We start from the raw sequence: 44449 nt of genomic DNA on the forward strand, positions 1-44449 counted from the left end.
TTCTTGAAGATAAAAGCGGCTTTCCCCGGAAAGCCGCGATGAACCTTTTTTATTGGGTTCTCTCCTGTGGTTTAAGTGGTTACAATCGTTTGAATATAGACAGCAGTAATGCAATGAGAGAGTAAGTATGAAGATTGCACCATACTCAAGCGGACGCTTTAAAAACTACTTAGAACAAAAAAGCTCTGAATTTAGAGATCTCATCTACCAACACCAAGTTAACTCTCGTTACTTCAATCAAAATGATGAAATCCTACGTCAAGGTGAGCAGCTTCAGTATCTTTATGTAGTGCCCGCTGGAAGAGTCTCTATGAGTATTTCGGCGGCTAATGGGCGACGCTTTCAATTGGGCGAAGTGAATTGTGATTATCATATCTTCGGTGAGATGGAGTTTTTCACGCAGACCCCTTGTCAGTGGAACGTAGTGGCTGATGAACACATGCAAGTTGATGTTATTTGTATCCAGAAACTATCAGAAGCGCTACATGAAAATCCGGAGATGATGTTCTTTTTCGCCTCTGCATTAGCGGAAGATTATCAAGACTCTATGGGCATTTACACTAATCGTCTTTTACACTCAATTACCTACAACATTGCCTACGACTTATTGGTTCAAAGTCAGACAAATACTGTGTTAGGCGGTTTCGATAAAGTGAATCAAGAAGCGGAACGTTTTGGCACATCGAGCAGAGTGTATCGAAGAGCGGTTAAAGACCTATTAGACAAGGGTTTCATCAGAAAAGGAGATCAAGGGTTAGAAATTGTCGATCAGCGAGCACTGCAAGCTTTTATTGACTCCTACGAATAATAAAAGAGCTTGGCACTTACTTAAATGCCAAGCTCGGTTTTTCAATGTTTACTATTAACTACTCGCATCTATTTATGAGCGACTTTCTCTCAGCAACTAGCCCGTAAGTGTCCGCGCACCATTACCGGCGACTAAGTATTAATCCTTAAGCTTTTGCATACATGAGTGTTCTATAACCACCGATTAAGTTGCGTGCTTTAAAGCCGTTGTTGACGAGTTGGCGATAAGCCACGTTACCACGTAACCCGACTTGGCAGTAGATTACAATCTCTTTGTCTGCTGGGAGCTCACTCATTCGATCACGCAGTTGGTCGACAGGAATGTTGATTGCGCCTTCAATAAAGCCACCATTTTCTAGTTCGCTAGGGTTACGAACATCGAGTAGGAGTTGGTTGTCGCTTAATGTTGCAATCTCATCGAAATGAATAGGTGTCGCGTCACCTTTAATAATATTGTTGGCAACAAATGCGGCTTGGTTAATCACGTCCTTGGCACTCCCGTAAGGTGGTGCATAGGTTAATTCAAGGTGTTGAAGCTGATCAACGGTCATACCTGCACGTTGAGCTACTGCCATAACATCAATGCGTTTATCTACGCCATCTTTACCGACGGCTTGCGCACCTAGTATTTTCCCTGTCTTAGGGGCGAATAACATCTTGAACGAGACAATCTCAGCGCCAGGATAGTAGCTAGCGTGGCTTGCGGTATGCACATAGACTTTTTCATAGTCGACGCCTTCACGCTTCAACTGTTTTTCGTTTTTCCCTGTTGAGGCAACGGCTAGGTCAAAAATCTTACAGATAGCTGTGCCCTGTGTACCTTGATAGATTTCATTGCGTCCGAGCATGTTGTCGGCAGCCATACGACCTTGACGGTTAGCAGGGCCAGCAAGCGGAACTAGAGTTTGTGCACCTGTGACAAAGTCTTTTTCTTCGACCACATCACCCACAGCGTAGATGCTAGGATCGCTAGTCTGCATCATTTCATTGGTGTAGATACCACCTAGTTCGCCAATTTGAAGTCCTGCTTCTTTTGCTAACTTAGTCTCAGGACGCACACCGATAGCCATGATTAAGATATCAGTAGTTAATGACTCGCCATTATTAAGTGTTAATTCTAATTCACCCTCTATGTGTTGGTGCTTCTCGCTCTCGCCTGAATCAAAACTTGCGATGTGTTCGTTAGGTATATATTTCACAGACTCAAGCGCGACGCCGAGTTTTAGGTCGATGCCTTTGTCACGAATCTCCGCATGGGCAAAGCCGGCCATTTCCCGGTCTACTGGCGTCATTACTTGGTCAGCCATCTCAATCAACGAAGTCTTGATCCCAAGCTGATGAAACGCTTCCATCATTTCCAAGCCGATAAAGCCACCGCCAACAACTGTCGCGTGCTCAGGTTTATTCATTTGGATTGTTTCGATGATGCGATCCATATCTGGAATATTGCGTAGTGAATGGGTGAGGGGGTTATCGATTCCTGAGATGGGAGGAACGACGGCACCGGCTCCAGGGCTGAGTAATAAGAAGTCGTAACTCTCGCTGTAGTGATTACCATCAACAAGATTTTTGACTGTAACGGTTTTATTGGTGCGATCAATAGAGGTAACTTCGTTCATCACTCGTGCGTCAACGTTGAAGCGAGCTAAGAAGCTTTCAGGTGTTTGTAACAGAAGCTTGCTTCTATCCTCGATATCGCCACCTATGTGGTATGGCAATCCACAGTTGGCAAAAGAGACGAATGGTCCTCGTTCAAACATTATGATTTCGGCTTCTTCACTAAGACGACGAGCGCGTGCAGCAGCTGAAGCACCTCCAGCTACGCCACCGATGATTACAATTTTAGTCATACGTTTACCTATTACTGTCTCTAAGTTTAACTATACAAATTGCCGAGCATAGAGCTTGTATCTTCTTAATGATCAGTACTGGCTGGTCGCCGGCGATTGAGTAGTTTTCGAAATACCTAGATACTATAAAGATGTAAATTAGCATTGTCTAATATTTATTTTGAAGCTATCACCTCGGGATTGAGCGTTTGGTCCAAGGGCTGTGATTAGACTAAAGCACGCTAGTAAAGGTAATACGCGTTAGCGAGTCGAGTACAGGTTAGCCAAATTAACTGTCATGAGCATAATGAACAGGATCACGGATGTGCTGACTGATTACGTTCTTCAGATCTTGTTCATACAGATCTAGCCAGGCATAACGCTCGCGATACAACTTACGCTTTTGACGTTTTAGAGCTTCAAGATCTTTCCTGTTCGGGTTTGTCGGGAGACGATAGAAATAGTTATCATGCACCTGTCCATCGTGCTCTTCCCACAGACTGTCGTATTTAAGGCTGATGTCTTTGTTTTTCTTACCGTAGCGTAATGAGTTCGAGACATGACCAGACTCTTTTACCGCATAGATATTGTCGATACCCAAGTTAATAGCGAGCAGTCGTAGTGTTTCTACCATGAAGGATTTAGGTCTTAAACCGTAAAAAGCTTTGGTGAATGTGCGGCTAAATCCATTGTCATTGGCGCCACCCTGTATACCGCCGATGTAGATGTTGTTGTCGAAAACAGTAAACGAAATGGTATACATTTTTTCGAGTTGAGAGTTGGTCAATGAAATTGTCAGTTCACCTTCTTTTCTCGCGTTTCTTTCGAAGCTGAGATTAACCAGATAAACGTTGTCATCTATCTCAAGTTTTAAAAGATTGAGCCTTTCGTTATAGATTTGGTGTCTAGCTTCTGTTGCGAAGGTGTTTTCAAACCAGTCGTAGTGTTTGGATAAGATATCGATCTTTTCTTTATTGCTAAAGCCAGTACATAAGTAGGGAGTCACAAATTTAGAAAGGAAGTTGGGTTGCTTGATAAATAATAACTTTCTCTCTTCAGAGTTGAAACTATTACTCATTTTTCGAGTAGCTGAATAATAAAACAGGGCTCGAATAGTAAACTTAACTATCGCTTTGTACTTACCCTTATTTTTATGGGTATTTGCTTCAATCCCCATGCGAACGACATTCATAATCACCTCAAAGAAGAAGGATTGCTCGAACATAGTCGTGTCATGAACCCTTCCAATAATCTCACCAATAACAAGAAAATGATGATAGTGAAAAAGGTGATTTGGGTAAGTATGGATATGTATAGCTATGTAACTCAATCAGTTACTTAGCGTTCAGATTTTGGACAGATGTGTTTGTCGCTTTAGTGGGGAGGGGTATCAATGTTATTTATTAGAGGCGCTTGCTCCTAAATCAAAAATGCCACTACAAATCTGCAGTGGCATTAGAACGATAACAAACTATCACCTTGCTTAAACCTAAACTTTAGTTCTTATATAAACTAAAGTTCTAACAGTTTAGCCAGTTCACGCTCTTCGAGAAGCTCTTCAATGCGTTGACGAGTCTTAGGCGTTTCGGCTTGCGCTTTAGTCGACTTGCCTGCTTTTTTGCTTCGGCTCGTTTTCGCTTTTTCCTTAGTCGTCATCGTAATCTTCCTTGTGTTTTTTGTGTTACAGGTTGCACGTCTCTTTTAGTGCCTTGCCCGCTTTAAATGCTGGCGTCTTTGATGCGGCAATCTGAATCTCTTCTCCGGTTCGCGGGTTACGACCAGTGCGAGCAGCTCGAGAGTTAACTTTAAAGCTACCAAATCCAAGGATCGATACGTCATCACCGTTCGCAAGCGAAGTAGAGATACCTTCAACTAGCGCATTTAGTGCTGTGCCTGCTTGGTCTTTTGAGATGTCTGCAGAAGTCGCGATGTGTTCAACTAATTGAGATTTGTTCATAATCTATATTCCTTATTGAGTACGGCTGGCGTCTACCTTTAGCACCTAGCTTATGCGATCTTATCAACAGCAATTGAAATAATGTCAGTGAGCGGGTAGAGCTTTGTAAAGTAACCAACAGAATTGACTATAAAAGCATCTGTCGGTTCAATCAATGCAATTCATTGATTATTATTGGTTTATAGACATGTTGCCCAAATTTACTTGAGAAAAGAGCATTAGGGTTGCCCGTTCGATTCATAATCCAAATCGAAGCTGTCATCTATCACGTTGATAACGAAAGAGTAAAAACAAAGAAGCCCAGCTTAATTGCTGGGCTTCATGTTGTGCTGTCAGAGCGATTTGTTAATTCAGAACTATTTAGTAATAAAAATTTGTTCTGTTTCTAGTGATGTCATCGTGCGAACTTGACGCCAAATGTAGTAGAAAATACCTAACATCATCAGCATGCTTGGGATGGCGATTGCTGGGTAGCTGTAAAGTGTCAGCTTGCCAAGTTCTTCATTAAAGGCAGCGGTGCCAGCAGGGCTAGTCACAATCCAAGTCGCTAGGAAGTAGTTCATAGCTGAAGAAAATGCGAAAGTACTCGCGAATAGGTAGTTGGATGTCATTAGACAACGATCAAACTTTGCTTGGTTACCGAACTGCTTTAGGCGCTCTTCAATAAGAGAGATATTTAACAGGGCCGGTGTGAAGATAACTTTCTGGATAAACGGGTAGCGGGTGAAGGTTGAGCCAAGAACCGCCAAACCAATTAGACCAGGGATTAATGCTTCTTTTAGTGCTAACCAACGAGTGTCTAGCTCAAAGAAACCAATACCGCCCGTCAATAGCACGCTTACAAAGCCGAGCGCAGCGATGAAGTTGAACTTCTTATTGCGGATTAACTCCATGCCACCATAAGCAATAGGGAAGGCAAGGGCAACAAGCAAAGCTAAGCCTGTTCCGAGATGCTCATCTCCACTGAACTTCATTAAAATGAATGAAGGAAGAAAGACGTTAAACACGACTTCGAAAAGAGGACTCGATTTTTTGTTTTCTGTGTTACTCATAATTTCTAAATACATTATGTTATGGATTTGTTCTCAGGGATTGTTGTTTACCTCGTCCAAGATGTAAAGCCTTAAGGCGTCATGCTGTGTAACGACATGTGACATCAACGACATCTCTGAGCCTATATAACGCTCAATTTAATACTTTGTGAGGGATGTTTATCTGGCCGACTTGGGGAAATCGAGTGGAAATTTTGGTTTAGTTTATTCAAACCTAATTCAGTTTATTGCGTTGTCGCGTACTCTTACTCACATTCACCGCTCTCAAACGATTGATGAATGTGAAATGAGGGAGAATAGAAAGGAATAGTTATAAGTCCATTATTGGTCGAAAAGTAGGTTAAAGCTTAAAGGGATTTGGTCGGAAATCGCTAATTCACCCACGGTCGCTGAAAGTTTGTTTAGATTCTCTGTCGATATCCCAAAATCAGCGCCGTTGACGATGATTGTCGAAGCTGAGCTAACCATGACAAACCCTGAGGATGGAACCACCACAACTGGGAAGTCGATCGTTTTGGTTACGCCGTGTAAAGTAACTTCCGCTGCTACTGTTGTTCTTTTTGGATCACCAGATAGCATCGACGGTTCAACCTTCCCAGAGATCTTCACTTCAGGAAAAGTCATCGATTCAAAGTAGAGTTCATTCAGTCTCTGGTCACGAATAGCGACTCCGGTGCTCACGCTTTTCAAGTCCAATACTATTGAAAACTGACCCTCTTCGGTAAGCCCTCCAGACATAGGTTTGATGGATGCGGGCTCGACAACAAACTGCTTTTTAATGGTCGCGAATGTGATGTTCGATAACTTCGGATCTAATGTGTAGCCCGACTCCGCGAAAGATTGAGCGGAGATAACGGTGCATAGGAGGCCGAATGTAGAGATTAGTTTTTTCATAAGTTGTCACCAGATTGATGAATTCACAGGTTTACGTTCTTGAGTCGTACGTTTTTAAAATGACTTTTTGGAAAGAGTGATTGAGAGAAGCTTAGTTCAGCATTCGAAAAATTACCGCAGGAAAAGAAGAGCGTCGCTGTATTACTGGAATCATGATCGACGAAGTGACTTGTTTATTTTTGGTTATGTTATAACATAACCAAAATCACTCTTGCCAAGAATAATTATTCTGTTGGTAAAAGGGAAGCGATGAGCATGTATCAAGGAGACGACGTAATGAATGCCGTGTTAACCAAGCCTTTGGCTACCAATAGCAGCCAGCCACTCAACATTAGTTCAGCTGTGAGTATTCAGGATAAGGCAAATCACAAGCCAAGCTTGAGTGCTTCTGAGCAGCCAACGGTATTAGCGGATATCTACCAAAGTGATATTAATATAGCGGTATGGCAGCGACAGTTTGATGAAGGCTTAACGACGGCAATTAGTGAATTTATCGCCTTGAATCCAAACTTTAGTAAGTCTGTTAGCGTGTCACCTGATAATGCTTTCGATAAGTTGGAATTTGCTACCGATGGCACCGCCTCTAAAGCGCTATTAGAAAACATGGCAGAGCTGGTGGATATGTTCTGTTGTTTGTTTGAGCTTGAAGAAGTCGGGTTGCGTTTAGCCGTTCTGAATAAAGCGATGTGCCCACGTTTCCATTTTGATCAAGTGCCTTGCCGCTTGGTGACAACTTATCATGGTGTTGCGACTCAATGGTTGCCAAACGACTTAGTCGACCGTTCTAAGCTAGGGCTAGGGGCTAACGGAAAGCCTGATTCTGTTTCAGGCCTGTACAACGACGAATCTGACATCCAGAAAATGGCCAGTGGTGATGTTGCGTTATTAAAAGGGGAGCGTTGGAGTGGCAATGAGAATAGAGGCCTTGTTCACCGTTCACCAGTCACTTCATCTGACGAAACACGATTGCTGTTAACGTTGGACTTTGGTTGATCAACTTTTGACTATTTAGTTCGCAACCTGTTTCTATTCAGACGTTCAACTCATTTAAATACCTTCCTAATGAGCTAACGGCATGGCGCGATCTGTGCCGTTATTATTCTCAAACAGAGACACTCATCAGCTGACCATGTTTAGCACATTAATTCAAAATTTAGAGTTTACCATTCTCTAAATCAATGGGTTACGATGCGTGCACTTACTCACATATATCAATATTTCAGTTCCTCATCGGTTTCTTAATTTATTTTAAAGCGTAAAATATATCCCGCTTGCAAACCTCTTTGGCAACCAATTTGTTCGCCACGGTTTTTTACTTCCACATTATAGGTTTCCTATGTTCAAGAAACTCTCGCTTAAAAATAAACTGGCGATTTCAGCCAGTATGGCCATTATCCTGGGGGGGATCTTGGTCGAGGCATTGTCTTTTCGTGCTTCATTGCAAAGGTTGGATACAGAAGTTGAACAGCGTTTAGAAGGCGCATCGGCTTCTTACAATCAATATGTATCGGATTGGATCTTATCCAAAGAGCGTGCGCTTACTTCTCTTTCGAAAGAATCCAAACAAGAAAGCTTGGTGACTCACCTAAAACAGGTTCGTGATTCAGCCTCTTTTGATAATGTCTTCTTGGCGTTTCCAGACGGTTCGCAAAAGAACGCAAACGGAGTGGTATTGCCGCCCGGCAATGATGACCCACGTCTATGGGGTTGGTACACCAACGCGGTAGCAAACCCTAGTAAGGTGTTCATGGATAATCCAACGGTTGCAGCTGCAACTGGGGCGAATGTTGTGTCGCTGGGTACTGCCATGCAATTACATGGTCAACAGGTTGTGTTAGGCGCGGATGTTGAAATTACCGACATTCTTAATAGCCTAGAGCAAGTGATTCTTCCGGGTGAAGGTTACATGTTCATCGCGACCAATAAAGGCACGGTTTATACGCACCCTGACACCAAGTTACTGAACAAAAATATCAGCTCACTTGGGTTAGATTTTGCGGACGTACAAAAGGCGCTGACTAGCGGTAAAGACACTTCTATCGAGTTGAATGGCAGCGACTATGTTCTGTACGCACGTGCGATTGATGGAACGAGCCTGATTACTGTGAGCGTTGTTAACCATGACTCTCTGGTTGCGCCACTATTTGATGCAGTGATTGGTCAAGTGTTGGTGACGCTACTTGTGGTGATCGTATGTACCATACTGTTTAACCTGTTGTGTACGATTCTATTCCGCCCGTTGAACCACGTTTCTCAAGCACTGGCGCAAATCGCGAATGGTAGTGGTGATTTAACTCAACGCATTCATGTTGAAAACCAAGATGAAGTGGGCGAGTTGGCTCATAACTTCAATACCTTTGTTGGAAGCTTACAGCAGTTGATTGGCCATATCCGTGGGCAGTCAGAACAGCTAAACAGCCAGTCAGAGCAAAGTGCTCAGCGTGCGAACCGTTCGGTGGATGAGCTTAATCATCAGCAGCAAGAAATCACTATGGTCGCGACGGCCGTAACTGAAATGGCGAGCGCCACGCAAGAGATAGCATCGCATGCCGAGCAAACAGCAAAAGCGGCGCAAGATTCAGCGACAAGCACTAACAGTGGTCACGCTCTGGTTGTGGATACCAAAGGTTCAATCAATAACCTAGCCAATGAAGTTAATGAAGCGGGTAGTGTGATTAGCGAACTTAACAAGCATGCTCAAGAGATCTCGACTGTACTCGCAACGATTCAAGGCATTGCAGAGCAAACCAACTTACTTGCTTTGAATGCTGCGATTGAAGCGGCTCGTGCTGGCGAACAAGGTCGTGGCTTTGCTGTGGTTGCTGATGAAGTACGTGTGCTTTCGCAGCGCACTCACTCTTCAACGGAAGAGATCAAATCAACAATTGATATCCTGCAGCGTACAACGGCGCAAGCGGTTGAGCTGATGGAGAGCAGTTCTAAGTTGGCAATACATTCAGTAGAAGATGCCGATCGAGCTTCGCATGCGCTTGAAGAGATCAATACTGCAGTTGCTTTGATCAGCGATATGGCGACTCAAATCGCGACGGCTGCTGAAGAGCAAACACATGTGACGGGTGAAATTACCCAGAACGTGACGACCATTAAAGATGTTACCGACCACTTAGTTGTGGGCGCACAGGACAGCTTAACTGAGTCGAACGAACTTAAGAGCCAAGCCGCTGGCTTAAGTGACAAAGTGGCGACTTTTAAGCTTGCTTAACTGGTTCGCTCACTGATGCCTGATCAGTGAGTGTACGTTAAGCAATAAGCCAAAGCGACGTAGATTACGTCGCTTTTTTTGTATTTGTGAGTAATCGAATTCTTTACTAATCTACTTCTGAAAACTCTTTCAGCGCACTCATTGCAGCTTCTGCTTTGTCTTTTTGAACGAAGATGTGGTCGTGATAGTAGCCCGCAACCACGTTAGCGCTAATGCCGTAAGAGCCAAGCTTTGTCGCAAACGCCGCCGTTAATCCAACCGCTTCAAGGCTCGAATGTACCGATAAAGTGATAAGGCTAAATACACCGTCGAAGTTTAGCTGAGCTTTGGTCGCAACTTCTTCTTTCAGAACCAGTGTTAAACCTTCTTTCTCACGAAAAGTCGAGATTGGATTGAGCTGAACATAGTCTGTTAACGCTCCGTCGACAGTACAGAAAACATAGTTGCCTTCAATGAGTTCTGGTGACATGGACTTTAACAAAATGTCTAAATCGGTAATGGCAGTCATAGTCAGTTTCCCTGCGTTAATAAGCTAATTGATGATGTATGCAGTCACGATAGAAGCAACTGACAGTTAAGTAAAATTAATGATTTTAATTCTGCATCAGTTTTACTAATGGCAAGTTTTCCTCCTTAGTGATGGCATCGTACTTCTACCAACTTGTCGATTGTTCCATCTCGTCAGATAAATGGTCGATAAAGGCTCTTAACAGCGGTGTGACTTGTTTACGCGTTCCATAAATAGCATGAACACCGAGCGTTTTAGGTTGCCATTCAGAAAGCAGTGGCACTAATAGACCATCACGCATCAAGGTTTCCACTGAAGGGAAGGGCAGTAAACAGATACCGTTGCCTTTGAGTGTGGCAGAAAGCAGAACCTCTGAGGTGTTTGCACTGATATTCCCTTTAATCGGAACCGATTCGAGCCCATTGGGGCCATTGAACGTCCAAGCGGTTTTGCCAAAGTAACTGAACGATAAACAGTTGTGGTGCGCTAGATCTTGGGCTTCTGTGGGTGTGCCTTTCTCTTTTAGATATTGAGGCGATGCGCAAATCACGGAGCGGCATTCACCGATCTGCTTCGCGACAATATTGGGCGTCAGTTCGTTGGTTATGCGAATGGCCAAATCGATGCGTGACTCAACCAGGTTGACGGTCTGATCAGTCGAGATAATGTCGATAGAAACCTCTGGCCATTTGGCGATGAAGCGACTAATTGATTCCATCAAGAAGCTATCGACAATCGAGTAGCTCGCAGTAATACGCAGCTGACCTTTTAAATGCTCTCGGTTTTGGTTTCTGATCCCAGCTAGGGATGTTTCCAGTGCCAAAAGTTCTCTGGCGACCTCAAGTGTTTCTTTACCTGCGCTGGTTAAACTCAAGCTTCGTGTTGTTCTGTGAAGCAAGCGTGTGTCCATCCATGCTTCTAACTCACCCAAATAACGAGTGACCTTGGTTCGTGAGAGATCAAGGTGCTCTGCCGCAGCGCTTAAACTGCCACGTTCCACTATGGTGACAAAGACATTCATTGCCTCGAGTTTATCCATTGTTTTATTGCCTAGAGAATTAAACCGACCTCAGTATATGTCCGAAAACTACAACAGTTAAAGTTAATTTGATGTCTATTTCATCTAAAAACAATCAAATAAGATATTTGGACATTCAGCGAGTTGGCAGGTGTTCAACTCCAAATATCGGAATAAAGCCATGAATACGTTATCGAAAACCCTGTTATCAAAAAGCATGCTTTTAGGAACCATAAGCCTAGGAACCGTGCTGGCATCAAGTGTTGCGCTAGCGACAGAACTGAACATTACTCACTATAACCCCGGCGAGAACGCGATATTCCCGGCAAGCTCGGTATTGGTCTCGGGTGAGAAAGAAGTGATTCTGTTTGATGCGCAATTTAGTGTGGCTGATGGACAAAATTTGGTGGAGCAAATCAAAGCGACTGGCAAAAAATTATCGATGATTTACATCAGTAGCGGCGACCCAGATTACTACTTTGGTTTGGAACCGATAGTTTCGGCATTTCCTAACGTTAAAGTCGTTGCCAGTGAAGCCGTTGTCGCGCATATCAAACGCACCAAAGATGCAAAGCTTGAATACTGGGGGCCTATATTAGAAGGCAACGCGCCCTCTAAGGTGATTGTTCCAATGGTGATGAACGACACAACATTAAGCATCGAAGGTGAAACCATCGAAGTGAAAGAGATAAATACACACCAAGCTTACCTATGGGTTCCGTCTGAAAAAACGGTGTTTGGTGGCGTGTCGGTGTATAGCGGTGTGCATGTATGGATGGCAGATACTGCATCGAAAGAGATTCGTAGCCAGTGGTCACAATCGTTGGAGCGTATGAAAGCACTAGAGCCAGAGGTTGTAATTCCGGGTCACTATTTAGGTGAAATGCCAACAGGAATAAATGCAGTTCACTTCACGAAGGATTATGTGGTTGATATTGAAAAAGCGTTGGCGAGCAAAAGTAATCCAACATCGGTCGAGATCAGTGATTACATGAAGAAAGCCTACCCGAAATTTGAGGCTACGGAAGGCGATTTAGAACTTGGCGCGAAAGTGCTAAGCGGCGAGATGGCTTGGCACTAGAGTTGATTATCTCGGTTGTGTCCCAGAACAGTCTGAAGATTGTATGCTAGATTTATTGGTGATACACAACTGGAGATATCGATGATCTGGCTTTCAGTGAAAGTACTACAGATTGGACTTGTCTATGGATACAGGAAGTATCAAAAAACGAAAAGAGCTCCAGCTTAGGAGCTCTTTTTTTGTTTCGGAGAGACGACTTTCTATTTCAAGTGAGAAAGAAAATCAGCATTTACCCGGTTTACAGTTAGTAGTCAGATTAGCCTAGTAGCCAGATCCGCCCTGCAACTCAATATCACCAATAAGCGAAAGTATGTTGAAAATAGAACCCATTACTCCTCACATCGGCGCTCGTATTCACGAACTAGAGCTTTCTACATGCAGTGCTGATGAACTCGATAAGGTGTATCAGGCACTTATTGCCCATCAAGTGATCTTTCTCGACGGGCAGACTTTGTCTCCAGAACAACACTTGATGATTGCACAGCGCTTTGGAACGTTAGAACCTGCACATCCTTTCTTCCCTCGCGTGGAAAGTGCGCCACAGGTGAGTGTGATTGAAACAACCCGTGGCAATGCGCCAAAGGAAAGTTATTGGCATACCGACTTAACGTGGCGCAGCTTGCCGTCGAAAGCTTCCCTGTTGCATGCTCAACACATTCCAAGCATTGGTGGTGACACTATCTGGTGTTCTATGACTGCGGTTTTTGAATCTCTACATGAAGATATGAAAGCTAAGTTGAGAGGGTTGTCGGCGACTCATTCGCTTGTGGCCTTTGAAGGTATAGAATCAGAAGACATTGATCTCGATTGGCACAAATCCTTGATTAAAACAGCACAGGAGAATCCGCCAGTGGTTCACTCTGTTGTTCAAGTTCATCCTGAAACGGATAAAGAAACGCTCTGTATCAATGAACAGTTTACTCGTTATATCAACGAACTCGACCGCAAAGAGAGTGATGTTTTACTCAGCCAACTGTTTGAAATTGCGAGACGCCCTGAGTTTCAAGTTCGTTTCAAATGGGACAACGGCTCAATGGCGATCTGGGATAACAGGGTAACGCAACATTACGCAGTGATAGATTACGGGGATACTCCAAGAAAAATGCATCGAGTAACAGTGACATAGCGGTAAGCTGAACACAGTTATCAAAAGAACACCGCGCATGCCCATCCCTGAACCAAGCACTCGTACTTAAATTTAAGCGTCAGCAGGGTGCATCATTCATCTACGCTTAATAATAAAAACAAATGCGTTGGTACATATTTGATTGAAACCTCACTGCTCGGACGTGATGTGTAATATAATCGGCGCCAAAATATAAGTATAAAAACCAAATCATAGAATTAATAAACGTCAGGGCTTAGAGAGCAAAGTATTTCGTATGAACGCGATTCGTAAAGTTTACCAGTACGCAGAACCGAATTTAACCCTCGTGGGTTGGATGGGCTTTGTCGGCTTCCCAATTTACTACATTGTGTGGGAGTTTTTGTTCCCGCAACCCTACGAAAACTTAGCGCTTCGCCTGTTTTGCTCGGTATTGTTCTTTGGCATTATATTTCGCAATCGCGTCCCATTTGAATGGCGAAAATACCTTCCGGCTTATTATCAAGTTGCCGTAACTATCTGTTTGCCAGGTTTCTTCTTCTACATGCTGCTAATGAATAATTGGTCCAACGTTTGGGTTATGTCATTCATGTCGGCTATTTTCCTCCATATTTTATTGGTGCACGTGACGAGAGTGATGTTTGCACAAACCTTTGCCGGTATTGGGATTGCTACCTTGTGCGCTTGGATTGCACAAGGCTTCTACCTCGAACTCACAATGGATTGGACGCATGTGCCAATCTTTTTGTTTATCTACTTATTCGGCAACTTGTTCTACTTCCGCAATCAGGTGGAACATGAAAACAAGGTGTCATTGGCGAAGTCTTTTGGTGCGGGTATTGCCCATGAGATGCGAAACCCTCTAAGCGGATTACTTACCTCTATTGATGTCATGCAGTCCATATTGCCGAACCCTAAAAGTGGCGATCAAAAAGGGCAATATGCGTTAAGCAATGAAGAAGTGATTCAGTTGCGTGAAGTGGGCGATGAAGCGATGGAGATCATTCATTCCGGTAACGAAACGATAGATCTGTTACTGACTTCAATTGATGAAAACCGAGTCTCTCGATCTACGTTTAAGAAGCATTCAGCGCAAGCGGTGGTTGAGGATGCGATAGACAGTTTCAATTACAAGCGCTCTGCTGATAAGTCAGCAATCTCCTTGGATGTGCAGAGTAACTTTGAGTTCTTGGGTAGCGACACCTTGTTGAAATACGTCATGTATAATCTGTTCAAGAATGCGTTCCATCATCGTAGCCCTGAAGATTTTCATATTCATGTCACCATGTTCAGTGATGAAGTGACGAACCAGATAATGGTGACGGATAACGGCTCTGGTATTTCGAGCGATATCATTCGTCGTATTTTCCAAGACTTTTACACCACAGGCCAGTCGGGTAATTACGGTTTAGGTTTGCCATTTTGTCAGAAGGTAATGCGCTCGTTTGGTGGTGAGATTAAATGCCAGTCTGAAGTGGATCAATGGACACAGTTCACGATGACTTTTCCATCTTTGTCTTCCCATTCGGTGAAAGAAATCAAGAATGAACTGACTAAACTTAAGACTGTGCTAATGGTGAGTGACCAGAAAGTTCTCACCAATAAAATGACTGAGGTAGCCCGTTTTATGGGTTTTGAGCTCACGGTGTTGGATGTAGCATCAGCGCTTAAAAATAAGGAATACCAGTTCGAATTCGACTTGATATTCGTTGACATGGAGAGCTTGGATTTAAGAGCAAGTTGCCTCGATAGGATTGAATCTTTACTTTCATTCACTGAAGCTCGAATCATCTATTTGTATGAACATCACCCAATTAAATGTGTCCGAAACGTTGCTTTTGAACCTATTTGGGTGGAGACACAAGTTTGGCTACTGAATACCAAGGCGACCATCGAACGCTTACTTTTCGACTCCAACTATGTGATGCCATCAGTTTCTGTAAAACCGTTAGAGGCTACCAATAAGCGCACGATCATGGTGGTCGATGACAACGAATCTCTGCGCCGATTTACCGCGATGTTATTGGAAAAGCAGGGTTTTGATGTCGTACAGAAAGAAGATGGGCAACAAGCCTTAGACGCGTTGGATAGCGATGATATTGATTTAATTCTGATGGATATCGAGATGCCAATCATGGACGGTGTTGAAGCTTCTCGTCGAATTCGAAGCGCTAACAAAGCATACTCTTCAGTGCCGATTATTGCTCACACGGGTGACAGCTCGCCAGTCACTTTAGAGAAAATGGAATCGTCAGGCATGTCGGACTTTATTGTTAAACCTGCCGATAAAAACCGACTGTTTGATAAAATTGCTCACTGGATTTAGCGGGTGTAATAGTCTGAAGTTCACGGCCATTGGGTAGACATAGATTCAAGAAAGAGCTCAGCGAATTGCTGGGCTCTTTTTGTATCGCGACATGATAGCGTCCATTCAGTCCTGCCGTTGGTGTTGGTTATAAATATGGTTCGAAAAAGGTTACACGAACTCTAACTCGGGGTGATGGTACGCTTCGTGACAAACCGTGAGCACATGGTCAATGTCTCTTGGTGTCATATCGGCATTCACTGAAAAACGGATGATGTTTTTGTTCTTGCCCGTCGCAGGGCGGCAGAATACCGCACCGAACACATCACGTTCTTCTAAGAAGTCTCGCACACGCTCCGTGTTTCTTTCATTGCCGCACTCTAGCGCTACAATTTGAGACTCACTGCGGATATTAAAGCCAATTCGCTTTAGCCCCGTAGTCAGCGACTTAGCCCGATTGAATAAGGCTTCTCGTTTGTCTTCCGCACCTTTGATCACCTCCAACGTTTTCTCTAAACGAACCACTTCTTGTGGTAACACTGTTGAGCTAAAAATCGCAGGGTACGCCACAAACGGCAAGGTTTTAGACAGTTGTTTAGGGCCAAGGATTGCCCCAGCGCGATAAGCAAAGGTTTTTGCCAAGCTAACGGTGATGAAGTCGACTTGGTTGGTGAGCCCCAATGCTTGCACTAAGCCTGCACCATTCTCTCCATGTGTACCCAGTGAATGGGATTCATCAACGACGACCGCACAATCAAACTCTTGCGCCATTTCGTAGATGTCGCGCAGTGGGGCAATGGTGCCTATTGTGCTGTAAACCGAGTCGACAACAATGACACCTGAGCCGTGGCGCTCTAACTGTTTGCGTAGGTGATTCATATTGTTATGCATAAACGGATGGGCAACTGCGCCGGCAGCCCGAATCCCTTCCCATAGCGACATGTGTGCAAGGAAATCAATATACACAGGTGTGCCCGGTGGGCAGATGGTTTGCAATAGCCCAATATTGGCCGCCCAGCCCGATTGAGAAAGCAAACAGCTCTCCATTCCAACATAGTTCGCAAGCTTAGTTTCGAACGCAGGTTTAGACTGATCATCTTGTAAGAAAATGGCAGACATCACCACGTTGTCATCGTGCTCACAGATCGCCGCTTGATGGGCTTGTTGGATCTGTTTGTTGTGTGACAGCGCTAGGTAATCATTGCTCTGCATCACAACGGCACTGCGCTGGGGGCGTTTACCCAATACCAAATGCTTTTGGCTTTGGTTCTGGGTAATCAGGTCTTGAATATAGAAGTTCAAGCGTTCTTCGATAAAGGAAGGTAGTGGTTTGTTTTTTGTTTTATCACTCATAATAGTTCTCTTCAAATACAGGAAAACGCCAGCGCTGACGGCTGTATATTGACGATAAAAAGTGATGTGTCATTAGCCAAGTTGCATAATTTTGTGGGTGCTTGCAAACTCAGCATTTAAGGGTTTTGAGGCGTGTGGGTTTCCTTACGGTTCGGGGCTTTACCCGAATTAAGATAGGAATAATAGCCTTCTTTTTTATGACAAAAGGCTATTAGAATTCGGCATTCGAAGGCATTTAAAAAAGCGGATTTTGAAAGGCTACGTGCTACGTGCTGTTAGCTGTGAATATGGATAAGCTCGATTAAGGCATCCAATTGCTGCTTGGCTCCACCCTCTAACGAATACCCAATATTGATGCGTAAGCAATTGCTGTAAAGGTCGAGAGTGCTGAACAGGTGTCCAAGCCTAATATCAATGTTCTTCTCGGTAATGCCCTGAGCAAAGGCTGACTGGTTCAAGCTTGGGGTTTGCAGCCAAAGCACCATGCCACCTTGTGGATTACTTATCTTCACATCTTGAGGAAGGTGCTGAGCCAAATAACTTAGGTATTGTTGGCGCAAAGACAAGATCTGAGTGCACCTTCTCCTCACGTGCTTAGCGTATTGGCCAGATCCAATAAAGTCAGCAACCGCAAGCTGAGTGGGCAGGGCAACGCCGTAGCTCGCAGCTGAGAACTGAGCCTTGTATTCGTTGATAAACCTGCCCGGCAAGCACCATCCCAAACGGTAACTCGGTGACAAACTTTTCGATACTGATCCACACCATAAGACAAAACCGCCTTTGTCGTAGTATTTCGCGGGGAGCGGCGTGTGTGAGGAGTAGGACAGTTCCAGATACACATCATCTTCAATGATCGGCACTCGATAGTGATTCGCTAATTCAGCCAGTTTCTGCTTTTGAGTGGCTGACATGTTGATCCCTTGAGGGTTCATATGAGAGGTACAAAAGATCGCGGCATCGACTTGTTTATTTTTCAAATGCGCTTCCAGTTGTTGCAAGTCGACACCATCATCTAGAGACGGGATCTCGATGATTTTTCGCGACATTTGTCCGAGCAATTCCAGAATACCGTTGAAACATGGCGAGCTAATAGCGATGGTGTCGCCTTCTTTAGTGCAAGATTCAAGTGCGGCCTTAATCGCAGACATACAGCCAGCCGTAATCACCATCTCTTCAGGTGAAAAGTGCACATCGAGCTTGGCAAAATGAGTGGATAATGCCTGTCGTAAAATCGGCTCACCTTGTGTATCTGGGTAATGGTTAAGCCTGTTGCTCATACGCCTAATAGCGCGACGAAAACTTCGTTCCAGTTCAACGATCGACTGCTCATCATTGGTGGTGCTCGAAACCCCTAAAGGTCCGTTGATTGAGTTGTGAGTCGATGACGTTTGCTTAACGCTAGACACCTTACTCTCAAACTGTGCCCACTCAGGCGTTGAGTGAGATGGTTTGTGAGGCGAGACAAAATACCCCGCTTGCGGTCGAGAATGTATCCAGCCTTGTGATTCCAGTTCTTGGTAACAGCTGACCACGGTCGACATGCTGATGGCTTGTTGCTTGGCCAATTGACGTAGCGAAGGCATGCGTCCGCCTTCCGGTCTTTTGCCGGTTTCTATCTCATCGATAAACTGATTGGCTAGCTTTCTGTAGATACTCATTGTCACGACCGCCATTAACTGTACTGGTTTTTATTGTAAAAATTGTATCTGTACTGGTTTTATTGTTCAAGGGATACTCATTCGAAACAAAGGAGGGGTCAGTATGAAAAGAAATGATTTGTTGTTAGCGGTATTCGTCATGGCGATTTGGGGATTCAACTTCTCGATGATCAAAATGGGTGTGACTAATGTTCATCCGTTGTTAGCAACCGCCGCGCGTTTTTCGCTAGCGGTGATTCCGGTGATATTTTTTGTAGCGAGACCTAATGTCGCTTGGCGCTACTTAGTCAGTTATGGCTTTGTGTTAGGTGTGGGTATTTGGGGGATGGCTTCATGGTCGATCACTGCTGGTTTATCGTCTGGGCTTTCATCGGTCTTACTTTCAACCAACGTATTAATCGGCATGGCGGTTGGCGTGTGGGTGTTCAAGGAGAGTGCTTCCGTTCGTAAGTTATTGGGTGCGATGCTAGCCATGTGTGCGTTGGCGGTATTGGTATCAGCAGCTACGGGTAATGTCACCGTTAATGGCGTGATCTTGATTATGATTGCGGCGTGCAGTTGGACCTTGATGGGCGTGATTGTTAAGGCATCTAAAACCACTCAAGCATTTGTATTTAATGTCTGGGGGATGTTGTTTGCTCCGGTGCCATTGGTGCTATTTGCAGTGATGCTACACGGTGACCAAATAATCTGGCAGGGCATCGAACAGTGGGATTGGAACACGACGATTGCGGTGCTGTTTCAAGCTTACCCAACCACGCTATTTGGTTATTGGGTATGGAATAAGCTGCTAATCCAATACCCTTTAAGCACGACCGCGCCGTTAACCTTGTTAGTGCCTATCTTCGCATTGATCAGTGGTTACTTTATGTATGATGAGGTGCTGTCTGTGGCTCAGGTTGTTGCATCAGTACTGTTTCTCGTCGGGATTGGTTTGATTGTGAAACCTGCGAGTTCATCGAATACCACAGCGACACAAACACTTGCTGAACAAAAGTGATTGAAGAAAACTGATATTGCATGAGCAGCTTTGAATGACAAATAAGACCTCGCACTTGTGAGGTCTTATTCTATGTCGAAGAAGTGAAGTTATTTAAATAACCAACTTACTAAGCAATCAACTAACCATACACGCAAGTAACTGGCTCTCAAGATCATATTCTATTTCTAGACCGATCATTTCTATTCTGATTTCGATACACTCATCGAGTTCTGATTCCGTCAAGCCATCCTCTGTTAAGTTGTAACCGAAAACCTCAAAAGAAGATAGGCTTTTATAAGTGAATTCGAATTAAATTCTGAAATGATACAAATCTTATATTTAATAACGCTTATTTAGTAACCTTTGTTGAGTCCCATATCAAATCAAGTGGCTGATTTTATTGGGTATCGGAGAAAAGTCTCAAAAATTATTATTTAGTTCGCTAAAGTTTTAAATTCTATTAATGGTTGTTTGTATGGGATATAACTCCATCTCGTTACTGTTGAGTAGATGGTTTTTAGCTATATATGTGAAATTTGAAGCGAGTTATCTTTCTGATTTGAAAGAATAATTAAATAGTTAAGATAAAAAAGTTGGCGAAAATCAGAAGCTTGGCATACACTTTCCTTGTAAATGACCTTATCTCATTGATTGAATAGGGTAAATGCTTTGGCGCTACTGGCGATGGTAGCAATGTTTAACATAGCTTTGAGGAAAGTTTTATGGCACTCACGAAGGCCGATTTGGCTGAGAACCTGTTTGAGACACTCGGATACAGCAAGCGGGATGCCAAGGAAACGGTGGAAGTGTTTTTCGAAGAAGTTCGTAAAGCGCTCGAAAATGGCGAACAGGTAAAACTGTCTGGTTTTGGTAATTTTGATCTTCGCGAGAAAAACGAGCGACCTGGTCGTAACCCGAAAACTGGTGAAGACATTCCAATTTCTGCTCGACGTGTTGTTACTTTTAGACCGGGACAAAAACTAAAGGCCCGTGTCGAAAATATTAAAATCGAGAAGTAGCCAAGCAATAGACCACGCCTAGCGTGGTCTTTTTGTATCTGCATAGAGTTTAAGCTAAACGCATTTCTTTAATTTTTAGTAACCTTTCTCAAACTCCATCTATTTACTGTCCGGTAAGAACTTGCTTTAGATGCGAAAACAGAGGCTAGGCCTCTGACTTTGAATCTTCACTCTAAAGGGCTTGTTGAACCTTGCTTGCGATGTCTTCAGACACCCAAGGCTTCCATACCTGTGGTGAGCTTTCTAGAAAGTAATACATGGCTTCTTCGGCGTCGGCTTGGTTGTCTTCCATCCAGGCAAGCAACTCACTCATTTGTTTATTGGTAAAACCACGCTTTTCAAAGTATTGGTAGGCAAGAGGTTCGTTATTAGCAAAGGCTTCTGTGGTGATTGTGTGAACCGGTGCTGGTGGATACATGGTCACTTTAGGAGATTCACAATCAGGTTGTGTCGTACAGTTACGGAATTCCTCAATGTCAGTACCACTTCCGAAATCAACCTTCACCATTTCATACTTACCTAGCACAGGCGTAGGCGACCAGTAATATCCAAACCATGCTTTTTTGCGTTCGTAAGCTTTCGCTATCGTACCTGCTAAAGCGGCGCCTGAGCCGGGATCAACCATTTCAAAATTGTGATCTTCTAACTTAAGCGCATCGAACAGGTGACCGGAGGTAATCTGACAAGTCCAACCCGCAGGGCAGCTATAAAACGCAAACTTCTCATCATCTTCTGGGTGTTCAAACAGCTTTGCGTTTTTAATCACACCTTCAATGGTTGTAAGCTCTGGGTACTGTTCAACAAGGTAGTTTGGTACCCAGAAACCTTCTTCACCGCCGTTGACCAAAGACTTGCCCGCGTAACGTAGACGCTTATCCGCAACACCCTTATCCAACGCTTCTTTGATGCCATTAGTCCAAAGCTCTGGCGCAACATCAGGTTGACCTTTTTCAATCATTGACGTGCCCGTAGGGACGCTATCACCGGGGGATTAAGTCCGCTTCACAGCCGTAGCCGTTATTCAAAATGAATTGGTCGACATGAGCAATGGGCTCGCCGAGTTCCAGTTCATGTCTGCAGTGGTGATCTTTCCGCATTCGTCAGCACTAGCGTGTACAGAAAACGCAGCAAGTAGCACGATGGAAAGCATGGATTTGTTATTCTGCATTGACGTAATTCCTTTTCTTGTCAGAAGCTTATTCGCTATAGAAACAGAAATGTTCGACGGAGAAAAGAGACTGAGATCTAAATTTAAACGATCTGATTATTTGGGATAGGAAGTGGAGAGGCTACTCAACAAGTACTAAAAAGGGCTGCGAGTGCAGCCCTTGTGATGTTTATTGGAATAGCCTATCTATGTGTTAAGCCGCTTTAATGTGCGTTGTGATGTACGGTTGCCATGCTTGTTGGTAAAGCTCTAAAGATTGGCGTCGTAGGCTATTGATTTGTGCCGCTTCGATATCGTTGATTGGGCGATGTTCTGCAATTGCGTGACGCTCAATACCTTGGATAATTTCGTACAGCTCGTGCTCAGGACCACTTTTCACATCAGCAATCGCTTTTAAGTGAAGTTGAACCTCTGCAATGATGTTGGTTTTAGGCAAACGAACCAACAAGTTAAGGTCACGGTAACCAGAGTCAGCCGGCGATTTAAACTTATTTTTCAGCTTAACAACGTCTGCTTCACGGCTTAGCGCTTCGTAAACTTCAACCAAGCTCTCTACATCGTTCGCGATGATAGTTGCACGGGCTAAGTCGGTAATTTTTGTCACATCACCATCAAGCTCAAGGGCGATTTTTTCTTCTGCGCGAGCTTGAGATTTAACGCCAGCAAATAGCGCTTCAGAATTGGTGAGTAGGGCAGTACTTTTACAGATAGTTTCTAGTTCAGCTTGGCCTTGATGCGCTTTGCTGTACAAAATATCGAAGTCGGTGTAAGGCTGAGTCGGGCGTGAGTCGAAGGCTTTGATGCCGTAAAGGCCGCTCAAACTATGACGGAATACGTTTGAAGATACTTGGTTTTGCGCAGGAGTGCGCGTTTGATCTGTTGAACTTGTTGAAACAGGTGCTGCTGCGAATGCAGGCGCTCGGCTCAATACCAAAAGCATTAGGGCCGTCGTACGGAGAAATACACTCATTCAAACTCCAAAATACAAGGTTACAAAAAACGGGTAGTCAAAAGGGGTAACCAGTAACGCACAAGAGTAAAAACAGCTTAACTAATTTCACTACATATTAAATGAGGCTAGCTAAGACAGAAACCAATTCTAACGTTTAATATTGCTTTAAAATGTGAAGATATAGCCAAATAACCCAACCGTTAGTTCCGCAATTATCAGAACTTTGAACTTAGCCAGTTTCTGATTTTATCGAAATCAATTTAGTACTTTAAACCAAGCTAAGGTTGCTCTTACCTCTCTATACTGTACCCTTGCATTATGACTGTTTAACATGAACGAAAGATGAATAATCCTGAATTTTGGCACAATAAATGGGCTGCCAACCAAATTGGTTTCCACCTCGAAGATGTAAACCCACTTCTGATTAAATTTTGGGAAAAGACTGAGCCTAGCTACGAGAAGAGTGTGTTTGTACCACTTTGTGGCAAAAGCGAAGATCTGATTTGGTTAGCGTCTAAGCATGAAGAGGTTCAAGGGGTTGAGCTTAGCCAAATCGCGGTACGCGCATTTTTCTCAGAGCATTTTTACACGCCGACGGTGACTCAAATTAGCGGTCAGCACGAGCTCTACCAATTCGATGAACTGAACATCTACACGGGCGATTACTTTTCAGCGCCAATCCAACCTGTCGATACCATTTATGATCGCGCGTCTTTAGTCGCATTGCCTGAAGAGATGCGAGTGCAGTACGTAGAGCGCTTAAAACAACTGCTGAAACCGGGCGGTAAGATCCTTCTGGTGACTCTGGATTATGATCAAAGCGAGATGGCGGGGCCTCCGTTTAGCGTACCTAAGTTAGAGATTGCTCAATTGTTTGCAGGATACAAAATTACATTGTTGAATCAAGATATAGCGAACGATGAACATCCGAAGATTGCTAAGAAAGGCTTGTCTCGCTTCTGTGAAGAAGTGTATTTGATTGAGTCAGACGCTTAAGTTCAGTCTGCTTAGTTAAGCGAACAGATAACACCAACAAAAAGACGGGCTCGATAGCCCGTCTTTTTATGGTTCAGATTTGAACTCGTGATTGTTCAGAATTGAATAGCAGGTTAGTAAATCACTTTTACTTTTGACGCGCTCTCAATGGCATCTTCAATCGCTGTTTCTGTGCTGTTACGACGAGTAAGCGCCACACCTAAACGACGGCGACCATCGATATCAGGCTTACCAAACAGGCGAACTTGTGTTTGTGGTGCGTCTAGCGCCTCTGTAAGACCTTCAAAACGAATGTTAGTTGAAGTGCCTTGGCCTAGAATAACCGCTGATGCACAAGGGCCGTATTGCGTGATGGATTTGATCGGCATACCCGTAAAGGCTCGTACGTGCAGTGCGAATTCCGATGAGTCTTGAGACATCAATGTTACTAGGCCTGTATCGTGTGGGCGAGGGGAGACTTCATTGAAGATCACGTGGTCGCCTTTAACGAACAGTTCAACACCAAAGATGCCGTGACCGCCTAATGCGTTAACCACTTGCTCTGCCGTGTATTGCGCCGCTTTAAGTGCGTTGTCAGACATGACCTGTGGCTGCCATGACTCGCGGTAATCACCGTCTTCTTGGCGGTGACCGATAGGCGCACAGAAATGCACACCATCAACAGCGCGAACGGTAAGTAACGTAATTTCGTAATCAAAGTCGATGAAGCCTTCAACGATTACACGACCCGCGCCAGTACGACCGCCTTCTTGTGCGTAGTCCCAAGACTTCTGAATGTCTTCTTCTGTTTTGATCACGCTTTGGCCTTTACCTGAAGAGCTCATTACTGGCTTAACAACGCAAGGCATGCCCACGAATTCAACAGCGGAAGCGAAGTCTTCAAAGGTGTCTGCAAAGCGGTAAGGTGAAGTGCTCAGTTTGAGTTCTTCTGCGGCTAGACGACGGATACCTTCGCGGTTCATCGTTAGCTTGGTCGCATTCGCAGTTGGAACGACATTTAAGCCTTGCGCTTCTAGCTCTACCAACTTGCTGGTGGCAATAGCTTCAATTTCAGGAACCACATAATCTGGCTTTTCTAGTTCAATGATCGCTTGAAGTGCATCGCCGTCTAACATGTCTAATACATGGCTACGGTGCGCAACTTGCATTGCTGGTGCGTCTGCATAACGGTCACAAGCAATAACTTCTAAACCTAAACGTTGGCACTCGATGGCAACTTCTTTTCCGAGTTCACCCGAACCTAATAGAAGTACACGAGTAGCATTTTCACGAGTAGCAGTACCAAACATAGAAATTCCTTCCGATCTTTTGAACGATTGATTGAAAACGGGGTGATCATACTTATTTCAATGATAAAAGCAAACGTTTGCCCAAGTTGTTGCGTTAATTACAGGCATAAAAAAAGCAGCCCTGTTAATTAGGGCTGCTTATTTAAATTTTTGTTGATTATATGTACTTAGATTGCTAAGTAAGTCACTGGAATGTCGGGATTAATCGCTTCTAATGTAGATTGTGTATCCGCCAGGTGACTGATGCTACCTTCTGCGATTTCAACCAAAGCAGCACTTTCAATTTGTTCGAAATCGAAGCCAGCCAGTTTAAGTTGAATCAACGCCACTTGTAGAGGAGGTAAGCTTGGGTTGAACGCTGCGTTTTCAGCGTAAGCACCGGTGAAAACCTCACCCGACGTCAGTTGTAGTGAAACACCACTTAGGTTTTTGGTGTAAGGAGCATGGCTGCGGTTTAGTGCTGCTAGCGCTTCTACAACAATAGGCGTTGTTTCTTCGGTCGTGTATTTATGATCAAGTTTTGTCATTAAGCCAGTTGTTACACCTAAATCAGCAGGGCCGAACGAGTCTGGCAGATACTCTTGCAGAGACATTTCATCACGTTGTGGCAGCTGAACTTTAAGTTCTTTTGCTGTTGTCAGTTCGTTCATGAATTGACGACAGTGACCACAAGGACTGAAGTTTATGGTGATATCTGAGATACCTAGTTCGCCTTTCATCCAAGCGTGGCTGATTGCAGATTGCTCAGCGTGAACGGTTTGACCAAGTTGAGCACCAGCGATTTCAAGGTTTGCACCAAAATACAGAGTACCAGACAAACCACGCACGATTGCACCAACATAAAAGTCAGATAACGGAGCGTAAGAATACGCTGCGGCAAAAGGAAGTAGCGCAATACGTAGCTCGTCATCCGCTAGACCACTTGTTTGCAGTAGGCTAGCAAATTGTTCTGGAGACAATGTCGCGTCAAAGTTGTCTGCTAATACGATGTCACTCAAAAGCGCTTTCATTGATGATGGAGCACTTTCCAGCGCCAGGGTAATACGACTGTTCATGTTGAATCCTTAATTGACCTTAGGCTTTAAGTTTATGCATTGCTCAGGAATTTTCTGTGATAAAGATCACTATTGAATTGTTGTTGTTACATTGGTTTGCATAATTAGAGTGAGGTCACACTTGAAATCGATTACAAGAGCCATTTATACAGCTGATATCGCACTTATTGCTCGTAAAAGACCGTGACTTGACTGCTATTGCTAAATAAATGCGAATAAAAAGCCCAAACAGACACTGTAATAAACAGCATTCTGGTTGGGCTGAATCGCGTAGTGATCGTTTAGGTTAAGAGTAGAACCAAACCACGAGCGAAAATATACTCGGTGCGATGATTGAGGTAATGACGCCACAAAGCACAAGAGCCAAAGAACTGAATGCTGCATCTTCCTGATTCTTTTCCGCACAAGTCGCGGTGCCTAAAGCGTGAGACACGGTACCCATGGTTAAACCACGGGCGATCGGGCTCTTAATACCAATGAGGTTGTAGATTGGGTAAGCAAAAATTGCTCCAAATAGACCCACAATCAATACCAGTATTGCCGCAATCGCTGCTTCACCACCTAAATGGCTCGATACTTCCATTGCAATTGGCGTGGTGACTGATTTGCCTAACAAGCTCGCAATCAAAGTTAAGTCCGCTTTAAATGCTACTGCGATCACTGCCGTTGTTGTCATCGACATCACACTGCCTAGCGTGCACGCAAAGGTAATGATGCGCCAGTTGGCTCTGATTTGAGGTAGCTGCTCATAAAGTGGGTAAGCAAGTGCAACAACCGCAGGCTGCAGCATGTAGGTAATCCAAGTGTTGTCAGCATAGTAAGTCTCAAACGGTACTCTAAAGAACGTGAGAATCGGAATGATGATACCAATGCTGATAAGCAGGGGGTTACACAGCGGCGAGTTTACTTTTTGACTTACCCAGCGAGCAAATAGGAATACCACGATGGTGAGTAGAATCCACATGATCAGTTACCTCTCGAAAGCAAGCGGTCTAAGAACCATGATAAGGATACTAACACCAATAATGTGCCACCAACGGCGCTCGCCATAATTGGCAATGCGTTCGCGATGAGCATGTCGAAATGATCCATCAACCCAACACTGATCGGAACAAACAGTAAGATCATTAGGCGGATAATCAAGCTTGCACCGGGCTGTACCCAGTGCGAAGGAACAATACCAATCACCATGGCGGCAAACAGAATCAACATGCCAAAAATACTGCCTGGAATTGAGGTATCCAAAAAGTGCTGTAACGCGTTACCTGCTGTAAGTGCACCTATGATTAAGGTGAAGGAGATTAAGCAGTAAACCAGTTGGATCAATCTTTCTTTCAAAGTGTTACGTCTCTTGATAATGGAATTAGCTAGCTAACTTTTCTACGTATTGATAAACCGCCTTCAAGATAGCCATTTTCTTCTCGTCACTTTCATGTTCGTGCGCGAGGTTTTCAAGGTTGAGCATGTACTCTTCTAAACGGCACTCATAAAACTCACGACAATGGTTCGCCCATTTCAATTGCTCAGCTTCGTCGAGCGTCCATGGGAAGTTACGCGCACGGTAACGGAACAGTAACGGTTTAATTCGTTCGTCACTGAAGGTGATATCCAAAGCCGCCAAGTTGTTCGGGTCAGTTTCGCGAATGATGTTCATCGCTGTTTTATCAGCAGGTGAAAAGAAACCGTCGTAAAGGTGTGTATCAACATCATCACTCTTTTCGTACTCGCGCTCTTGTGAATACAGGCCGATCAGTTTTTCGCGGATCTCTGGGTGTTCGCGCAGCAGTGCCAAGTTTTTCAGGCATTGTTGGCGATCGATACCGATGGTTTCGGCATTTTCAGCCGTCAGCGTTTTGGCTGGAGCAAGAATAGGGCACTTGTTCAGTTGAACCAATTTGATGGGTACGGGTAACTCGTCTTCACTCAGTTCACTGCGTTTGGTATAGAGCCTTTCTCTGAGTTCATCAGCGTCCAGTTCTAACAGTGGGCTTGGATCTTTGGCTAAATCAACCACGATAACCGCATTTTGATTGGTTGGGTGCCAAGCCATAGGCACAATCCAGCTGGTGTAGTTGCAGTCACGGCCAAACATGCCTGAAACGTGCATTAATGGTGTCATGTTTACGATATCAACCAGATCATTCAGCTTACGCTTATGACGCATGTTGTAAAGGTAATCGAACATCTTAGGTTGCGCAGCTTTCAGCTTCTTCGCTAACTCGATGGTCGCAATAACATCGGCCATCGCATCGTGCGCGTTCTCATGTTCAATGCCGTTTGCCACAGATAGGTGTTCCAGTTTGAAGCTTGGATAACCTTCTTCGTTCTCTGGCCAAACAATGCCTTCAGGGCGCAGTGCGTGAACAGCGCGCATTACATCTAATAAATCCCAACGCGAGTTGCCGTTCTGCCAGCTCCACGCATATGGGTCGATGAAGTTTCGGTAGCAGGTGTAACGCGTTACCTCGTCATCGAATCGAATACTGTTGTAGCCAAGGCTTGTGGTGTTTGGTTTGGCTAACTCAGCATGGATCTTAGCGATAAACTCTGGTTCAGGAAGACCTTGTGAAGCCGCTTTTTGTGGTGTGATACGGGTGATCAGTGCAGCTTCAGGCGCAGGGAGGTAATCAGCGGGAGGTTGGCAATAGATAACCAGAGGCTCTCCAATAACATTGAAATCTTGGTCGGTACGAACACCCGCAAACTGACTCGGACGGTCTTTTGCTGGGCTAACGCCCCATGTTTCGTAATCGAAAAAGAAGTAGGTTGGCTGATTATCTGAACTCATTGAATTTCCTGAACAGCAAGCGCGGAACGTTTACTGTGGCTGAAGGTTAGTTTTGTTCAGTATCTGATAGTATGCGGTACGCGTGCAACCCAGATCACAAATAAATTGCCGGAAAACGGTGCTTTACTATTCAATCGAGTCAGTGGGGAAGGTTTTGAAACCAATTGAGGCGGTTTCTTAGTTAATACAATCTGTCTATCGTCCGTTTAATCCGATGGAGGCGAGAGTATCAACTGGACTTTCTGCTTCATGGTTAACTCTCGGTTCTTCAAATCTTTGAATATGGCCTTCCATTCTTGAAAGGTGACCACTATCGGATTAAAACTGTTCACGGGTTTGGTGACGCCATAACGTACAGTTTCAACTTCAGGTTCGAATGTACCAAATAACTTATCCCAGATAATAAGAACGCCGGCGTAGTTCTTATCGATGTATTGCGGGTTTTTGCCGTGATGTACTCGATGATGCGAAGGGGTATTAAAGATGTATTCAAGTGGCCCCAAGCTTCGTATCCATTGTGTATGGACGAAGAACTGCAAACCTAGGTTGAGAAGCACCACAAAGATGACCCACTTAGGGGCAAAACCTATGATGACCAACGGTATCCAGAAAAGCCACATCCCAGCAAGTGGATACATTAAGCTTTGACGGAAAGCCGTACTGAAGTTCATGTTTTCTGAACTGTGGTGTGCCACGTGTGCTGCCCACATCCAGCGAACACGATGGCTTGCTCTGTGGAACCAGTAATAGCAAAAGTCTTGCAACACCATCAATACAACAAAACTCAGCACGCCCATTTCAATGTCCATTAAGCGCCAACCAAACATCCAGAGATACAGCTGCACGACCAATAACCCGGTGAGCAAATCGGAGAGTTGATGCATTCCCGCCAGCGTGAAATTACACATCACTTCTGAAAGCTTATAGCTGGAGTTATCAGGCAGTCGACCTTGCTTCTGACCGATAAAATACTCAGCCAACATGCACACCACGAACAAGGGCGCTAATACCAGCAGTAGCCATTCTGGGTAATTGATTAATGCGTCGATATTCATGTTTTATCCTTGTTGAGACGCCATACGCGTTCTTAGTATCAAGTTTACTTAGACTTGCTCGCCTGAAATTCAGTTAGCAAAATTTCGCTACCAGCGAGCAAAGTGATCTTCTGTTAGGCCAAGAACACCATCGAGTTGATGTGTCACTCCATTGTTGTCTTCAATCGAGCCAGAAAAGTGACCAATGAACTGACGAAAGTTACTTTTTAACAGCCATAAATTGAGCTTTTCGCTGCGATTATTTAAGGGCGTAAAGGTCAGGTTTATACGTCCATCTTGTGATGTTATCTGCCAAGGTAAATTGGTGTCTTGGCGACTAAACGCAAACTGTACCGGGTTAAGTAAGTGCCGAGTTCCATTGATCCATAAAACGTTCTCGCAGCCTCCGGTTTCATTGACGCCTGCTGCGAGGTTCAAGCCAATATCTGTCCCATTGGATTGCGTGTTGATGCTTGCCCAGCGCCAACTGGTTTCACGTCTCATGTAACCCGCTGAAAAGTCATAACCGGCACGAGCTTGTTCGAGAACGAGTGATTCTCCCTTGATTTGGATTTCACCGCTGATGCGCAAAGCATTGTGCTTTTGGGTGTAAGTCCAACCTGAATAACCCGTTGGGCTGCACATCGCCATGGGCAAGCTGTCGGTTTCAGGCTCTAAAGAAATATCGGCCTTGATGAATTTCGTATTCAAGCGAACTCGCCATTGTCCGCCCTCGATATAGAAAGCAATGCTTTGATCTGCAATGCTTGTCTTTCCTTCAAATGGTGAAGGCGTTACATGCTTATCAAACCCTAATGGCCTCAACCAAGATGACTCTTCTAGATGGTTGTTTTCTATGTCGTACAGATAACAAAATGCCGAGCCCAAGTAGCGAATATCCGCGATAGCGATACCAATAATGTGTGTGTCGGTGACGATGCTGACAAACTGAAATTGCTTGTAGTGGAAGTGCTTCTGCCAAGGGGCTGCTTTTGAATCCATCGAGTTTCGGTAGTCAAAGTTCTCGATGTTCAGGTGCTTGGGGATGCCATCGAAATGTCCAATGCTCGGCTGACCATTAGAATCAATCAAACTGTGTGGGGCTGGGTTCGTTTTTATCATTGCGATGCTTCACATTAATTTAACAATTAAAGCCATTGTGCGATGAGTAGCGTAGAATTGGGAGGTCATATTCGGACAAGAGCGCGTTGCCAATCACGATTTTGTCAGTAGTGTTGTTGAAGCTGAGTAGTCATGTTGATGGGAATGGGCTCGATATAAGGAGAGACGATTGGAGATTATCGCGGAGTATAAGCCAACCGGACATAGGCACCAGTTAGGTACATTAGATATCGCGCTGCTGTTGAATACGCTAGAGCAACGAGGTATCGATATTGAAAGGCTACTCAATGATGTGGGTTTGCCGAACATGGATTGGCGAGATCCGAATGGAAAACTGACTTACGCTGACAAGCTTTCGTTGTTTAGCGCGGCTAATCAGAGTTTTCCTCACGATGGTTTGGGGCTTTGGTTGGGAGAGCACGCTAGCTTGAGCCACTTTGGTGTGTTGGGTTATGCGCTATCAACCAGTCAAAATGTCGGGGAGGCCATCAAGTCGGGCTTCAAGTATTTGCGCCTGAACGGTCCTATCTTCTCGGTTAAATTGTTTCTAGATTCCGAGCAAGCAGTGATTCAGATTGAGAACACATTGGAAGTGGGCGATCTGCTTCCTTTCTGCAGTGAATATTTCTTGAGTTCAATCGTCTCTTTATTCAAAGAGCTGACTGGTCATGAGTTGGATATTCATATTTTGGCTTTGCCTTATACACGCACTAATTTCGCCAAGCTCTATGACGATCGTTTCCAGTGCCCTGTAGTTTTTGAGCAGAGCCATTGTGAACTGCGTTTTGATGTATCGGTTTTGTCGCAAACCTTATTGACTCATGATGCAGCGACACTGAAGCGCTATCTTGCGTCTTGCCAGTCGATAATGGAAACGTTGGACTCTGAGCATCTGCTGACTAACCAGATCAAAACGATCTTTTATCAAACCGCAGGCAGTTTCCCGAATATTGAACAACTCGCGGATGAGTTTGGTTGTAGCTCTCGTACACTCAGGAGAGAGCTAGTGATCCATGAATCCAGTTACCAAATATTGCTTACCGAAGTTCGAGTGGAGCTGGCCAAAGAGCTATTACTCGGCACAACCATGAGCATTGATGACATCGGTGAAAGGCTCGGTTATAGCGACCCTGCAAATTTCAGAAGGGCGTTTAAAGGTTGGCTCAATAAAACGCCCGCTCAGTTTCGTGATGGTTTAAGTTAAGGCGTTACTTGCTAAAGAACTGCTCCCTGAAATCGGTGACTTGCTGTTGATAATAACTGTCCCAATCTTGTTGAGTCCAAGTGGCATAACTTGATGAGCGCTGAGAGTCTAAGGTTGCTTTGAGCTGATCCAGTTGCTCGTGATAACTCATCACGGTTTGTTGCTGTTGTGCGACTTGTTGTTCTCGCGCGGCAATGTTGCTGGCCTGCGCTTCATCTAAGTAGGCATCTTGAAGGTCGGCTTTGACTGATGCTACTTCAGCAGGGCTATAGCTGCTGGGTATCAAAGATACTGCCAGTTCATATTTTTGAAGCTGTGTTTCGGCGTTTAACGTGCCCGTATTGTTTTGCCATTCACTAAGCAAATCTTGATAGTTGGCCAAAAACTGGCTCGCTTCGTTCTTTTCAAGGGTGTTAGCGTCAAGCGTAAAATCCAGATGAGCAAACTGGTCAGCGAATAGCTGGTGGGCCAACTCTCCCCATACTTGTTGTGCAGATTGCTTGAATAAGGCTACACGATCTTCAAGAGTCTCTATGGATTCAAGTGGGATAGTGCTTTGTGTTAATTGCCAGTCAGCCGATAGCTGCGGATAGTCGCTCAGTAACTCAAACCATATGCCCGGCAATTCTGATTTCAATCGTGCGAGTTGCTCTGCGCAGTCATCGCGTTGTTGGCAAAGCTTCCAGAACCCATCGAGTTCATCGAACAAAGCCTTGCCTTCAAGCTCACTCAAGTTTTCAGCAAGAATTTTACCGTCCAGTGCTCCAGCTTGGGCTTGATTGCTGTGCGATGCGGAGTTTTCCGAACTAGCGGTTGCAGTAGGCGTGGAATTATCGTCATTAGTTGTCGTAGAAACACGCGGCTTAGGTTCTGTGTGTTGAGCAGAAGATAGCGCTGTTTCGTTCGTTTTTGATGACCACGAATAGCCAATAATGCTAGCCGTTAAGACGAGCATTAGGATTAATATAACTCGATGCATTATTGGTTCACCGAGTTACTTGATCACGGCGCTAACAGGGAAGTGGTCTGAAAGGTTGTAGTGCTTCCATAACTCACTGCTTGTTGATCTTGGGACATCCACACGATTGTCGTTATGAGCTTTGGCGGCATATTCCGAGCTCACTACCACATAATCGAGATACTCAACGTTTTCACCACCCGACATAGGTTCACCCGCAAAGTTGTTGATGCGTGGGTCAAAGGTAGAAGCGGTGTAACCTGAGTAGGTTGGTTCGTCAGCTTGCAGGTTAGCGAACATCTGTTGGTAGTCGCTTGGGAACTTGAGCTTGTTCACGTTGAAGTCACCGCTGTAAACCACAGTTTCTGATGCCGGGATATTCAGAGACTGCGCCAGTGCACGCATCTGCTTGAATTGACGTTGTCGGTAATCACGAGCGGTGTCCGTATCGAACGAAGCGGTGTGAGTACCGAACACGTGGTAAGCCTGACCGTTTTTGATGACCTCAGCGTAATTCACCCCTTTGTCAGCGAAACAATCTGTGCCCGTACAATCAGGGAATACGTATTGTGCTTCGTTGACGATAGGATAGCGGCTCACAATGATCACGCCACCGTCGTAGATGTTGATGCCTTCTTTATCGAGCATTTTAGTTTGGTAAGGATACTCTTTTGCCAGTTCACGCAGGAACTCATCTCGTCCGTTGGCAAACACTTCTTGAAGCGCCAATACGTCGTAGCCCTTAACGTATTGAGGGATGAGGTCGTAACGATCACCGATGTGCGAAGCGATAGCGGGTAGAGCCCAAATGTTGTAGGTCATCACTTTCAATATGTTGGCATCTGGCTCTGGTTGCTCATCGATTTTCTCTGGGGTGATGGTATAGTAAATATCATCGTAGCGAGCGGTGTTATCAGCTTTGGAGGCAAGCTCCGTATTCACATCAAAAGCATCGGTTGAATTACGGTGAATATTACGATCATCATGCAGTGTTAAGTCGACGTCTGCTGCGCTCAAACCGTGTTGCAGTGTTGAGTTGTACCAATGTCCTTCCATGATTTGATTAAGTGTGACGCTCTCCCCAATAGAATTTGAGACTACTGTGTCAAACTCGTATGTCTTACCGGACTTCACGCCTGTCCAGCGGTTGAAACTTATCAGCTTTTTGGTTTCCCACGGGCCAATTTGTTCAACATGTTGCTGCCACTCATCACCTAACTGAAGTAGGTCGGTACCAGTATGAATGGTTTGAATCGTCATCACTTGGTTGGTGTTGTTGGTCAGGTACACATCGGTATCTGCAATAGCCGAGGTTGAGATGAATGAAGCTGATACAAGTAATGCACTCAGGCAAGTCCATTGAGTTTTCATTTTCACGTTATCCTTACTGATTGGTTTAAAGAATAACGTAGTAAAGAGTTATGACATTGGAGTTATAACTCTATGGCATTTATTCAAATATGAGATATATGCCAAGGTTTTATAAAATTGATTAACCATTGAAAATTAACATATTGTCTTATCGGAATGATAAGTGGTACGCGCGCGAATAATAGGGTCAGTTAATGCTTTCGAGTCGGTGGAACAGCCAATATTGGCGTGCTTAAGTGAAAACTGTGTGTCGCGGTAAAGTGGAGGTTGTGAGCAACATGAAGGGAATATGGACACAGCTTAGAGCTATCAGCATAAATTTTGCGATTGTTCTGTAATTTACTCTTGTTCAGTAAACAGAAACCTCAAAAACAGGTATGATAGTGCCGTTTTTAATCCTGAACTGGGAAAGTCATGGCAAAGTTAACACTCCAAGAGCAGATGCTTAAAGCTGGCTTGGTAAATGAGAAAAAATTAAAGAAGGCGAAGAAAGGCTCTAAAAAGTCTCGCGTTCAGTCTCGTGAAGCAAAAGCGGCAGCTGAAGAAACTAAACTGGCGCAGCAAGCGAAAGACAAAGAGCTAAACCAACAGTTGAAAGAACAACAGTTGAGCAAAGAAATTAAAGCTCAAGTGAAGCAACTGATTGAGATGAACAAGATCGAACAGAAGAACGGTGAGATCAAATACAACTTCACCGACGGTACGCTAGTTAAATACCTTTACGTAGAAGAGCTGACTCAAAAGCAACTAAGTAAAGGCATTCTAAGTATTGCTCGTCAAGGCGAGAGCTACGTTGTTATTCCAACAGCAGTAGCGAACAAGATTGCTATGCGCGACGAAGAATCTATCGTTGATACGCAGGCAGGTAGCACAGACGAAGTAGACGAAGATGACCCGTACAAAGACTTCGTGATCCCAGATGATCTAATGTGGTAATCCGTTTTGCCTAGCTCCATTTTAATGGTTAGCTAAGTTTACAGGATCTAAGAATGCAGCGAACAATCACTCGATTGGCGCTGCATTTTTTTTGGCGCGAAATGACTTCAACAAATCTTTAATAACGCTTAGTGTTCTGACATGCCGTAAACAAGGCTATCGTTGGCACTTGCATGATCGATAAAATCGGTATTAGCGCGCTGTTCGTGTTGGTCATAGCCATCGAAGTAACAGTCGCCAATTTCATTGCGCGGGCAAACGTGAATGTGGTCTTTGATGACCAGTTCGGTAGAGCAGCATGGGCAGTGTTTTACATGTCCAGTGAGTACCGTAGATCGATTTGGTTTCATACATCCTCCTGATAGGCACTGTAATCTGATTGCCTATTTGCATCCTAAGTTACGCAAATTAGTGTGTCGTTATGATTTCATTTTTAAGTCAATGAAAAACGATTCAGAAAGTGAATACTTAGCGGCTAATACAGATGTATGACTGAGAGAATGTAAGACGAATCAAGCCAAGAGCAGACGCAATGGGCTTGGAATAACAGCTGAAACTTTCTATGGGCTTATGGCTGCATTGGGGTAAGCGTTAGCTGAGCGCTGTTATAACCCAGTTGCGCTAGGGCTGCAGGGTCGAAGTCAGTCAGAACCTTGATGTCACCAGCGTAGTAGGGTGTGTAATCGCCTGAAGGTGTCATGGCGTTAAATGAATCAATAGAGTGCTCAGTACCAATATCGATCATTCCAGAATATTGTGACTCCGCACTAAACTGGCCTGAAACATAGGTGTAGAAAGGACGGACACTGGCACCTGCGGCGTACTGCATGCTACTTAAACCATTGGTGTTGATTGCCCAGCTCCAATCCCACCATTTCATCTCTCCAGGAATATAACGGTGATCCCATTGGTAGCGGATATTGGCTTGATCTTCGCTGGTGGTTCCCATGGTAAAGGTGTGAGAGACCGTCGGGCGGTTTGTTGGGTGTGAGCTTAGCGCATTGCCGCTATAACGAAGGAAACCTGTGAAGTTCACGTCGTAACTCATGCTGGTTTTGATACGGTATGGGTAAGTGATGGTAGAGCGTAAGAACTCTACTTGAAAAGGAAGTACTGAGTGAGCAGGCACGGTGATGATGGCTTCCAGTTCTGTTGGTTCAAAACGAGCACCATTGTTGGTATCGGAGAAACGTTGGCCATCTTCTAGCGCTACTCTTACTTCTGTCTTTCCAACTTGTGGCCAATGAAAGGTTTTATCAATGACGACTGAATCAGCAAGGTCGAAGCGTTGGGTTTTACTCCATTGTGTGGATTGCTCAAAATGAAGGTCAACGACGATTTGTTTAGACTGATCGTCGTCATTGATTGCATAAGCCGAGACGGTTTCAATCAGTTCTTGGTCGGTCTCTGTCATAGAACCGTGTAAAAACGATGTGTTATCGAGCGTGTAAGCGAAGTTATCAACAGTGATGCTTGTCTTCTCATCACAGCGATCACCGGCACAGCTTCCATCGTTATTGCCTTTAATCTCCCAACCATTGTTAAGCGGTTTTATTGCCATGTCTTGGCCGACGTAACGCGCGCTATCGCCTCCAACCCAAGCGTAACCGAGGTTATGGGCCAAGTAACTCAGTGGCCTGATAAAGTTCGTGTTGTCGCTGACTAAGGCGCGTTGAATATCAAGGTTATTGTTCGTTTCGATAGCTTGCGCTTCGTAGTAAGGCAGGCCTGCGTCTGGGGTATTGGGGTAGCACCAAGTATTGTCACTTGGTTGTCCTTGTTTGATGAGCCCGTGGTAGCCAGACCCCATGATCACCCAGTCATTTTTAAGGCCAGCAATGTCCCACACATTCATGCGAGATAGTAGGGCGGTTTTGTGTTCTTGAGCTTCTGTATTACTGAGCGGACGATAATCGGAACGGCAGATATCTTCACCGAGGTTATCCAATACGATTTGGTCTGAATATATCTTGGCATGAGTGACAAAAGAGATGAAACAGAGGGCAGAGCTAAATAGAACGGTTTTACTGACGTTAAGCATGAATAAGTTCCTAAATGCCATTATTTGGCTATTTTTATTAGAATCGAGTTATTAGATTTTATTGATATTATTTAAAGCCGAGGGGCTCTAGCGGGGTGTACTTTGTCATATAAAACAATGCCAAAAATACTGAAATGAATTGAAAATAAATATTTATAGATATCAGGAGGTTGTACTGATCAACTTGTTGTTTGATAAAGACTTATCTTGATGACTTCAATTAGTTTCAACAATCCAATCTATGGGTGATTAATTGTTGAACGTTTCTGTTTTTGAAGCCTCGTTATTTGGTATGTTGGCTTGGAAAATTTAGGCCAGCAAGATGGATTAGATAGGTTTATTGTTTAAAGGAGGGGGAAGTACTGAGTAAGCCAAATAAGGAGGGATGTTGTGATAAGCAAGATCGAAAAATGCAGCCAACAACCGTTCGATTGCTGCTGCATTTTTTATTGTTCGAGTTAACTTAATTGGAAGAGATTAAGCATCACCTGGTTTTTCGCGTTTGCTGTTCCAACCCATAAAGTTGTAAATGTTGTAACGAGCAAAGCCAATCTGTTCATGCAAAGCAAAATCTGTGACCGCAAAGTTGTACCACAATGGCAACCATGAAATTTGAGCAGCCATATAGTCGGCTCTCACTGGAATAACATTCAAGCCGAAGTGGTTGAAGTAGAGCTCGCTACGACGAATATGTAGGCCAGATGAAACCAACACAATGTTGTCGAATTTATGATGCTTCATTAGGTCACTAGTGAGCTGAGCGTTCTTCCAAGTGTTGACGCTATTTGGCTCTTGAATGATGTCACCCATCGGAACGCCAAGTCTCAGCAATTGTTGCTGATAAACTTCTGCTTCGGCAACACCGTTATTTTGTGCATCGCCACCACTGATGATCACTTTGCATGTGGTTTGGGTTTTGGCGCAATCTTTATATTGGCTGGCGGTTTCACTGATTCGGCCAAAAGAGAAAAAGGCTGGCTCGAACTCTTGCGTGCTTTTAATTAACTGCGTTCCCGCACCCAGAAGAACAATGGCGTTATTGTCAGACCATTGGATATCAGGCTTATTTTCGTAATCGGCTTGCAGATCGTTCAGTAAATAACGAGGAATTAAACCTGAACCAATCAGCACAAATGACGATATAAGAACAAGAGATAAAAACAGAGAGGTTTTTCGCCACTGAAGTAAACGTGTAAAGCCTACGAATAGCAGAAAAAGTAATAATATAATAAAGCTCATGAGGATCCTGTTATCGAACTGGTGCCAAGATGATGTGACATACTGAAGCGGTGCATCATATATCAGTTATGTTAATCATTCATAGGTAACTCATTGTATTATTGAACAAATGCACGATTTCTTTCTATCAAGAACAATCATCGATGAGAGCATTCGAAAAATCGCTTTATTATTGTTCGATAATCCCATTTTAAATATAGGTATATAAATCAAGAGGGTTATTTAAACCTTATTTCGTGTTATTTGATTTATCTGTTCATCGGTTTCCGTTTCTTCAACTCGTTAACTCAGCTTTCATATTCTTAAACTACCAAATCTTCAAGCTCTTAAATGACCGAGCTCTCCAGTTTTCAAGATCTTAAACTATCAAGCTCTCAAGTTTTCAAAGTAATGCTGAACAAATTTAACGAACACTTGGTGTTTCTTTGCCGGATAAATAACTTGCGGATAGAACAGATAAATACTGTTGCCTTGTTGCAGACATTCATCAGGCAGCACTCGCTCTAATTCTCCCAGTTCGACCTCTTTCGCAACGTAGTAACTTGCAATACGGATGATGCCACTGCCTGCCATAGCTTGTTGCTTAAGCAGGTGGTTGTCATTACTTGAAAGCCAGCCGGACACATCAATATTTACCGATTTTAAAGGCCACTCGGTTTGGTGCAGAGTTGCTAAGCATTGATGATCACTTAAGTCACTCACATTGGTAGGGCGACCAAATTGGTTAAGATAACCGGGAGTCGCGACTAAATCATGTTGATAGCTAATCAAGTGTTTCGCCACCATGTTGTCAGGTGGCGTATTGGTGGCACGAAACGCGATATCGATATCATCTTGATTGAGATTAAAGTTGGTGTAGCTACTGTTTATCTCGAAACGAATCTCAGGGTATTGCTGCCTAAACTGTTGGCAGATATCGAATAGATATACCTCAGTAAACATCTTTGGCGCAGTGAGGCGTAATAGGCCTTTGACGATGTCGTGTTGCTCAGAAACACTGCGTTCAAGCTGTAAGACTTGCGAGCGAATCGTTAAGCCTTGTTGTAACGCGCGTTCGCCTTCTTGGGTTAAACGAACACTGCGAGTGGTTCTGACCAAAAGCGGGCACTGTAAATCGTTCTCTAAACGTTTGATCTGTTCAGAAAGGTAGCTCTTAGAGATACCGAGCTTTTCGGCTGCCTTGGTAAAGTTGAGTTGCTGAGCAAGTTCTACAAACAGGATCAGTCGTTCTATTCTTTTGTGTTCGTTCATTCGCGCGTTCCTACCAATCTATTGTTCGTCATATCAAACAATCATTTCGTAACTAGCATATTCTGTTTTTTAAAAAGAACAATATGATAGAGGCATATTTCTGGTCAGCAAATCTTCTAAGCGAGAATCGATATGACGAACAGCACTGAATCTACAAACAAAACGAATGACAAAAAACGTATCCCATTATCAAATTATCTACCGAATGTTGGGCAAATTGCCTATGGCTGCATGGGGTTAGGTGGTGGCTGGAATGATAATCCAGTGACGAGTGCGGATGTTGCTCAAACACGAAGCGTAATCGGCACCGCACTAGAATCGGGCATTAACTTATTCGACCATGCGGATATCTATACCTTCAGCAAAGCTGAGCAAGCCTTTGGTCAAGCATTACAACAAGCGCCTGATCTGCGTGAACAGATGTTCATTCAATCTAAGTGTGGGATTCGTTTTGAAGGCGAGGGCAATGTTGGTCGTTATGATTTCTCGGCTGATTGGGTAGGCCAATCGGTAGACGGTATTCTCAATCGATTGAATACTGAAAAGCTTGATGTGCTGTTATTGCACCGCCCTGATCCTTTGATGGAACTCGATGAGCTAGCAAGAACGTTAGAGAACTTAAAAGCGCAAGGTAAGGTCGATTATTTTGGTGTGTCGAACATGAACAGCCATCAAATTCAGTACCTGCAATCTGCGCTTGGGCAACCCATCGTCGCGAATCAAGTTGAGATGAGCTTAGCCAAATTGGATTGGTTGAATGATGGGGTGATGATTAACTCGCAAGGGCACCATCAATCAGACTTCGCCGCAGGCACTCTTGAACATTGCCAATTGAATAACATCCAACTGCAAGCTTGGGGCTGTTTGGCACAAGGCCGATTTGCTGAGCAAGGTTTGTATTCAGAACATGAAAACGTGAAAAAGACAGCGCACTACGTGGCTCAGTTAGCGAACCAATATGGCGTAGAAAGTGAAGCGATTGTGTTGGCATTTTTGCTTCGTCACCCTGCTCGTATCCAACCTGTAATTGGCACCACAAATCTAGAGCGAATCAAAGCTTCGGCAGTCGCGACTCAGATAAACCTGTCTCGTGAAGAGTGGTACAACCTATACGTGTACTCACGTGGTCAAGCACTGCCATAAGGAATGAATATGTTGAATCAAAAGATCGCGCAACAACTGGTGTCTAACGCTCTAGACATTGCTGAGCGTAATCAACAAGCAATCGCGGTGAGCGTGTGTGATACGCACGGTGAGTTACTGGCGTTTATTCGCATGGATAATGTGAGTGTTCAAGCCGGATTGTTAGCACAGAACAAAGCTTATACATCTGCAAGAGATAGACAGCCAAGCGGTAACTTAGGTGCTTGGGCGAGAGAAACTGGTAAAGACTTAAGTTACTGGACTGACCCAAAGATCACTGGCTTTAAAGGCGGTGCTCCCATTGAATTAAATGAGCAGGTGATTGGCGCTATTGGTGTCAGCGGATTAAGTGAAGACGACGATGAAGCACTTGCCGAAAAAGTCATTCAACTTGTGTTCTAAGCTGTTGCTCGTGAAGTAATGGAAGTTAGAAGTAACAGATAATAAAAAACCGATGCATGTGCATCGGTTTTTTTGTTTAACGAGACTCAAGTGCTTGAATCAATCGAACCCATTAAGCGTTCGCTTGTTCCAGATCTTGTTGCTTGTCTTTCTTGCCTAATAGGCGGCTTGTGATCGTACCGGCTGTCATCGCACCAGATACGTTAAGCGCCGTACGTGCCATATCGATAAGTGGCTCGATAGAAATAAGCAGTGCTGCAATCGTTACAGGAAGGCCCATAGCAGGAAGTACGATAAGCGCCGCGAACGTTGCACCGCCACCTACGCCAGCAATACCGAATGAGCTCACTGTGATAATAGCAATCAGAGACAGAATGAAGTTGATGTCCATTGGGTCGATGCCAACTGTAGGCGCAACCATGACTGCAAGCATTGCAGGGTAGATACCCGCACAACCGTTTTGACCAATTGTTGCGCCGAAAGAGGCCGAAAGGTTAGCAATTGCTGGTGGCACGTTTAGCTTCGTGATCTGAGCTTCAACATTCAGTGGAATCGTTGCAGCAGAACTACGCGAAGTGAAAGCGAACGTTAGAACAGGCCAGATTTTTTGGAAGTACTCTTTCGGGTTTACACCAACAAAAGAGACCAACACACCGTGAACAACAAACATCAGGATGATTGCTACGTAAGAAGCAACGATGAAACCCAGTAGGCTTAGGATGTCTGAAGCACTCGATGTTGCGACTACTTTTGCCATTAACGCAGCGATGCCGTATGGCGTGAGTGCCATGATCATCTTAACTAAGCGCATAACGATAGATTGTGCAGCGTCAACGAAAGTACGGATCGGTGATTCTAGCTCTTCTTTCTCAGCCATTACTTTACGAGCAGCAATACCTGTTAGCACGCCGAAGATAACCACAGCGATGATAGACGTAGAGCGAGCACCGGTTAGATCAGCAAACGGGTTAGTCGGAATGAAACTAACCAGCATTTGTGGAATGGTTAGGTCTGAAACACTTCCCATGCGGCTTTCTAGTGTTGCAATACGAGCTGTTTCACGAGCGCCCTCTGTTAAGCCTTCAGCCGAAAGACCGAATGCTTGAGCCACTGCAATACCCACAATCGCAGAGATCGCCGTTGTTGCCAGTAATACTGAAATAGTGATACCAGAAATCTTGCCCAGTGAACCGCCTTTCTCAAGCTTCACCACGGCTGCAATCATTGAAACCAATACTAATGGCATGATCACCATTTTCAGTAGGCCAACATAACCACGGCCAACAATATTTACCCAGTCTAGTGTTTCGTTGATGACCGGATTGCCTTCACCAAATAACAGCTGTAGACCAAGACCAAATGCGCTACCAAATACTAAACCGAGTAAAACGAGGCGAGAAAGTGTGTTTTCTTTTTTCTGCTGTCCGTAGAGAAAAAAGAGGATACCAGTGAATACCGCTAAGGCAGCGATAGCTGAAAATGACATTTGTTTTCCTTATGAATCTCTTTAAATCGATAGGGCGCTTAAATATATGGGCGCAAATACTGTTAGCTACAGTAGCGACCTGTAACAAAACGTAAAATAAGGAAAAGTAATTTATTAGAACGATTAGTAATATCCACTCAATAGGATGGGGGGATATTCAACATTGTGATGAATAGGTGAGCTTTTTAGCGATATTTTGCCAATAAATTGAGCATGTCACTTGACGAGTAAATTTCGATATTTTGGAAATTATTTTCGAATAACCGGAACAACATTGCTTTGGCTACGTCTTCCGACTGAATAGGGCGTAGGTTTTTGAACTTACCAAGCATAAATGGAGACAGCAGAGGAAAGACACTTTGCAGGAGTTTTTCATCAGCTCTAGGTTCATCACGCTCACCCACCAGAGGCCCAGGGCGTGCGATGAAAAGCTGCTTGAAGCCAATACGTTTTAAATTTTGTTCCATTTGTCCTTTACAGCGAAGGTAGTGCGAATAGGAATCTGGTGAAGCGCCATAGCTAGAAACGACCGCTACGCGTTGAACCCCAAGAAACTTCATCGACTGTGCGACTTGGCTAACCAGTTCCACATCGATTTTGCGAAGCGCTTCTTTTGATCCTGCCTTTTTCTTAGTCGTACCTAAGCAGATAACGCCAAGATTAGGCGTCGCATTCGTGTCATCCCAACTGGTAACTTGCAGGTCGCTGTGAATGAGTGTGTGGAGCTTGTTGGAATCAAACTGTGAATCTAACGCTCGGCGAGATAGGGCATAGATATGATCAACGGCGGGTTCATCGATGAGCAACTTCATCACATGATGACCAATTAACCCGGTTGCACCAGCCACCACGACCGATGTTTTGTCTCCAGAAATGCTCATTTTAATCCCTTCTTCACTCCACAAGTGCTTGTTTAATATAAATAGTGTTTGAATTTTAAGCGAATAAAAGTTTGTTAAACGAGTGGTCAGTAGTATGTGGGGAGTCGCCTGTTTATGGAAAAAGAGATGATTTAGTTTGGCTCGACGCATAAGTACGGTCTGAAGCATAAGTACGATATGAAACATAATGGCGGTGGGAAAGATAAATGCGGTTTGAAACTTAAGTTAGGCGTTAAACATAACAAAGCCCGCTGGGCGACGGGCTTTGTTACTTTTCTTGCTTCTTACTAGGGCGTGTTGATCTTTCGTGAGTGTTTTTTGAACAGCATGGTAAAGAGTTAT

At 44.2% G+C, this 44449-nt stretch carries 39 protein-coding genes and 2 pseudogenes; 13 read left to right on the forward strand and 28 right to left on the reverse strand.

Annotation, left to right across the window (positions count from 1 at the left end; genetic code table 11):
- Nucleotides 1-127: 127 nt before the first annotated feature.
- Nucleotides 128-808 (forward strand): Crp/Fnr family transcriptional regulator, encoded by a 681-nt coding sequence (locus AB6E78_RS15765; RefSeq protein ID WP_017072032.1) that lies wholly within the window; start codon nt 128-130, stop codon nt 806-808.
- A 145-nt stretch (nt 809-953) separates the two neighbouring features.
- Here AB6E78_RS15765 and AB6E78_RS15770 read toward each other — a convergent pair whose 3' ends face one another.
- From AB6E78_RS15770 to AB6E78_RS15795, 6 genes are all read right to left on the reverse strand, one after another.
- Nucleotides 954-2657 (reverse strand): FAD-dependent oxidoreductase, encoded by a 1704-nt coding sequence (locus AB6E78_RS15770; RefSeq protein WP_017067877.1) that lies wholly within the window; start codon nt 2655-2657, stop codon nt 954-956.
- Nucleotides 2658-2925: 268 nt separating this feature from the next.
- Entirely contained in the window at nt 2926-3828 is a 903-nt protein-coding gene (locus AB6E78_RS15775) for a VirK/YbjX family protein (RefSeq protein ID WP_372074110.1), read from the reverse strand.
- A gap of 320 nt (nt 3829-4148) precedes the next feature.
- Nucleotides 4149-4292, reverse strand: a complete 144-nt coding sequence (locus AB6E78_RS15780; protein ID WP_017059112.1) for a hypothetical protein — start codon at nt 4290-4292, stop codon at nt 4149-4151.
- A 25-nt stretch (nt 4293-4317) separates the two neighbouring features.
- A complete protein-coding gene (locus AB6E78_RS15785; RefSeq protein WP_017059113.1) occupies nt 4318-4593 on the reverse strand; it encodes an HU family DNA-binding protein in 276 nt (91 codons plus the stop codon).
- 356 nt (nt 4594-4949) lie between these two features.
- Nucleotides 4950-5645: a VC0807 family protein gene (locus AB6E78_RS15790; protein ID WP_017059114.1), complete on the reverse strand. Its 696-nt coding sequence runs from the start codon at nt 5643-5645 to the stop codon at nt 4950-4952.
- Nucleotides 5646-5966: 321 nt separating this feature from the next.
- The gene (locus AB6E78_RS15795; protein ID WP_372074007.1) at nt 5967-6539 is read right to left on the reverse strand and encodes a YceI family protein; all 573 of its coding nucleotides are present in this window, start codon (nt 6537-6539) and stop codon (nt 5967-5969) included.
- A gap of 276 nt (nt 6540-6815) precedes the next feature.
- Between AB6E78_RS15795 and AB6E78_RS15800 the strand changes: the two genes are divergently transcribed.
- Entirely contained in the window at nt 6816-7532 is a 717-nt protein-coding gene (locus AB6E78_RS15800; protein ID WP_136982815.1) for a DUF1826 domain-containing protein, read from the forward strand.
- Nucleotides 7533-7875: 343 nt separating this feature from the next.
- Nucleotides 7876-9762 carry a methyl-accepting chemotaxis protein gene (locus AB6E78_RS15805; RefSeq protein ID WP_081228642.1) on the forward strand — a complete coding sequence of 629 codons (1887 nt, stop codon included), beginning with the start codon at nt 7876-7878 and terminating at the stop codon, nt 9760-9762.
- Nucleotides 9763-9868: 106 nt separating this feature from the next.
- Here AB6E78_RS15805 and AB6E78_RS15810 read toward each other — a convergent pair whose 3' ends face one another.
- Nucleotides 9869-10270 carry an ACT domain-containing protein gene (locus AB6E78_RS15810; RefSeq protein ID WP_372133935.1) on the reverse strand — a complete coding sequence of 134 codons (402 nt, stop codon included), beginning with the start codon at nt 10268-10270 and terminating at the stop codon, nt 9869-9871.
- 145 nt (nt 10271-10415) lie between these two features.
- A complete protein-coding gene (locus tag AB6E78_RS15815; RefSeq protein WP_017069834.1) occupies nt 10416-11309 on the reverse strand; it encodes a LysR family transcriptional regulator in 894 nt (297 codons plus the stop codon).
- A gap of 160 nt (nt 11310-11469) precedes the next feature.
- On the opposite strand from AB6E78_RS15815, the gene AB6E78_RS15820 reads away from it, so the two are divergent.
- From AB6E78_RS15820 to AB6E78_RS15830, 3 genes are all read left to right on the forward strand, one after another.
- Nucleotides 11470-12369, forward strand: a complete 900-nt coding sequence (locus AB6E78_RS15820; RefSeq protein ID WP_102320065.1) for a Vmh family MBL fold metallo-hydrolase — start codon at nt 11470-11472, stop codon at nt 12367-12369.
- A gap of 310 nt (nt 12370-12679) precedes the next feature.
- Nucleotides 12680-13495, forward strand: coding sequence for a TauD/TfdA family dioxygenase (locus tag AB6E78_RS15825; RefSeq protein WP_017059123.1), 816 nt, complete (start codon nt 12680-12682; stop codon nt 13493-13495).
- A 256-nt stretch (nt 13496-13751) separates the two neighbouring features.
- Complete coding sequence (locus AB6E78_RS15830) at nt 13752-15800, forward strand: response regulator (RefSeq protein ID WP_372133936.1); 2049 nt, start codon at nt 13752-13754, stop codon at nt 15798-15800.
- Nucleotides 15801-15950: 150 nt separating this feature from the next.
- Here the strand turns inward: AB6E78_RS15830 and cqsA are convergent, their stop codons facing one another.
- On the reverse strand, nt 15951-17132 hold the full coding sequence (gene cqsA, locus AB6E78_RS15835; protein ID WP_372133937.1) for an alpha-hydroxyketone-type quorum-sensing autoinducer synthase: 1182 nt from the start codon (nt 17130-17132) through the stop codon (nt 15951-15953).
- Between the two features lie 275 nt (nt 17133-17407).
- Nucleotides 17408-18790, reverse strand: coding sequence for a PLP-dependent aminotransferase family protein (locus AB6E78_RS15840; RefSeq protein ID WP_372133938.1), 1383 nt, complete (start codon nt 18788-18790; stop codon nt 17408-17410).
- A gap of 103 nt (nt 18791-18893) precedes the next feature.
- On the opposite strand from AB6E78_RS15840, the gene AB6E78_RS15845 reads away from it, so the two are divergent.
- A complete protein-coding gene (locus AB6E78_RS15845; protein WP_372133939.1) occupies nt 18894-19790 on the forward strand; it encodes an EamA family transporter in 897 nt (298 codons plus the stop codon).
- 117 nt (nt 19791-19907) lie between these two features.
- On the opposite strand, the pseudogene AB6E78_RS15850 reads toward AB6E78_RS15845, so the two are convergent.
- Nucleotides 19908-20045: pseudogene (locus AB6E78_RS15850) on the reverse strand (GTP-binding protein); the annotation flags it as partial.
- 449 nt (nt 20046-20494) lie between these two features.
- Between AB6E78_RS15850 and ihfA the strand changes: the two are divergent.
- Nucleotides 20495-20791 (forward strand): integration host factor subunit alpha, encoded by a 297-nt coding sequence (gene ihfA / locus AB6E78_RS15855; RefSeq protein ID WP_004734853.1) that lies wholly within the window; start codon nt 20495-20497, stop codon nt 20789-20791.
- A gap of 172 nt (nt 20792-20963) precedes the next feature.
- Here the strand turns inward: ihfA and AB6E78_RS15860 are convergent.
- A pseudogene (locus AB6E78_RS15860) lies at nt 20964-21959 on the reverse strand (ABC transporter substrate-binding protein).
- Between the two features lie 193 nt (nt 21960-22152).
- Nucleotides 22153-22929: a RelA/SpoT domain-containing protein gene (locus tag AB6E78_RS15865; protein ID WP_017059130.1), complete on the reverse strand. Its 777-nt coding sequence runs from the start codon at nt 22927-22929 to the stop codon at nt 22153-22155.
- Nucleotides 22930-23253: 324 nt separating this feature from the next.
- Here AB6E78_RS15865 and AB6E78_RS15870 point away from each other — a divergent pair, with 324 nt between their 5' ends.
- On the forward strand, nt 23254-23907 hold the full coding sequence (locus AB6E78_RS15870; protein ID WP_017059131.1) for a thiopurine S-methyltransferase: 654 nt from the start codon (nt 23254-23256) through the stop codon (nt 23905-23907).
- Between the two features lie 113 nt (nt 23908-24020).
- Here AB6E78_RS15870 and purT read toward each other — a convergent pair whose 3' ends face one another.
- The 7 genes from purT to AB6E78_RS15905 form a co-directional block, all read right to left on the reverse strand.
- Nucleotides 24021-25196, reverse strand: a complete 1176-nt coding sequence (gene purT, locus AB6E78_RS15875) for a formate-dependent phosphoribosylglycinamide formyltransferase (protein ID WP_136974855.1) — start codon at nt 25194-25196, stop codon at nt 24021-24023.
- 167 nt (nt 25197-25363) lie between these two features.
- Nucleotides 25364-26251 carry a cytidine deaminase gene (cdd, locus tag AB6E78_RS15880; protein WP_372133940.1) on the reverse strand — a complete coding sequence of 296 codons (888 nt, stop codon included), beginning with the start codon at nt 26249-26251 and terminating at the stop codon, nt 25364-25366.
- Between the two features lie 286 nt (nt 26252-26537).
- Nucleotides 26538-27215 carry an LrgB family protein gene (locus AB6E78_RS15885; RefSeq protein WP_017059134.1) on the reverse strand — a complete coding sequence of 226 codons (678 nt, stop codon included), beginning with the start codon at nt 27213-27215 and terminating at the stop codon, nt 26538-26540.
- 2 nt (nt 27216-27217) lie between these two features.
- A complete protein-coding gene (locus AB6E78_RS15890) occupies nt 27218-27589 on the reverse strand; it encodes a CidA/LrgA family protein (RefSeq protein WP_004734867.1) in 372 nt (123 codons plus the stop codon).
- Nucleotides 27590-27614: 25 nt separating this feature from the next.
- Nucleotides 27615-29039, reverse strand: a complete 1425-nt coding sequence (gene sbcB, locus AB6E78_RS15895; RefSeq protein WP_048611480.1) for an exodeoxyribonuclease I — start codon at nt 29037-29039, stop codon at nt 27615-27617.
- Nucleotides 29040-29245: 206 nt separating this feature from the next.
- Complete coding sequence (locus AB6E78_RS15900) at nt 29246-30094, reverse strand: sterol desaturase family protein (protein WP_372133941.1); 849 nt, start codon at nt 30092-30094, stop codon at nt 29246-29248.
- 87 nt (nt 30095-30181) lie between these two features.
- The gene (locus AB6E78_RS15905) at nt 30182-31195 is read right to left on the reverse strand and encodes a DUF2804 domain-containing protein (protein WP_372133942.1); all 1014 of its coding nucleotides are present in this window, start codon (nt 31193-31195) and stop codon (nt 30182-30184) included.
- A gap of 169 nt (nt 31196-31364) precedes the next feature.
- Between AB6E78_RS15905 and AB6E78_RS15910 the strand changes: the two genes are divergently transcribed.
- On the forward strand, nt 31365-32399 hold the full coding sequence (locus AB6E78_RS15910; RefSeq protein ID WP_372133943.1) for an AraC family transcriptional regulator: 1035 nt from the start codon (nt 31365-31367) through the stop codon (nt 32397-32399).
- Nucleotides 32400-32403: 4 nt separating this feature from the next.
- On the opposite strand, the gene AB6E78_RS15915 is transcribed toward AB6E78_RS15910, so the two are convergent.
- Both AB6E78_RS15915 and AB6E78_RS15920 read right to left on the reverse strand, forming a co-directional pair.
- Nucleotides 32404-33354: a chromosome partitioning protein ParA gene (locus tag AB6E78_RS15915; RefSeq protein WP_372055573.1), complete on the reverse strand. Its 951-nt coding sequence runs from the start codon at nt 33352-33354 to the stop codon at nt 32404-32406.
- A 39-nt stretch (nt 33355-33393) separates the two neighbouring features.
- A complete protein-coding gene (locus AB6E78_RS15920; protein ID WP_372133944.1) occupies nt 33394-34728 on the reverse strand; it encodes a sphingomyelin phosphodiesterase in 1335 nt (444 codons plus the stop codon).
- 414 nt (nt 34729-35142) lie between these two features.
- On the opposite strand from AB6E78_RS15920, the gene AB6E78_RS15925 reads away from it, so the two are divergent.
- On the forward strand, nt 35143-35664 hold the full coding sequence (locus tag AB6E78_RS15925; RefSeq protein WP_010441213.1) for a DUF2058 domain-containing protein: 522 nt from the start codon (nt 35143-35145) through the stop codon (nt 35662-35664).
- A gap of 128 nt (nt 35665-35792) precedes the next feature.
- On the opposite strand, the gene AB6E78_RS15930 is transcribed toward AB6E78_RS15925, so the two are convergent.
- The 4 genes from AB6E78_RS15930 to AB6E78_RS15945 form a co-directional block, all read right to left on the reverse strand.
- On the reverse strand, nt 35793-36014 hold the full coding sequence (locus tag AB6E78_RS15930; RefSeq protein ID WP_017059142.1) for a hypothetical protein: 222 nt from the start codon (nt 36012-36014) through the stop codon (nt 35793-35795).
- Between the two features lie 218 nt (nt 36015-36232).
- Nucleotides 36233-37705: an aerolysin family beta-barrel pore-forming toxin gene (locus AB6E78_RS15935; RefSeq protein ID WP_372133945.1), complete on the reverse strand. Its 1473-nt coding sequence runs from the start codon at nt 37703-37705 to the stop codon at nt 36233-36235.
- 477 nt (nt 37706-38182) lie between these two features.
- Entirely contained in the window at nt 38183-38944 is a 762-nt protein-coding gene (locus AB6E78_RS15940; RefSeq protein ID WP_372133946.1) for a YdcF family protein, read from the reverse strand.
- Between the two features lie 366 nt (nt 38945-39310).
- Nucleotides 39311-40195: a LysR family transcriptional regulator gene (locus AB6E78_RS15945; RefSeq protein WP_017059145.1), complete on the reverse strand. Its 885-nt coding sequence runs from the start codon at nt 40193-40195 to the stop codon at nt 39311-39313.
- Nucleotides 40196-40327: 132 nt separating this feature from the next.
- Here AB6E78_RS15945 and AB6E78_RS15950 point away from each other — a divergent pair, with 132 nt between their 5' ends.
- Both AB6E78_RS15950 and AB6E78_RS15955 read left to right on the forward strand, forming a co-directional pair.
- Complete coding sequence (locus AB6E78_RS15950; RefSeq protein ID WP_017059146.1) at nt 40328-41338, forward strand: aldo/keto reductase family oxidoreductase; 1011 nt, start codon at nt 40328-40330, stop codon at nt 41336-41338.
- A 9-nt stretch (nt 41339-41347) separates the two neighbouring features.
- The gene (locus AB6E78_RS15955; RefSeq protein WP_372133947.1) at nt 41348-41740 is read left to right on the forward strand and encodes a heme-binding protein; all 393 of its coding nucleotides are present in this window, start codon (nt 41348-41350) and stop codon (nt 41738-41740) included.
- A gap of 112 nt (nt 41741-41852) precedes the next feature.
- Here the strand turns inward: AB6E78_RS15955 and AB6E78_RS15960 are convergent, their stop codons facing one another.
- A complete protein-coding gene (locus AB6E78_RS15960) occupies nt 41853-43226 on the reverse strand; it encodes an L-cystine transporter (protein WP_372133948.1) in 1374 nt (457 codons plus the stop codon).
- Between the two features lie 185 nt (nt 43227-43411).
- On the reverse strand, nt 43412-44107 hold the full coding sequence (locus AB6E78_RS15965; protein WP_017059149.1) for an NAD-dependent epimerase/dehydratase family protein: 696 nt from the start codon (nt 44105-44107) through the stop codon (nt 43412-43414).
- Nucleotides 44108-44449: the final 342 nt, after the last annotated feature.

This window comes from Vibrio sp. 10N.247.310.98 (assembly GCF_041467395.1).
GTDB lineage: Bacteria > Pseudomonadota > Gammaproteobacteria > Enterobacterales > Vibrionaceae > Vibrio > Vibrio crassostreae_C.

Coding starts and splice junctions, on each gene's coding strand:
- AB6E78_RS15765 (WP_017072032.1), top strand. CDS start 128: ATGAAGATTGCACCATACTCAAGCGGACGCTTTAAAAACTACTTAGAA.
- AB6E78_RS15770 (WP_017067877.1), bottom strand. CDS start 2,657: ATGACTAAAATTGTAATCATCGGTGGCGTAGCTGGAGGTGCTTCAGCT.
- AB6E78_RS15775 (WP_372074110.1), bottom strand. CDS start 3,828: ATGAATGTCGTTCGCATGGGGATTGAAGCAAATACCCATAAAAATAAG.
- AB6E78_RS15780 (WP_017059112.1), bottom strand. CDS start 4,292: ATGACGACTAAGGAAAAAGCGAAAACGAGCCGAAGCAAAAAAGCAGGC.
- AB6E78_RS15785 (WP_017059113.1), bottom strand. CDS start 4,593: ATGAACAAATCTCAATTAGTTGAACACATCGCGACTTCTGCAGACATC.
- AB6E78_RS15790 (WP_017059114.1), bottom strand. CDS start 5,645: ATGAGTAACACAGAAAACAAAAAATCGAGTCCTCTTTTCGAAGTCGTG.
- AB6E78_RS15795 (WP_372074007.1), bottom strand. CDS start 6,539: ATGAAAAAACTAATCTCTACATTCGGCCTCCTATGCACCGTTATCTCC.
- AB6E78_RS15800 (WP_136982815.1), top strand. CDS start 6,816: ATGAATGCCGTGTTAACCAAGCCTTTGGCTACCAATAGCAGCCAGCCA.
- AB6E78_RS15805 (WP_081228642.1), top strand. CDS start 7,876: ATGTTCAAGAAACTCTCGCTTAAAAATAAACTGGCGATTTCAGCCAGT.
- AB6E78_RS15810 (WP_372133935.1), bottom strand. CDS start 10,270: ATGACTGCCATTACCGATTTAGACATTTTGTTAAAGTCCATGTCACCA.
- AB6E78_RS15815 (WP_017069834.1), bottom strand. CDS start 11,309: ATGGATAAACTCGAGGCAATGAATGTCTTTGTCACCATAGTGGAACGT.
- AB6E78_RS15820 (WP_102320065.1), top strand. CDS start 11,470: ATGAATACGTTATCGAAAACCCTGTTATCAAAAAGCATGCTTTTAGGA.
- AB6E78_RS15825 (WP_017059123.1), top strand. CDS start 12,680: ATGTTGAAAATAGAACCCATTACTCCTCACATCGGCGCTCGTATTCAC.
- AB6E78_RS15830 (WP_372133936.1), top strand. CDS start 13,752: ATGAACGCGATTCGTAAAGTTTACCAGTACGCAGAACCGAATTTAACC.
- cqsA (WP_372133937.1), bottom strand. CDS start 17,132: ATGAGTGATAAAACAAAAAACAAACCACTACCTTCCTTTATCGAAGAA.
- AB6E78_RS15840 (WP_372133938.1), bottom strand. CDS start 18,790: ATGAGTATCTACAGAAAGCTAGCCAATCAGTTTATCGATGAGATAGAA.
- AB6E78_RS15845 (WP_372133939.1), top strand. CDS start 18,894: ATGAAAAGAAATGATTTGTTGTTAGCGGTATTCGTCATGGCGATTTGG.
- ihfA (WP_004734853.1), top strand. CDS start 20,495: ATGGCACTCACGAAGGCCGATTTGGCTGAGAACCTGTTTGAGACACTC.
- AB6E78_RS15865 (WP_017059130.1), bottom strand. CDS start 22,929: ATGAGTGTATTTCTCCGTACGACGGCCCTAATGCTTTTGGTATTGAGC.
- AB6E78_RS15870 (WP_017059131.1), top strand. CDS start 23,254: ATGAATAATCCTGAATTTTGGCACAATAAATGGGCTGCCAACCAAATT.
- purT (WP_136974855.1), bottom strand. CDS start 25,196: ATGTTTGGTACTGCTACTCGTGAAAATGCTACTCGTGTACTTCTATTA.
- cdd (WP_372133940.1), bottom strand. CDS start 26,251: ATGAACAGTCGTATTACCCTGGCGCTGGAAAGTGCTCCATCATCAATG.
- AB6E78_RS15885 (WP_017059134.1), bottom strand. CDS start 27,215: ATGTGGATTCTACTCACCATCGTGGTATTCCTATTTGCTCGCTGGGTA.
- sbcB (WP_048611480.1), bottom strand. CDS start 29,039: ATGAGTTCAGATAATCAGCCAACCTACTTCTTTTTCGATTACGAAACA.
- AB6E78_RS15900 (WP_372133941.1), bottom strand. CDS start 30,094: ATGAATATCGACGCATTAATCAATTACCCAGAATGGCTACTGCTGGTA.
- AB6E78_RS15905 (WP_372133942.1), bottom strand. CDS start 31,195: ATGATAAAAACGAACCCAGCCCCACACAGTTTGATTGATTCTAATGGT.
- AB6E78_RS15915 (WP_372055573.1), bottom strand. CDS start 33,354: ATGCTCGTCTTAACGGCTAGCATTATTGGCTATTCGTGGTCATCAAAA.
- AB6E78_RS15920 (WP_372133944.1), bottom strand. CDS start 34,728: ATGAAAACTCAATGGACTTGCCTGAGTGCATTACTTGTATCAGCTTCA.
- AB6E78_RS15925 (WP_010441213.1), top strand. CDS start 35,143: ATGGCAAAGTTAACACTCCAAGAGCAGATGCTTAAAGCTGGCTTGGTA.
- AB6E78_RS15930 (WP_017059142.1), bottom strand. CDS start 36,014: ATGAAACCAAATCGATCTACGGTACTCACTGGACATGTAAAACACTGC.
- AB6E78_RS15935 (WP_372133945.1), bottom strand. CDS start 37,705: ATGCTTAACGTCAGTAAAACCGTTCTATTTAGCTCTGCCCTCTGTTTC.
- AB6E78_RS15940 (WP_372133946.1), bottom strand. CDS start 38,944: ATGAGCTTTATTATATTATTACTTTTTCTGCTATTCGTAGGCTTTACA.
- AB6E78_RS15945 (WP_017059145.1), bottom strand. CDS start 40,195: ATGAACGAACACAAAAGAATAGAACGACTGATCCTGTTTGTAGAACTT.
- AB6E78_RS15950 (WP_017059146.1), top strand. CDS start 40,328: ATGACGAACAGCACTGAATCTACAAACAAAACGAATGACAAAAAACGT.
- AB6E78_RS15955 (WP_372133947.1), top strand. CDS start 41,348: ATGTTGAATCAAAAGATCGCGCAACAACTGGTGTCTAACGCTCTAGAC.
- AB6E78_RS15960 (WP_372133948.1), bottom strand. CDS start 43,226: ATGTCATTTTCAGCTATCGCTGCCTTAGCGGTATTCACTGGTATCCTC.
- AB6E78_RS15965 (WP_017059149.1), bottom strand. CDS start 44,107: ATGAGCATTTCTGGAGACAAAACATCGGTCGTGGTGGCTGGTGCAACC.